Below are 57,671 nucleotides of genomic sequence, written 5' to 3'. Positions count from 1 at the left end.
CGGTCGTAGCTTCAGGTACCAGTAGGAAAGGAGTGCCCCATCCTGTAGCGGCCATATCATATTGATTGCGGAGGAATTCATCCTCTTCGTAGGTGCCTATACCACCTTGTACAGAGTACTTTAATGCTGGAGGGGCAGTTATCTCCCGACCATTTTTCCGCATCACTGCCGCCTTGTACAGGTCAAACAAGGAAGCGATTAATTCTTGCTTATTAGATTTAAATTCTTCCAGGATAGGGCCTAGCAGGTATCCTTCCGTCGCAAATGCGTGTCCGCCGCAATTCAAGCCAGATTCAATCCTGAATTCGCTCACCCAAATGCCTTTTTTAGCCAAGTATTTCCCTTGGATGAGGGCAGAACGGTAATCACTCACTTTCACGATTACCTTTTTCTTAAAATTACCTGTCTCATCTGCATCAAACTGGCTACAGTTTTCCAAATAGTTGTACAGCTTAGGGTCCATACCGGCAGAGAATACCACAGACGAATCAGTAAGGTCGCTATTGGCATACCCCTTTAATGCAGTGATGGGGTCTACCGTTTTCGTCATGATATTTACATCAATAGCGCCAGGTTGAATTTGTGTGCGTAATAGGGCTTGTAGGTCCATTTGTTCCGCTGCATTGGTGGCCTGTTGCATCTTTTTGTACAGTTGCTTTACCATGGAGCCTTCTGGCAGCATTTCAAAGTACTTTACAATTTCGGAACCTTTTTCAAAGGCTGCTTTTCTCAATTTATCTACTTGCCCTTGTACTATGGTATTTACCAGGTTCAGGTAATCGGTGATCCGCTTCTCGCGGTAGTTCTCTTCATGGACAGTGATAGGTGTATACTCCTGGTTGATGATAGGATAGTAATGCTTTCTCATCATTTCCACCAGCCTGTCTTCCACAATTGATATAACTGACGAGATGCCAAATCGTGCTACTTTGATCGGACTATCGATCGTATAAGCTAATCCCATTACCGGGATATGAAATGTATGCATATAACTTATTTAATTTCTCTTCTCCATAAATGTTTTTTGCCAAATCCCAGTTGACTGTCCGTCATCTTTAAGGCAGTGAGCCGGATCGTGTATGCCTTTCCGTTGATGGCTCATGCCATTGGGATTTTGCGATGTTCCAGGAAACCGGTGATCGTTGTATTCATTGATTCTCTAATTGCCTTAAAGCAGATTCATGGAGCAAATATATCTATTCAGGACAAAATTGTCCTGAATTATTTTTAATTAAGAAAAATTTAAGTTTTAGCGTCCTGGAATGGGCAATTCATGTAATTTAGATGCTCAAAATAAATTTCATGTTTTCAAAGGCGACAGAATACGCATTACGGGCTACTATATATATAGCGCAGCATACTACGGAGGATAGTAAATGCCGTATTGATGATATTGCCCGTGGCATAGATGCGCCTGTTTCCTTTACCGCCAAGATTTTGCAGGCTTTGCGGAAGGATGAAAAGGTGATCAACTCCATTTCTGGCCCTAACGGCGGATTCTATATCACTGACAAGTGCCGTAAAAAGCCTGTGCGCGCCATCCTCGACGCCATGGGAGAAGGGGAGGTGCTAGAGAAATGTGTACTGGGATTGAAGAAGTGCTCGAATACCAGTCCTTGCCCTATGCACAGCGATTATAAAGAGATCAAGAAGAAATTATTAAGGCTGTTCGAAGACAGAACGATCCAAGACCTGGCGGATGATAAGGGTATGTTCCTGAAACTGGGTAAAAAGTAGCCACTAGTGCTGTATTTAAGTATTTGCTTAAATACACAAATATGCCTACTTTTATGATTATGGAAAGGGGAAATACATGTATCCGGGAGCAGGCAAACCCAATACAGATAAATGAATGCCGGAAAAAGGTAGCGGACAATGAAGCCGCTTTTGCCCAATTATCTGGTACTTTATCGCTAGCAGGCAACGATGTACGGTTAAAAATCCTATACTTACTCGAAGAGGAAAAGGAGCTTTGTCCCTGTGATTTAAGCGATATTTTAGGCATGAGCATACCCGCTATCTCTCAACATCTGCGAAAATTGAAAGATGGTAACATGGTTACTTCCCGGAAAGCAGGACAAACTATTTTCTATTCCATCAAACCTGCCTATTTGAAGTTGTTGCGTGGGTTTTTTAAAATCATCGATCAAGTAGAAACAGTATGAAGAACGGAAAGAATAGCAAAGTTTTGCTAGGTTCAGGACTGTTATTGGCGTTTACGTCCTCCCTCTGCTGTATTGTGCCGCTATTGGCCATCTTGGGCGGCGCAGGCGGAACAATGGCTGCATTTAGTTGGGCAGCGCCGCTTCGGCCTTATTTACTCGCTGCAACAGCGGTAGTATTGGCATTTGCATTCTATCAGGCATATAAGCCAAAGCCTAAAGATGCCTGTGGGTGCGTGGAAGAGAAGAAAAGCTGGTTACAATCAAAATCCTTTCTCTGGATAGTGACGGTTGTTTCCATCTTATTGTCTGCCTTCCCTTATTATGAAAAGTATTTCCATTCGCAGGCCCAAGCGCAAACAAAGATAGCTGGAAATGAAAGCCATATCCAGCAAGCAACATTACATATAGCTGGTATGAGTTGTGACGCCTGTGAAGGCCATGTAAACAATGCATTACTGCAAAAGAAAGGAGTTATACAGGCTAAAACCTTTTATGCCAAAGGTATTTCGATGGTGACATACGACAGTACGCAGGTATCCATCCAGCAATTGGCTACTACTATCGAAGATGAAACCGGCTATAAAGTACTGCCTTAAGTATCCCACCTAGATTAAAATGAATATGATGGAATTGAAATCAATTATAACCTGTCCGAAATGTGGGCATCAAAAGGAGGAAATCATGCCAACCAATGCCTGCCAATATTTCTATGTATGTGAAAATTGCCACGAACGGCTTAAACCGCTGGCGGGCGACTGTTGTGTATACTGCAGTTATGGTACCGTGAAGTGTCCGCCGATGCAAGAAGGAAATTGTTGCTGTTGTTAAAAAATACTGATAATGGTAACCACTTTACAAGTAAAAGATAAAAGCGACTCTGGCAAGGCTATTAAGATAGCTCCTTTTCGAAAAGAAATCAGGAAAACGACGCCGCATAAGCATAATAACTACTTTGAGATATTGTACCTTTCACAAGGCAACGGTTACCATTATATTGATTCCAGAAAGTTCCAGGTGGCGCCGCCGGTGATGTATTTCATTCGAAAAGACCAGGTGCATTATTGGGAACTGGACAGCGAACCAGATGGATATGTCATAATCATCAAGAAGGCGTTTATAGAAAAGAGCCTGGATAATGAACTCAAAGCTTTATTTACACAACTTAGCAAGGAGAGTTGCGTCTTCCTAAAAGATGATGCCACCACTCAAATGCTCTTTCAATTACTTACGGAAACCAACAAAAAGGAAGGTACATATACTTTCCACATGACGGAAGGACTGCTGAAAGCATTGCTGGCGCACGTGTTGGAGGATGTAAAGAAATTTAGCGGCCATGTGGAGATAACATCTAATTTGTACCAATCATTTCTCTCGCTGCTCAGTGCGGAACAAACCGTAAAAAATAAAGTACACCATTACGCGGAATTGCTGCGTACTTCTCCTCAGAATTTAAATGCTGCCTGTCGCAAAGCAGTGGATCAATCTTCAGAAGAGGTGTTGTCTGAATTCATTATCAGCGAAGCAAAACGTTTATTGCTGTACACAGATAATACGATTGCTGAAATTTCCTTTCTCCTCGATTTCAATGACCCCTCGCATTTTGTGAAATATTTCAAGCGCAAAACGGAGCAAACTCCTCTTGCCTTCAGGAAAAACGGTTAGTACCACGAAATTTTCAATTATACCGTTAGATACCAAAGAATTGTATGAAATTTGTTATGTAGATACGTTTGGCCCTGTAGACAGGATTAAGGATCAGCCTGGCACTCTTCATCTCTTTTATTTTTCATAGATAAAAGTAACGATGCTATGCATACACCCCTCCATGGTGAGCCTAATATCAATGCGCGTCACAGTCGAAGAAACTTTATTGAAAACGGCCTGAAAGTAACGGTTGTTTCGGGTATGCTGGGGATAGGTCTTTTACCCGGCTGTAAGGATAAGGGAAAAGAAGAAGAGGAAATAAGTCCGCCAGAGGACCTTATGCGTGAGCACGGTATCTTAAACCGGGTTTTATTGGTATACGATCATTTCCTACAAATGCTGGCCTCCAATGAGCAAATTAATCCCCAACTGATTACGGATGCCGCTGGCATTATCCGAACTTTTATAGAAGAGTACCATGAGAAACAAGAGGAGGATTTTTTATTTCCTCGTTTTGAAAAAGCCCATCAATTGACAGACCTGGTGCAGGTATTAAAAACACAGCACCAACAAGGGCGTGTTATTACAGACCAGTTGCTCCAACTGGGCAAGCAACCGCAAATAACAACGGAAGAGAATAAACGAAAACTGAATAGTCTGCTGACATCCTTTAATCGTATGTACCGGCCTCATGAAGCCCGGGAGGATACTGTATTGTTCCCCGCATTGAGGGGAATCGTCAGCAAACATGAGTTTGACAGTCTGGGTGAAGATTTTGAAAAGCGGGAACACCAGCTCTTCGGAGAGGGAGGATTCGAAACCTTTGTAGACAAGGTTGCCAAAGTAGAGCAGCAATTGGGCATTTATGATTTGGCACAGTTTACTCCTAAACTATAGGCCGTCATCACCATTCAAACCGTTTGCTATGAAAAGCGAAAGCCAACCATTAGGTTATTCCTATTTGTTGATTCGCCTGATCCCAGGCCTTGTATTCTTATCGGAAGGAATACAGAAATTCCTACTACCAGTAGATCTTGGGCCCGGACGTTTTGAAAAGATAGGCTTCCCGCAGCCAGAATTCTGGGCATACTTTACCGCTTGTTTTGAGATAATATGTGGCTTACTGTTAATTATTGGGTTATTAGTCCGACTCGCAACAATCCCCTTGCTGATAGTGATGATCGTGGCATTTATTGCTACGAAAGTACCCATATTGGAGCAAAAAGGATTTTGGGCGATGGCGCACGAATACCGGACTGATTTTGCGATGACCATGATATTGATCTTTCTTTTGATCAATGGCGCCGGGAAGTTTTCTATGGACCATCGATTGGCGCGAATGAAGAGAAAACGAATGTTCAATCGTCTGAGGTGATGGAAGGAGGGCGCAGCGCTTGCATGCTATATTAATACCATTCTATTTTCAAATATACCATAAAACGATAGTTATATTTGCAATATTTGCGCTCGTAACCATTGGGCAGGGAGAGAGGGGATGTAGATTCCATCTCTCTACTATTTTTACCCTGTTACTACCATCCGATGAATTTTAAATCAACGAATATGTACAGCCTGCCGTTGAGGCTATTTTTATGTTTCGTTTGCCTGATAGGCTTTAGGGAGACGACATTCGCTCAATCCTCAGCGGCTACTTCGCTGAAGGAGTTGTTGCAACTAGCAGAAAATAACTATCCATTATTAAAATCCAAAGCATGGGAAGTAAAAGCGTCACAAAAGGCGATCAATGCCAGTAAGAGTTCCCTAATACCTTCTCTGGATGCGGCCTACCAAGTAAATTATGCCACTTATAACAACATCACTGGCATGGCATATCCCACCTACCTGGTACCTATTAGCGGCCCTCCAGCCACGGCAAATCACTATGATGGTGTATTCGGCAGTGCCACTAGTTTGCTGTTAAACTGGCAACCGATTACCTTCGGACAGCGTGCCTCTCAGGTGGATTTTTCCATAGCTGGTGCGCAATATGCGAAAGCCGATGCGGGCAACGAGATCTTTCAGCATAAGATAAAGGTGATCAATTCCTACCTGGATATCCTCACTGCGATGGAAATGGAGAAAGTATTTGAGGAAAACGTTGTTCGCACGGATGCGAATTTAACAGTGGCCAGAACATTGGTTGTAAGTGGTATCAAGCCAGGTGTAGATACCGCCCTCCTGAAAGCAGAAATGTCCAGAGCCAGGGTGGAGTTACTGAACAGCCGTAAATATAAAGAACAGGCTATCATTACGCTTTCGCAGTTGCTTGCAACAGATAACACTCCTGTACTGACTGATACCAGTTACTTCACGCGACTCCCCGAAGCGTATGTACCTGCTGATACCGCAAAAAATCCATTGCTTTCCTTGTATGCCACCAATATTGAGTTGAGCAAAGCCCGTAAAAAAGTACTAGGTAAAACAACGATGCCAACACTCGGTATGTGGGGGACTGCCTATGCGAGAGGCTCTGGCGTTGATTATAACGGTAATGTGAAATCCACTGAGGGTCTTGCTTTCCAACGATATAATTATGGTCTTGGCTTGCAGTTAAGCATACCTATTTTACAATTTGCAAAAATAAGATCTCAGGTGCAGCAGCAGGATTTGCTGATCAGATCCAACGAGGAAAAATTGAATGAGATATCATTGCAGGTGAGGAAACAGAATGAGCTGGCTGATACCACACTCAGCACCGCTTTAATGGTGTCTAAAGAAACACCGCTGTATTTTGAATCTGCTAATTTTTCATACAAAGCCATGCAATCCCGCTATCAGTCGGGGTTAGCGAATTTTGCTGATTTGATGCAGGCACAGTATGCATTGGTGAAAGCGGCTACTGATAATAAAACAGCGTATATGGCTGTATGGAAGGCGCTATTGTATAAGGCCGCTGTGAGTGGCGATCTGAATTTATTCTTAAACCAGGTTAAGTAGCAAGGTTATGATCCGATTAATAGCGATGGCATTGCGTAGACCATTGGCAGTTGTAGTGGCCTTTATTGGGATTGTCTTTTTTTCATGGCTCAGTATTAAAAACATGAAAATCGACATCTTTCCGAAAATGGGAACGCCTACTATTTATGTGGCCCAGCCCTATGGAGGCCTTTCTCCTGAACAGATGGAAGGGTTTATTACTTCTTATTATGAATACCATTTTCTGTATGTCACCGGCGTGAAATTCGTAGAATCCAAATCGATTCAAGGTGCTGCTATTATCAAAATACAGTTCAATGAAGGTACAGATATGAGTCAGGCGATGGGAGAGGTAGTTGGTTATGTAAACCGCGCCCGTGCCTTTATGCCACCAGGAACCGTGCCTCCATTTGTTACCCGCTTTGATGCAGGGAGCGTTCCGGTAGGACAGTTGGTATTTACTTCGGAAACGCGCTCCCTTGGCGAAATACAAGACCTGGCCTTGTTCAAAGTCAGACCAATGTTTTCCACTTTGCCTGGGGTATCGGCTCCGCCACCATTTGGTGGTAACCAGAAAACGGTTATTATAAAAGTAGATCCAGAGAAAATAAGGAATTACAATCTTTCCCCGGACGAGGTCGTGCAAGCCCTGGCCAAATCCAATAGTATCACACCGGCAGGTAATATCAGGCAAGAAGATCAGATGCTGATTACTTCACAGAATGCGGTGGTTGAAAATGTGAAAGAGCTGGAGAATGTGCCCTTGAAACTGGGAGCGGGTCCTGCAGTGTACATCCGGGATATTGGCAATGTAGAACTAGGCGCTGATGTAACTACCAGTTATGCCCTGATCAATGGAAAACGCTCCGTGTATATCCCTGTTACCAAACGGGCCGATGCCGCCACCTGGGATGTAGTGCAACGAGTAAAAGCGGCCTTGCCAGATATGCAGGCTGCTGTTCCAGATGATATTAAAGTCACCTATTCTTTTGATCAGTCAGGCTATGTGATCAATTCATTGAGAAGTCTGACCACAGAGGGAATCCTGGGAGCGCTACTGACGGGATTGATGGTATTGCTCTTTTTACAAGACTTACGTGGCGCCTTGATCGTGGTAATTACTATTCCACTGGCCTTATTGTCTGCCATCATCGGTCTAAAAATATTTGGCCAAACGCTGAATGTAATGACATTGGGAGGCTTGGCGTTGGCCATTGGTATTTTGGTGGATGAATCCACTGTGACGATTGAAAACATACACCATCACCAGGAATTAGGAAAATCAAAAGCAAAGGCGATCTGGGATGCCTGTCGGGAGATAGCATTACCTAAATTGCTGATCCTCCTTTGTGTATTGGCGGTATTTGTACCTGCCCTATTTATGTCGGGTATTCCCGGCGCGATGTTCCTGCCTTTATCACTGGCAGTAGGCTTTGCGATGATAGCCTCCTTTATTCTTTCGCAGACCGTGGTACCTGTTTTTGCGCATTGGTTGCTGAAAGATCGAATCCAGGGAGGAGAAGCCAATGCCGCGAATCGCTTTAATCGTTTTCGCTCCCGCTATGAAGCATGGCTGCAACGCTTTGTAAAACGATCTTCCTGGACAACGCCCGTATATCTCGTATTAACAATAGGATTAACAGGGATTGGTTTTTATTTCCTAGGTACGGAGATATTCCCTAAAACAGATGCAGGCCAAGCGCAGGTGCGCTTAAGGTTGCCTGCAGGAACCCGTGTGGAAAGAACAGAGGCCGCCACTCAGCAATTATTGCACCTGGCCGATAGCATTACAAAAGGGCAAGTTGAAATTAGTTCTGCATTTATAGGGGTACAACCTTCTAGTTACCCAGTGAATCTTATCCACCTCTGGACCAGCGGACCACATGAATCCGTGACAAAATTAAAGCTGAAGCATGGTACCGGCATTGCCATAGAAGGCTTTAAAGAGGTATTGCGGGAGGCTGTCAAAAAGGATATGCCAACAGCCATGCTATCTTTTGAACCGGGTGATATGGTGGAACAAGTAGTAAATATGGGTACTGCCAATCCTATTGAGATTGCCATCATGGGAAAGAATCTTTCTCAAAGTCGTAAGATTGCTGAGGCGCTAAATAAGAAATTGCAAGGAATTGCCTACTTACGGGATGTACAGATTGCCACGCCATTAGAATATCCAGGCATTAAACTGAACATCGATAGAATTAAAGCGGGGCAGTTGGGATTAACGGTGGATCAGATTACTAAGTCAACCGTAGCGGCTACTTCTTCCAGTCGCTTTACGCAGCCAAACTATTGGCTCGACAAAAACACAGGTACTGCCTACCAGGTTCAGGTAGAATATCCGCAGTATAGGGTCAATAACAGTGATGAATTGGGATTAGTACCAGTGGCTGCAGGTGTATATTTGCGGGATGTGACTACCTCCCAAAAAACAACCTCTCCAGGGGAGTATGATCGTATCAACCAACAGCGTTATATCACGCTCACGGCAAATATTTACAAAAAGGATGTAGGCTCGGCTATAAACGCAGTTAAAAAGGAAATTGCTGCCCTAGGAGAGCTGCCGCAGGGGGTAAAGATTATGCTCCGTGGCCAAGCAGATTTGCTTACTCAAACCATGAATGAGTTGGAAACGGGCCTGTTGATTGCGATTGTGGTGATCTTCCTGATGTTGACTGTCAATTTCCAGTCATTCCGCTTATCATTGGCGGTATTATCTGTAGTACCCGCAGTGATTGCAGGGGCACTTTTAATGTTATTGTTAACGGGACAGTCGCTGAACATACAATCCTACATGGGAACCATCATGGCGGTGGGTGTGGCGGTAGCCAATGCTATTCTTTTGATTACTAACGGGGAAGTATATAGGAAACAATCGAAGCCAGGATTTGCTGTAACAGGCGCCACAAACAGGTTACGTCCCATATTGATGACCAGCATGGCGATGATTGCAGGTATGATTCCCATGGCAATCGGATTCACGGAAGGGGGCGATCAGACGGCGCCGCTGGGCATTGCAGTAATAGGAGGATTATTGTTTTCTACTATTAGCACCTTAATTTTCCTGCCAGCTATTTACACAGGAATAATGGGCAAGAAAGGCTACCATAGCCCGTCTTTGCATCCAGAGGATAAGGATAGCAGGTATTATGAAGCAAACAATGAACAAGATTTTCTATAAAAACGATACAATGAAATTTTCATTTTCCATCATAGGATTAGCATCGCTGGTATGTATGTCGACAGCCTGTCAGCAAAACCGGAATGGCAAAGACGTAGCAAAGAAAGTGGGTGCTGATTCCGCAACTGCTTTTCTGCTCAGCAAGGATACCGTCAATAAACAGATGACATTTCCTTCCGAGCTGATTCCATTGGAGCGGGCGGAGATGTATGCGAAGGTAAGCGGCTATGTAGGTGCCTTGAAAGTGGACATTGGTGATAAGGTAAGTAAAGGCCAGTTGCTGGCAGTATTGGAAGCGCCAGAAGCCAATGCGAACTATGCGCAGGCGAATGCAGAGGTACAGACAGCTCGTTCGCGATATTTAGGGAGTCTGGATGCATACCGGAGAATTTTGAATGCCGCAAAAGTAGAAGGGACCATAGCGGCCGGAGAGTTGGAAAAAGCGAAAAGCCTCATGATGGCCGACAGCGCGGCCCTCAACGCAGCGCGTTCTAAGACAAATGCATTTGCTCAATTGAAAGATTACCTGACTATTCGCGCTCCATTTAATGGCGTTGTTACCCAGCGAAATGTAGATCCTGGAACGCTAGTGAGTGCAGGTAATCCTAAACCACTGCTGGTAGTAGAGAATATCAGTACGCTTCGTTTACGCGTTCCCGTTCCAGAGGCATATATAGCTGCCAATAGCGGCACATCTACCATTCATTTTACAGTAGATGCCCAGCCGGATGTAACGTATCAGGCCACCTTATCCCGAAAGGCGGGAGCATTAAACCTATCAAACAGAACTGAAACATGGGAATTTCTTTTCCAGAACAATAACCATCAGCTCAAATCGGGCATGTTTGCCAATGCAGTATTGAATCTGGGTAGAAAAACGCCTACCTTCTTGGTCCCTGCATCTGCGGTAGCCACCAACCTGGAAAAACGTTTTGTGATCCGGCTGAAAGATGGAAAAGCAGAATGGGTGGATGTACGCAATGGTATCAATCTGGGAGATAAAACAGAAATTTTTGGGAATCTTTCAGTAGGGGATACCCTGTTGACGAGAGCTACAGATGAGATAAAGGTGGGGAGTAGTTTGGTGCCGAAATTTGGGAAGAAGTAAGCGGTTGATATTAGAAAGGCTATCCCTATATGTATAGATAACGGCTAGGGATAGCCGCTGATACGGAAGGAGCGATAGTTGTTGAATGGTGGAGAGAGATTATCTTAGTGCCCTGGATTGTGCCCAGAAAATCAACCCAACCAAATTTAAAAGCTGGATAACAGTTAATCCAACTACTGAAAATACAATGGGAGATGGATATCTAACAGGAATATACTGATAGCTCAGACATAATGCATATAAGTTGGCTATACTGATCAGTAAGCAAATCCCTTTATGCTTCATTTTTTCATTAGCCAGTACCGATACAGCAACGGCAAATCCAGAGAAAAATATCACCTGGTTAGAAAAATCAGTTAACCAAACATTGTAAATGAGGAGCAGGTTAATGTAACAGACAAGGGTATACGTAGCTTTCAGATATTTTCCACGAATGAGGAAATAAGTGGCTATCCCCAGACAGATAATGGCAATTAGCAGTAAATTAATTGTCTCCTCCCAAATCAGTGTGGTGTATGTAAATGGAAGGATAAGACTTGCTACAATAGATGCTACAGTAAATCCCCAAAGGTTTTTCACTTCCTGTGTAGCATAATTTTTTGCTGGATAAAAAAAGAGTTTCATAATGGGTTATAATGGTGAAAGTTAAGATGCTGCGTGCGACAGGAGTAACCTTATCGGCACCAGATGTCTACGTAAGGCGCTCTCCAGGTCACTTATTGAATATGGCTTCAAAAGAATTTCATCAATTTTCTCTGCGCATGGTTTATGCTTTATGCGCTCTACATCACCAGATGCAATAATGATAGGTAAATGTTTAAGGTCTTCCTGACTTCTTATATAGTCTATCAATGCCTCGGATGTGGTGCTGGGACCTAAATAGTAATCGCATAAGACAAGATTAGGCTTTTCTTTTAGTTTTTCCAATGCATCGGTTATGTTTTCCGCTGTTATACACGTTGCGCCTGTATGAGCAATCCTTTTGGCAATAATACTACGCTCAATATGATTGTCGTCTACTGCCAGTATTTTATAGCCTTTTAAGCTACCAGGGGTAGAGAATAAAGAAGATGATATTTTTTTCTCATGGCTTATCTCCAATGGCAGCTTCCATGAAAAGACGGTATGGTTATCAGCAGAATTTACAATGATATCGCCCTTAAGATGCCGCGCATAGGTACGGGAAAGGAATAATCCAAGCCCAGTACTATTTTCCTCCGTTGCAGAGGACGAGAATTCAGCAAATAGCTTTGTCATGAGCGTTTCATCAATAGTACCCGCATTTATTGTTTGGAAATATATGAATTTCTGATCACAAGATACCCGAATTTCCGCATTGGTATGCTGAGGAGCATATTTGACCATATTGGAGAATAGATTATTCAGAATCTTCATGCATAATATTTCGTCTGCATAAATTAAAGTTGGTAGTTGCTCGTGGTACGACAAATGAATACTAACACCTCGACCATTGGCAACATATCTTTGCATGGTATAGGACGACTCTACCAAATCCTTCAAATCAATGGAATTTCTTTTAGTCTCATAGTGCTTTATAGCGTTCAGGCGTGATAGATCCAATACATTATTGACTACCTGCTGACACAACATAGCGGCCCCCAATATATTATCCACTTCTTTTCGTAACTCCGGGTCAAATTCATTTCTTTTTAAATAGAAGAGTTGTGCAATCCCTAAAATGGAATTCAATGGGGTCCGTAACTCATGAGAAACCATGTCTACATACCTACTTTTCGCTTGCATGGCCTCCTCCAATTGCTCATGAGATATTCTGAGTTTTTCGTTTAACCGATGAAACCTGGCATTCACCTGACCTGAAAATTGCACGTAATAGAAAATAGTGGCTGCTGTCAACCCAGTTCCTGTTGCCAGTACAATCCAGCGTATGATATTCGCATGTTCTTTGGCAATACTGATGGGAGGGAACCATCCGAAGGAGTAATTCAGTTCCAGGAATAGCAACATAGACAGGACCAATGTTGTAGGAAAGATCAGTAACATCTTTCCACGTAACAAACAAACACTGGCCCCGAATAAGAACGATACCAATAGATGTATTTCCGCAAGCGGCCCTAATATAATGCCATAAAAGACTAAGGCACCATTCAGTATAACGAAGAAGGTACAAATGGTAAGATTTAATCCAATATACTTTGGCAGAGAGGGTAAAATGAAAAAGAATACTCCCAGAAATGCTTCCAGATAGTATATAGGTGTAAAATGTAATACCTTCCCTACGGTCATACCACCCGTAAGGGAAAGGATGGCAACCATGTATGATATTTTTTTTAGAATTGAAATGGTTCCTTTGTCTGAGAATGTAGTCATTGGGTGTTAAAATTTTTTGGGTTTTAATGAGGGGAGGCTAATCATGGAAAGCACATGCTGTATAGAAGTTGTAGGCATGCTATTCAAGATAAAACTAAATGATTTTTTAGGAGGTGATCGTTAATTGTAGGTTATTCATAGTGCTGTATGTTTATTTTGAACTATTGCATACGACCTCCAAAAGAATAATCAGATTCTCCTAGGATATCAGTACTAATGCATTCTACTTCCCAAATATAAGCATCTGACACTGAACTTCCAATAGGTAAAAGTGCAGGCGTCGAATCCTTTAGATTCTGGCTGTGCTGAAACTTTTTACAGATAAAAATTGACAGATATTTGTAATCTTGTAAAAATATATTCATCCATTTATGGTAACCGTTCATGATATCATCGCCCTGATGGGCCAGAAAAGTACAACGCCTGCAATGGCGGAGCTCTTTGCATCTTGCTCATTAGGAAAGCCTCCTAAAACAGTCAATGCCAATCAAAGTAGCAAAAGCTTTACAGATAAAGCGAATCAACTAAGTTTCAGTTTTAAATTCGACATTACCAATGAGCAGTTTTATCCTCCGGTAAGTCCTAAAAATGATGACTATAATTTCGAAAGCTATCTATCTTCCGTCGTACTCTTTTCTGCCAGTAGGGGAAAGAAAAAAGTGCCAGATCCAAAGCCAGCCAGCTTCTGGGAGGGATTTATAGCACCTGATGCGACCTATGAATCACTTCTGGCATTTATTGGCGCAGATGATACCAAGGGTAAAACCATTTTTAGAAAATCATTGAATGAGATAGCAGAAGTAGTGATATGGACGGAGAGTAAGGATCATGCTATTTCCACCATGGAGCTGCGTTTGAAGGAATCCCGCGAAATATTCTCCCAGTATAATTTCGTGGAGAAATATACCCGCAATACCGTAAAACCAGCCTATTCGCTGCTGGTAAAATGGCTTTTCGATCATCATTTCCTATTACTGCCGGAAGAAGCCTATCAGGAATCCCTGCCAGCGAATCATACCACCATACTGGCTTTTACGGCTAAATATCTCCGGAATCATATCTGGACCAATCAACTCATTGCTGACGAAATCCTGGTATCTTTCCTGTACAAAATTTCTAGCAATCGTACGATACCGTTGCCAGATGGGAGTTCCATGAATGTCTATATCAAACATCTATTCATCCAGAGCAGTGGCCAATGGGACGCGCACCAGGAAATCTATAATAACCGCAATTTCGAAGAGCTGGATGCTTTTGAAGGAAGTATTACTTTAAACGAAAGTCAACAACAACACTTCCTCCAAACATTGACGCAGACTTTCGAATTATTTAAACAAATCCCTAAAGAAGACTTCTTCTAATCTCATGCAGTACCTGGATACATTGATGCATATGTCTGCCTGGCAGCTATTCCTAGTTTTTCTGATACAGAACCTGCTGGTATTTGCGGCTGCGCTGGGATTGGGATATATCATACGCCTGCTTTTCCAGGTACCATCGCAACAAATTACCCGAAAGGAGTGGAGATTGGCAGGGATAACGGTTATCATCAATTCCGTCATCACTTTGGTGGGTGGACTCCTATGGCAATCCGGTTTCATTCACCTGCAAAGCGGCTGGAATAGCACCGTACTAACGGATACGATTATACTTTTTCTGGCAATGGATCTGCTGATGTACGTTTTTCATTATCTCATCCACCATTCCGTGTTATATCGTTATATCCACCAGTTGCATCATGAGGCGATTGATCCCACGCCAGTGGATTTGTTTGTACTGCATCCCGTGGAAACCATTGGTTTTGGCCTATTGTGGCTGATGGTGTTATTATCAGGCCATTTCAATCTCCTCGCCGTGATACTATATTTGTGTTTGAATGTGGTATTCGGAGTAGTGGGGCACTTGGGTTTTGAGCCGTTGGGGAGACACGGTTCTGGCCAGTGGAAAGCGTTCCAATGGATGGGAACTTCCAGTTTCCACCATGCACATCATCGGGATATAAATGGCAACTTTGGCTTTTATACCAGCATTTGGGATCGCCTTTTCCGTACTTATTTGCCAGCAGATAAAAAATAGATTTGTGGAGACAGCTAGTTCTTAATACTATTTGTCTCCACCTATCAAAAATTTATCCTTCTACTTCCTTCAGTTGCTGCGTGACAATTTGCTTATGTTCCTTGGCCCATTCTCCCAATACATTCCAGATGGGAATCAGTTTATAGGCAATATCAGTTAATTCGTATTCCACGCGGGGTGGGATTTCTGGGTATACGATTCTCGTTACCAGCAGGTCTTTTTCCAGTTCTCTCAACTGAAGCGTCAGCATTCTTTCCGTAATCCCTGGGATGTTTTTGCGTAATTCCCCGAACCTCAATTTGCCATTTCTCAGCTCACATAAGATCAGCATCTTCCAGCGGCCCCCGATTTTACAAATAGAATACACGGAGTCGCAAGACTCCATCAAATTCTTTGCGTTCATCGCATTTGTCGAATTTTCCTTTCTCCTTCCCATTACTTACATTTTTGTTCGTACCATACATTTTATTCACCACTTACAAAAATAAGGGTTGAGCAATAGTTTTGCAAAATCGAATGCATCACCGGGATGACATCAGGAATTTTTACAACAGATTAATTAAAAGAAGCAAGCATGAAAAAATATGCCTACATCGGAAGTCTTGGATTTATAGGCGTCATTACAACAGAATTTGGCGTCATTGGCATCCTTCCTCAAATAGCGACCCACTATGGTATTACCATTGATAAAGCCGGTTGGCTCCTCAGCGCTTTTGCACTGGTAATAGCCCTCACAGGGCCATTTATGACTTTGATAACCTCCAGTTATAACCGAAAAACGATGATGACCCTTGCCTTATCCCTGTTTGTAGTGACAGGGATAGTATCTTTCATGTCGCCTCCTTTCTGGTTGTTGATGCTGGTGAGGATTTTACCGGCTTTTCTGCAACCGGTATATATTGCCTCTGCTTTGTCGGTGGCCATCAATGGAGCAGATAAGGCAAAAGAAAACGAGTTGATGAGCATTGTATTCGCCGGCGTAGCGATAGCCATGGTAACCACTGTGCCTTTTGCCACTTGGTTGGCTAGTCTTTATAACTGGCAATATTCCTTCTTGGTGCAGTTGATTGTGAGCATCATTGCCGTGGTGGCCATTTATACTGTGTTGCCCTCTATGCCGGTGCAAGAAGAGAAATCCTTTGGTAGTCAGTTGCGCATCCTCCGCGATCCGGTGTTTATTCTCAGTGCATTGGTCAATTTATGCATGGTATCGGGGTGGTTTTCTACTTACAGTTATTTCGTGGACTACCTGAACAAAGCCAAACAAATGGACGACACCATGGTGAGTTACATGATGTTCCTATTTGGGATTATCGGGGTAGGAGCGATGTGGGTGGCCGGAAAGCTGCTCAATAAACATATCGCCGGAACAACGATGTTTTTTCTATCAGGCACCTTGATCATTCCCTTGCTGTTGCATATTGCAGGCGTTAATCTAGCCGCTAATATACTAGTGATCGGACTTTGGGGATTCTTGTACTCGCCCAGTTTCTTGAATGCCTCCACCTATATGATTTCTGCGGCGCCAGGTGCATTGGAATTTGCCAATAGTTTATCTACTTCATTTGGTAACCTCGGCGTAACGATAGGTACAACCGCCGGCGGATGGGTGATTGCGAACTACGGTGTTGGCTATACGCCATGGCTTACTTTTGGATTTGGCATCATTACTTTCATGTTGATGGGGTTACGGAAGGTACTAGCACAAAGGAAAGCACAAGTTGCCATCGCATAAAAGATTTTGAAAGGCTGCAGGAGATCCCGCAGCCTTTTTACTAGTAGCTATACACCGTTAACACCTATTAATTCATATGTTGTAGTATTTGACGCAGTGTAGCCGTTTCCGTTGACGAGAGTGGCTGTAGTGGATTGCGTAATTGACCGCCTTCTTCACCGAGAATTTCCAGTCCTGCCTTGATCGCTCTTGGCAGGCCAGTGGCTACAATGAATTTTAAGAGATCCACTTGGTCGTAGAAGAGGGTATTAGCAGCTTGCAAATCATTGCGCTCTATGGCCTTATACAATGCCAGGTTGAGCTGCGGTATCAGGTTTGGCGCTGCGGTACACCAACCACTTGCCCCTGCGGCAAAAGCTGCCAGTGCCAATGGATTGGAACCATTGTAAAAGGCCACCTCTTCCCCTAGCTCCCGGCGGAGGTACTGCATCCGCTGTACATCTCCCGTACTCTCTTTGATCATGGTGACATTCGGAATCTGGAGGAGTCGCTTTAAGAGGGCAGGCGACATATCCACGCCGCCAGTAGCCGGATTATTATATGCCATTATGGGAATGGAGATCCGCGAGGCTACAGCCTCATAATGCCGGAATATCTCGTCATCTGTGAGTTTCCAGTAGCTCATAGGAATAATCATCACGGCGGTGGCGCCGGCCTTTTCTGCATAACGAGCATGATAGATGGTGCGCTCTGTAGTCAGGCAGGATACGCCCACCAGTGTGGGTACCCGACCGCCCACCTGTTGGATGGCTGCGGTAGTCACGGCTTCTTTTTCTTCGTCTTGTAGATAAGGGAGTACGCCCGTACTGCCCAATGGCGCAATGGCATGTGAACCGTTGGCAACGAGGCGCTCTACCAATCGCTGGAATAAGGGGATATCTACTTGTCCTAATGAATCGAATGGTGTGATAGGATATGCAATGATACCCTTGAATGGAACATGGTTCATGTGATGAGGATTTTTTAATTAGAGATCTCTTCCTTCTTCTTCGCGGAGCGCTACGCCCAGGTTCTGGAGCTGTGGCGCGTTTTCGCAGGCAATGTATTTGGCAGGGGCTTCGTTGCTGAGGTTCTGATGCCTGTGCCATGCCCAAGAAGGAATATACACAGCGTCTCCGGCTTCCCATTCTACCTTTTCGCCTTCTACTTCTGTCCAGCCGTGGCCTTCGAGGACATACAGCACGGTTTCATAGGTATGACGATGGCGGTTGGTGAGCTGTCCTGGCAGCAATCCACCAATGGTCATGCTGACGTTCTTGCTGGGAAGGTCTACAAAGAAAACGGGATGTTTTCTTTCTTCGGAAAACTGATTGTGTTCGCCCGCCTGTTCTACATTTTTATGTAAGAGGTGACTGGGTTTTACATATTTAGGTCTTGCGAATGTTTCGTGGAAGTCTTTCGAACTGAATTGTTTTGTAGCCATAACTTTAAATTTTTTGTGGTGATTTTGCGTGATTGCCCCACAAAAGTATTTTACCTTTGGACTAGCTGAATGATACAGTTTTTATAAAATCAGGTAGTCCAGATGTTAAGACCTTGGAAATTGCAAATGAAGCTGGAGCCGCATTCCGGCAAGGCGATATATTTACAGATTGCGGATGCGATCATTGAGGATATTAAATCAGGCCGGTTAAAGGCTGGGGCGGCCTTGCCTGGGAGTCGCGTGCTGGCGGCAGCCTTGGAATTGAATCGGAATACAGTAGTGGAAGCGTTACAGGTATTACTCCATGAAGAGTGGGTAGTGTCTGTAGAAAGGAAGGGGATTTTTGTGGCGGCGCAACTGCCGAATGCTGGCCGGCCAGCAAAACCGCGTCTCCCGAAATCTGACCCGCCAACACCTGAAAAATCAGTGCATATTGTATTTGATGATGGGCATCCTGATAGTAAAATCGCGCCCGTAAATGCCTTGGCGAGGGCATATCGACAACTCTTTAACCAGAAAGCAAAATGGAAGATGATGGGCTATGCCAATGAGCTGGGAGATCCCGCATTCCGCAAAGCCATTGCCCATATGCTCAATCATCAACGAGGAATGCAGTTGGATGAACACCAGATCTGTATTACCCGTGGCAGCCAGATGGCCATGTACCTGGCGGCACAATGTCTTATCCGGGAGGGAGATGAAGTAGTGGTAGAGCATCCTGGATATATGCCAGCATGGCGTGCCCTGGAACATGCCGGTGCAAAATTACTGCATGTGCCAGTGGACCAAGACGGCATTCGTGTTGATAAAATTGCGCAGTATATAGCCGCTGGTCGGAAAATAAAAGCAGTATATATTACGCCGCATCACCAGTATCCGACCACCGTTACACTTAGTCTGCAACGGCGATTGGAACTGATCCGGCTTTCCAATAAACATCATTTTACCATCATGGAAGATGATTATGATAACGAGTTTCATTTCGGCTATCGGCCTATATTACCGGTGTCTAGCCTCGAAGAGGTGAAGCATTATATGTATATTGGTACGATGAGTAAAGTGGTAGCCCCTGCGCTACGTATAGGCTATCTCGTTGGATCGGCGGCCACGATTGAAAAGGTAGGCCAGTTGCGTAAAATGATAGATGTTCAGGGAGACACGATCATGGAACAGGCAGTATTACAACTGATCGAAGACGGGACTATTCGCCGCCATATTAAAAAAGCAACCGCTTACTACCGCTCTAAGCGCGACCTGACAGCCCAGTTATTACAACAACATCTGGAAGGCAAACTACAATATACCATCCCAGAAGGCGGACTAGCTTTTTGGTTGGTACCAATAGCAAAGATAGACTGGGAGCTACTTTCAGTGAAACTGCTGAAACGTGGTGTGAAAATCATCTCCCAGGAAATATATGGCAAACATCCACAAGTGAACGGATTTCGTTTGAGTTACGGCGCTTTGTCGGAAGTCCAACTGCGAGAAGGTATTGCAGCATTGGCAGCATGTTTATGATTAATTCCTTATATTGTTTATAGAAGGTGAAAAATAATATGCCTACAAGAAAACTTTAACCCAATGACCCTTACTTCACAAATAGCCAAACACTTTCGGGATGTGCATTTCGGTGGAAACTGGACCAGTGTGAATCTGAAGGATACCCTGGCAGACATTACCTGGGAAGAAGCTACCACGCAGTTACATGATTTGAATACCATTGCGGTGCTCGTGTTTCATATGAATTATTATGTCAGCCCTGTCTTGAAGGTATTGCAAGGAGGACCGTTGGTAGCCAGTGATAAATTGAGTTTTGATGTACCCGTGATTACAACAGCGGAAGAATGGAAGGAGTTGGTGAATAAAGCGCTGGCAGAAGCGGAGCAGTTGGCTGTAGCAATAGCCGCATTGGGTGAAACTAAGCTGGATAAGGACTTTGCGGACCCGAAATATGGAAATTATTATCGTAATTTAACAGGATTAATTGAACATACCCATTATCATCTCGGACAGATTACCATCATCAAGAAAATGATCCGGGCCAACGTCGTAAAGTAAATATCAATCCCTTGAGTACGGCTATACGAGATATGGAGCCTGCTGCCTGGAAGGAATAATAATTTACCTTAAATTTGCCCCCAAAATTTAACCATGTTTAAACCGCTGTTGTATACTGCGATTGCAGTATCCTTGTTGACCGCCTGTAGCAAAAGTGATAAATCTACAGTTGATAATAGTAATCAACCCGTTGATAGCATTGCCGTTCAGATCTCCGGAAGTGTTAACAAGCAATTTAAGATTGCCCAAAAATCCACTGTTGGCTATACGAAATTTACCAAAACTGGTTTTGAAACCTTTACCATTACTGCCGACCTAGATTCGGCTGGAAAAGCATATCATGTATCCTGTGGGGCACTGCCTATGCAGTTGATAAAAGGGGAACAGGTATTCGATGGAATGCTGTCTACCGGCGGTCAAACTACCATCGGCACTTCTAATGATCGGAAAGACTACAGCGGGGGAATGTATTTCCTCTATTTTGATACAGATATCAATCGTACTAACAGTAAGGTACATATGAATTTGACGGATATCACTGATATGGGGAAATATCTGCGGCTGAGAGGAAGTTATAATTATAATGCCGCCTACGCCAGTGCAGATTTATCCATGCCATGTATACAGGATATGTTGGCCAATTCGGGCCGTCAGCCTGCGTATAATGCGCCGGTATGTGGTGCACAGGATATTCATGTAAATGCTACGTTTACAGTGTATATTGATAAGATTACACAGCAATAATTCAAAGAGTCCATATCTCCAGATGTGGACTCTTTGAATATTAATTGTAAGGGTCCATGATATTGCTTCGGAAATGAGGCATGTTTCTCCATCGCTGTGCGGGGTTAATACTACCTGAAAATTCCTGACTGAATACTTCCCCCTCCACATCTTTACCATTAACATACAGTAGGGAGAATCGTAGCTTTACCCGTTGGCTACCCTCATAAACAGGGCATGTTAATTCCCAGTAATTACCAGCGTTGAGAGGTATTTGCATATAGCTGTTTCCACACCAGCTTTGCGGAAAATATTCCAGATTTTGCCATTTGTTGTTGATATATGCCTGCATGCTCATATACAGTCGGTAATCCTGGGCATTAAACTGAATAGTGCTGTCGGTATTATTGATAATACGTACTTTATAGCCCTTGTAAAGGTTTTCAAAAGGCACGATAGTAGTGGTGTCTATTTGGATCTGAAGTGCATTGGCTACATAGGTGCTGCGGTGCTGAATAGGACGTGGGAGTGGGTGATATGTCCTTGGGGCATATCTGAATTTGATTTGATTGGTAGTATCTTCTTCTACATAACAATAAGCTTCCAGTTTGTAATCAATATTTAAAGGGAATAAGTGTTGATTGTTTTTTGCCTGCCAGATGATTTTCCCTTGCTCATTGATGTAGGTGAGCAGGCTGTCTTTGGTGCACCGCAGTAGTCCGTTAATAAAGCCTCCTACATCTACCGCTTCCAGTACAGCAGGTAGGATGATTTTACCTTTTCTGTCGGCCATTCCAAATTTCTCATTTCCTAATGTATCCTGTTGGGTGAAAAAGAAATAATTGGCGGTCATACCATACTGGAGAATATTCTCATACTGCGGTTGGATAAGATATTTACCCATTGTATCAATCATGCCATATTTGCCACCTTCCCGTACAAATGCATAGCCATATTGAAAACCATTGTCTTTGAATCCGTTAAATTTAGTTGGTATTACTTCCCCGTTGCCCTTCATCAATACGATGTTATCATTGACCGTCATGATGGATCTGTTATTGGAGAAGGTTGTAGGATTGTAGTCTATTCCTCTTAGTAGGATTTTTTTACTATGTAAATCGAATAAGTATCTACTGTTGTGGCCTATTGAATCCCGGTGACGCAGGATGATTTTTCCATCCAACAGTTCTTGGGTACTTAAGATGTTACTATTATATCGGAATATTTCCTGTGCGGAAGAATCCAGTAATATATTGTCATTCCCCATGCTATCAGGCACTTTTAACCAAGCGACCATATATCCATTCGATGGGGACTCTATTTCTGAAACTCTATTCATAACAGTATGCGTAAGACCAGTACTATCGCTCAACACCCAACCTTCGTCCTCTTTTTTTGTAAGGATCAGGCCATGATTCAACAGCGCAATATGTTGATATACCGTATCCAATAACAATTTGCCTGATAAATCAATCATGCCGGTATGATTAAATCTGGATTCAACGATGGCTTTTCCATTATGAAAAGGACCGCCATTGGAAAATCCAGCAATTACCATTATCCCTGATCGGTCAATATATTGGCCGGTATCTCCTTTGTAAACAAAGGCCAGTCCTTCTGAAAAGGGGGTGGCATAATCGAATTTTGCTTCAATTACAGGTCTTCCCGATTCATCAATGTAACCGTAATAACCGTTTTCACGAACCGCAGCCAGTCCTTCTGAGAAGTCCTGTGCGACTACAAACCGGGCAGCGATAACCATTTCGCCCCGCTCGTTGATATAGCCCTGTTTGTAATTTTCCTGGATGACGAATCTAGGTTGACCATTTGAATGCGAATGGTGTTGTAAACCTGCATCACAGGCTTGCAGCAGCAATAGTATGGCTCCGAAAAGAGGCCATATTGGAAAAGCTGTTTTTTTCATATGTAAGGGATCTGAGATGATATGAAAACGATATTAGATAATAGCTAGTTTACAGGTGGATCTTTCTCCATGATTAATTATGTATGCTTATCCTGTACAGTTCCTTATTTTCCTGTGTTCTCCATAGTTGTCCGGGATTTATACTACCACTGAATTCATTACTGAAAATCTCACCACTTCCCACTTCTGGACTTATCGCGTAACGGAGAGACATGCGTAATCGTACTTTTTGCGCCCCTTCATATGTAGGACATACTAATTCCCAGTACTCTCCATTCCTCAACGGAACCGTAATAAGAGGGTGTTTGCAACTCAACATTGGAAGACGCTCAATACCCACCCATTTATTATCGACAAATGCTTGCATCTGCATGAATAGCTTGAAATCCTGTAAATCAAACTGGATAGTACTGTCCGTATTATTAATGATTTGTACCTTATAGCCTTTGTACTTATCGTCAATATGGGTGGGGAATATAGTATCTACCTGCAATAGCAGGGATTTAGCAAACTGTTTGTTTAGGGAACGAATATCCTTTGGGTATGCAAAATACTTGTCATTGGGTATTGGATCAAAAGGAGTGGAAATAAAACCACCTAAATTATCTTCCGCATAGTATTCATTATCCCGCATATAGTCAATGTTCAAGCGTGGTAATTTCCGGTCTTTCTTTCCCTGCCATACTACTTTTCCGCTTGGATTTATATATGCTAGTACATTATCTTTTTCACACTGCAATAATCCATTTACAAATCCTCGCGGGTCAACACGCTGGAGCACACTGGGTAATAAGGTTTTACCGGATCTGTCGGCCATGCCGATTTTACCATAATAATCATCCATTTCTCCGAAGAGAAAAGTAGAATCAGTTGCGCCATATGGAACGATTCTTCCATAATGCTGTGGGAAAACAAATTCTCCTGTCGTATCAATCATGCCAAACCCATGATCTTTAGTGACAAAAGCATATCCGAATTGAAAACCTTCTTCCAGCATGCCTTGGGATTGGACATGAATGAAGTCGCCATCCCTATTCACTAGCAGCAGCAAATAATCATCTACCCTTATGAGTGCCCGATGATGATTAAACGGCGTATATACGTCAATACTATTTAGTAAGATAGTTTTTTGCAGCAGGTTGTATAATACCATATAGCTAGATGCTTTGCCATGGGCCATACTATCCAGGATAATATTACCTTCAGCCAGGTATTGGGGATTTATCTGATCGCTGCCATATCGGAAGATTTCGTGTCCTGAGAGATCCAGTATCACCATATCGTTACGAAGACTGTCAGGCGCTTTCAGTCTAGCTAATAGATGATCATCTTGCCAGGGGAGTAGCGCTGCATAATTTTTTTCGAAGGGCAATGGTTTCCCATGGCGATCCAGCAACTGCAATTTATTATTTGAATCAGCAGTACGGAACAAACCGCCTTTTACCCGCTCAATATATGGATAGATCGTCTCCAGTAACAGTTTCCCTGTTGTATCCATGAGGCCATTTTGCCCTTTAAAGTTCGTAACAATGGCCGTACCATGGGTAAATACTTCCCCTTCGGAGAATACCGGGCTAACTGTATGTCCGGATTTATCAATGTATTGGGCAATTGGCCCTTTGTATACCAGCGCCAGCCCATGCGAAAATCCTGTGGCGTAATCAAATTGGGCACTAATAATAGTTTTGCCGGACTTGTCAATATAACCATAGTAACCGCCTATGCGAACAGCCGCCAGACCTTCCGAAAATTCCTGTGCTGCCGCAAACCTGGCAGGAATAACAATTTTACCCTGTTGATCGATGTAACCTGTTTTACCATTGTCCTGATACAGAAATAATGGGGAAGTAGTGGGATGATAACAGCTACAGAGTATCAGTGCTAAAACCAAAACAGCGCAAACTTTCATAGATATGTGGATAGTACCCAAATATAAATAAAAATGCAGCGCTGTCACTCGTAGTTGCAGCTTATTATAACTGAACTTTTCAAGCGACAGCGCTGCCTATAAATATGCTTATTTGCCAGCGAGGGCTAGCAACTGTTGTAATGCTTCCGGCGCGTTTTTCTTTTTGGCCTGTGTAGCCAGTTTTTGTTTGGAGCCCCAGATCAATGCGATCACATGTTCCACATTATAGTCTGGTTGATCCTTTAAGTCCGCCAGCAGTTGACCTAGGTTTTCAGGCTGTTCGAAAGCCGCGAATTCTTTCAGCGGCTTCATTTCCTGACAAGCCAGTAAGCAGGAAACAAGTGTTGGGATGGTAGGGAGACACACCCCAAACTTAGCTGCAAAGGCAATCGTGAATTGGTTTTGGACAGATTGATGCTCCGAGTCTACCTGCTTCATATAATCCCTTACCAGTGGGAAATAGGTATCATCGGTTAGTCCGAGTCCGAATACGGCATAGGTGCCTGGCAATGCACAGAGCTCCTCTTCTGCATCTGTATACCATTCAAATTCTTCGGCGAAAGCCACGCGTGCATAGGCTTCCAGCAGTGGATATAAAGTCGGATATTGGAGTGCATTCGCAAAAAAACGATGCGTGTCTGTCTTACCTATTTTCTTTATTTCCAACAACAGCTTCACCTTGGATTTCAGCTTGATGGCATAACTCCGCGGAAACTCCTGCTGTAGCAACTGGGTGAGGTATTGCAATGCCTGTTCATAGGCCGCTTCATTTTCCTGGAGGATATTGATCTTAACGGTAGCCAAGATATCGTTGGCCTGGATTTCTACATCTGCTGTTTGGAGGTCTGCATACTTACCTGTGCCGAAACGTAATAGGGGAGCGGCGCTCAGGGCTCCCAGTTCGCCAGCCATTTCCGCAAATCTCACTCCTACAGGACGCGTAAAATTAGGCTCATAGCGAATGATCATGACAGCAGTATACAGGAGCAAGTCCAGTAGAGAAGCAGGCGCCTCTGGATGTTCCGCCCGCAACGTATATACGGTACCTTTATATAGATTATTGCTAACGTCGTAGTATTGCGGCAGAAAATGTTTTTCTGCCCACTGACGCAATGCATTGATCAGATAATATCGATGTTGTCTCAAACCCTTTCTGCTAGTCTTGTTCAACAGATGGATCTTTTCTATGATAGATTGGATAGCCGGTGTATCAAGGGCTCCGCGTAATTCTTCGTCCAGCAAGTGCCGCGAGAGAAAGAAGGTATCCAGATCTTTCGTAGGGTATTGACCGTTAGTTACTTTATCGTGGAGGTATTCCTCCATGTTCCGCTGTAACTGCTGTTTTTTGAAAGATGATATATGTACATATGCAGGCACTTTGACCCGTGTCTTCCCAACAACTACTTCTCCATACACCTCAAATTTGTAATCTAGGATGGGCAACTGGTCGTAGGCTCCAATAATGGTTGCTAGCATGGGATGCAATACTGTCGCCAATTGGAGAACAGCTTCAGGAGTAGTCAGTACCCCTGGAACGGCAATGCCTTCCACATGCATGTCTGCATCACTGAAATCATCATCTGTAGAGTAGAGGTACAGCTCTCCATCCTTATAAACAAATCGGATAAAGTCAAAAACGCCAGCTTGTAATTTGGACCGTTTTACTACAGTGGCGGCATCTACTTTGGCATTCAGCTTTTCAATCAGGCTAGATACGGCTTTGGCAATATCTGTGGCAATGGTTTCCTGCGCTTTAATCATTCACTATAAATTTGGGTAACACTAATGCGCAGCAAGATATTGTATTTTATGGAATTACGCCTCTTCGGTCTCCGAAATGGGGACAGGATAGGGCAGTGCGGGCAAAAGAGGTGTTTCCAGTAAATACAAATAGGTATTTACCCCATGCTCATATGTAAACCAACTCTTCAGTTCAGCTCCGCGATTGACAGGTGGAGTTGGTAAGATATCATAAGGTCTTACGCGCATCGCAGCGTTCGAAAGCACATGTGTATAAGGCCCTATTTGTACGTACTTCCGGTCCATTTCCAGCAATATCTTCATGAATACCCGGATACTATTATCCCAGAAAAAATTCAGCATACCTTTAGTAGCTACTGGTAAATTCTCGGGAATAATCTCTTGCAGGTCACCATAGGCATAAGGAATCACATCCTTATCGTTATATACCCGAAAAGCCTGACAGAGCATGGTATTGAAAATCTGGTCATAATACGCAGTGAAGGTGGCATCTCCAATACCAGGAGCGCCAAACGTATATACGATCAGGTTAACCGGCCGCCCCAGTTGTTCCTGTATGTACAACGACAAAGCATTGGCCAGCGCTCCACCCAGACTATGCCCAGTGATAAAAATCGTAGGTACTTCTTTATGCTGGAAGCAGGTTTCCCGCAGGTAAGGAATAATGGAATGCCCAGATGCATTCAGGATAGATACCAGGTTTTGCAGACCATCCCAAATACCTTTGGCAATATAACCGTTGTGCCAGGGGGATACATTAACGACATCCACGTCCTCAAAAATATTGGAGAATTCTTTCCAGACACTTCCTCGAACAGAAATGGCATATGCGCCACTGTTCTTATTCCAAGCGCAAAACAGGGCATTTTCCCCGGCAGCGCCATACCATTGCAGCTCCCATTCTTCATTGGTGGGGAGTCCTGGGTCCGCCAGCAGCCACTCTATGGCAGACATAGGTCCGGCATAGGCCATGGCACTAAGTGTCATACAGAGCTTGGCGTGGGAGGGGGAGTATTGAAACCGTTCCATGAATTGAAATTTGGGGTGAGCAGACTTGCTACCAATGATAGAAGATACAACAGGAATGATCTTACTTTTGTTTGATAAAACAGGGATTCCCGTAAAAGAATCCTATCTTGAAGATATGATAAATAAGGATGCAATGAAGAACCATAGAACGATAGTAATTGGAGATATTCACGGAGGACTGCGCGCCTTACAGCAGTTGCTGGAGCGAATACAACCCCAAGGCGCCGATCAACTGATTTTCCTGGGAGATTATGTAGATGGATGGTCTGAGTCGGCTCAACTGATAGATTTCCTCATCGATTTACAGACACGCATTTCCTGCATTTTTATAAAAGGAAACCATGATGATATGTGTGAAGCCTGGTTAAGCGGACACGCATATAGATTGGACTGGATGAAAAGCCATGGCGTTTCTACGATTAAAAGTTATGAAGGCTACTCCACGGCAGCCATACAGGAACATCTTCATTTTTTCCGCAACATGCATTATTACTATAAGGATACGGAAGGCCGACTCTTTATCCATGGCGGTTATACGGCAGAAGGTGGCCCACTGGCACAGGGAGATGTATCCGTACTGATGAGAGACCGGACCCTTTGGGAGCTGGCCCGTACTATGAACAGCCGAGTGGCTACCCATCCGGAATTATATCCGCAAAAGCTGCGATTATTTGCGGAGATCTATATCGGTCATACCCCTACGCTCAATTACGATGTATATAAGCCCATGCATGCCTGCAATGTCTGGAATATGGATACCGGAGCCGGGTTTTATGGCCGGCTTTCCGGTATGGATATTCATTCCAAGACATTGTTTCAGTCAGATCCCGCACCATCGCTGTATCCTGGAGAAGAAGGCAGAATGATGAACCGGTTTAAATAATCAGCCTTTCCTTTTGACGGACAATACCACCTCGTATAGATAGAGTGGAACGGCCCATCCCAGCCAGAAAAAGGTGGGACCTATATCCCCCAAGCTTCCCAGTGTTTTCACCCATGGCGTGCGTAGCAAAAGGCCGGAAATAACAAATGCCAGCGTCACAAGATAGCTTCTGACCATCCATTCCTGGTGTTGCTTGAATTTGCGTATCAACGCCATTCTGTAGGCGATGAAAGTGGCGCTGATCCACACGGTAGCCCATACTTGTAAAGAGAAGGCATAAGGCCAGCCCACTGCATAAGAAGCCGTGGAGGCCAGTATCACTGCACAGATACTGCTGGCCAGCACTGCCAGTAGGTAAAAGGTGCCAATGATGCGGTGTATCTTCCATCCCTTGGCATACAATCGCTTCCAGAATTGAAACGGGCCGAGGATAATGGCGCCGCCACCAGCGGTGATATGAAGAATTAAAAACCAGCGTACGGGGAAATATCGCCCTAGTACTTCTTTGGTAAACTGCAGATAAGGGTCTGCAGGATGCATGAAGGTCCAGGTGATGTATACAATACCCAACCAGAGGAGTACATTCCCTATTTCACGAAGTGGTTGATGGGTGCTAAGTTTCGTTTTCATGTACAATACAGATTTTTGAATTACAAAAGTCCGTTTATACATGACCGGAGTCAATAACCGAAAAACTATTCGGTATAGGCGTGGATGTTGGCAGTTACCTGCTGTACATGGTCCGCATGGGTAGTTCCCCAGGTGTCGATTAGGGAGATAATAGGCACGAGGGATTCGCCGAGTGGGGTCAGATAATAATCTGAGCGCAGGGGGAATCCTGGCTGTAGCTGCTTGCTGACCACCCCATATACTTCTAATTCCCGCAGTTGCATGTCAATCACCCTGGGCGTGGCTTCCGGCATTTGTCGGTGCATTTCGCTGGGGCGGTGGCATCCGCGATGGATCAAGTCTACAATGCAGGGTTTCCATTTACCGCCCATTAGTTTCATATACACGGTGATGCCACAGTTTAGGTCTTGCGGTGTTTTACGTTCGTAGTTTTGCATATCCGTCAGCGTTAGTCATCCTAAAGTTAAGTATTACCAACCATATCTGTTGGGGTAGTAGCGGGAGACACCACTATGGCGGGTTACCGGCCGTTACTACCATCATGGAGCAGGTGTATGCCGCTGGAAATTTAACCGATATTTTAATGCTTTTCACCGGTACTTGCCGGTAAATAACCGAATGCAACTTGTAGTCGTGCCTGCATTTGCGCATTTTTGAAGGGTAATAATCAGTGGTAAAATGTTATATCTCTTCGCTATCGTCCTAACTAATCTGCATTTGATATATCATCAGGTGACAACTCGTATCGATTTGTTTCCCTTCAATAATGTTCGTGTATATACCCGTAAGGAGCGTCTAACGGAAGCGGGTATACATTTTTTCTCTATGGGATTCCCTGTAGTAGCGCTATTGACCGGCCACAAAATCATGGCGCTGGTGGCGGCTATTGAGCTGGGACTGATGTTTGCCGGAGAAATCTATACCTGGTGGACGGCCTATTTCTTTGGGGCCCGTTTTGCATTACAAAGTAACTGGTCCGAACTGCACCAACGTATTTTCAGTAAAACCATTATCTTGCTGCCGGCCCGCGGTAAAAACCCTGTTCCTAATCTGGAACATTGTATCCTCCATACATTGACGCTACTGAGCGGCGTAGCCTGCCTGTTGTATTACATCTATGGTTTATAAAAAAGGTATTGACTATACCGTTATTTTTTGGAGAGACAACAGCCACTCCGTCCTGAAATATTTTTTGCAACAATGTTTCATTTTCTGAATATTGTGCTATATTTGACCCTTCATGAGGAACCATAAAAGGAAATATAGCTTTTCGGCTACAGCCATGCTGCTACTGTATCTGCTGTACGGTATGGTTGTTCCTTTTATGCATCATCACGGCCCGGACGGAAGAGCCGCATTTGCCACTGTTAAACAGGTGAAACTTTATCCGGAAATCATCCGGGAAATGGATACCACACATCATCAAGCGCATATGACCGCAGCCTGTCATATCTGCGACGACTACATCAGTAATTACCTGAACAACCACGCGGACATTCGTCTCCCTAAACCGATACTCCTAACTATTCTGTACGTTCATCCACCAGTAGATAATAACGAACGCCTGGTATTGACCGCCTCCAACAAAGGTCCTCCCACTGCTTAATTTTTCATGGACTTCCGGGTAGGCAAACGCCTTCCTGTGTCAACTATGTATCCTACACTTCGGTCTTGTGCTGACCGGAGCCTAACGCTGTTGCTTTTAATATGAAAAAAATTTGGGTGCTGCCACTGCTGGCAGCATATGGGACGCTGCATGCCCAGCAAAATGCAGTCAAAGACCTGGAGCCGGTGGTGGTTACAGGCCAGGGACAACCTGTTAAAATTTCTCAGAGTCTTTATCCAATTACCTTAATAGATGCCAAGCGTATCCAGGAGAAAGGTGCCGTCAACCTGATGGACCTGCTGACCACAGAAATGAATATGCGCATTATCAGTGACAATGTACTGGGAAGTAATCTGATCATGCAAGGAATTACCGGTCAAAACGTAAAAATCCTAGTGGATGGTGTGCCCATGATTAGTGGTGAAGGAAATGAGTTTGACTTGCAACAACTCCACCTAAACCAAGTGGAACGAGTAGAAATTATACAAGGCCCGCTGAGCGTGGAATATGGTACCAATGCATTGGCGGGTACCATTAACCTGATTACCCGCCGTATGAAGCCAGGAGAAGGCGTTCAAGGGGGCATTTCCCAGTACTTGGAATCGGTGGGCCAGTATAATGGCAGCGGATGGCTAGGGAAGAATATGAAAGGCTGGAATCTCATGGCAGGCGGGGGATATACCTGGTTCGGGGGCTACGCGTCCGACAGCTATAAATCTACTGTCACTACACCAGATGGGACAGTGCGGGGTAAAAACTGGAACCCTAAAACGCAAGCCACTGGCAACCTGAAATTGTATCGTAAATGGGGGGAGCTGCAGGGAGGTATTTCCCTACAATATTTTAATGAACTGGCCGATGCACCAGGGAACGCGGATCCAGGAACGGCTTATCTCACGGCAACGGATAATCGTTTTCGTACGAGCCGCGCTACTGCATTGGCTTTTGTGAATGGTAAATTAAATGCTCGCAGTTATTTGGACGTGGTTAACAGTTATAGTTTTTACGATCGTACCAGCGAACAATACCTGGTCAATCTTCAAAATAAATCAGAAAAACAGACTAGCAATGCCAGTAATATCTTCGCCAACTGGACCTTCCGTGCCGCCTATAACTATCAACAACCGGATCGCCATCGTTTGAATTATCAATTAGGCTATGATGTGAATCTTAGTAATAGTGAGGGAGACAGGGTTTCGGCAGATGCGGGCATTATCAACGATATAGGCTTGTTTTCTCGCCTAGGCGCTACGTTCTTTGGTAAACTAGAGGCCCAGGGCGGATTACGCTATACTTATAATAACCGCTATAATGCCAGAGAGATCAACTTTCTCGGATTAGAGTTGCCATTGATTTCCAGCCTCCAACTACGCTGGACTATCAACGAGCATTGGTATATGCGTGCTGGTTATACCCGTGGCTTTCGCGCTCCGAGTCAACGGGAACTGTTCCAAGATTTTAAAAATGCCAATCATTACATCATCGGCAATCCTGACTTAAATCCGGAATTGGCGCATAATTACAGCGCCGGCGTACATTATAAATCCCATGCCTGGAAGCTGAATCTCACTGCCTTCCTGAATAATATCCGCGATAAAATTGAACTGGTAGAACTGGACAGATCCACCTTACCACCAGCATATCAAACGATAAATGTAGCTCGTACCTATCATAATATTCCTGAATTCAGTACCCGGGGAGTCAATCTGGATGGGACGTACAGCCATGCGGACCGTTGGCAGCTAAAACCCTCCCTGGGATATCTTTCCCGTAGTGGCAGTAATAGTATGCAGCAGCAATTTGGCAGTTGGGAAGCTGGTCTTCAAGGTATGTATAACTGGAAATGGCTGGATATCCGCTTTACGAGCGCATGGAAGTACAACGGGCCACTGGCCCAGTTTGGCATCAATGATGGCAAACTAACGGATCGGACGCTGGGAGGGTATCATCTCTGGGACCTCTCTGCTACGCGTAGTTTCCTCGTACAACGACTCATGCTCACCATCGGTATGAAAAATCTCTTGAACGTCACGGATGTGATCCAAACCGGCGACGGCAAAGATGGATTGATGCTTCGTTCGGGCTTTAAACCAGCCTTGCCAGTAGCCTGGGGACGTACCGGGTTTGTACGGGGCACCTTCACTTTTTGATAATTAAAACATCGCTATATGCAATTCAAACAACTGATTACCATCAGTGCAGGCCTACTACTTTTGGCTGCCTGCAAGAAAAAAGATGCAGAATATACGCCACCTAAACTGGCGGAAGGTACCATGGTGGCCGGTATGGGTGCAACCTACGATAGTACTGTATTCGTTAATCTCAGCACTGGAAAAATGACCGTTGTTGCTGCCGGATCATGGGATATCGCCATCCAGAGTAAAGGAGGAAAGGCTATCATCAGCAATGGCGCTAAGAAAGCGGGTATTTATCGCATGCCCAGCACCAATTTTGATAGTATTGTGGCCCTACCTGCAACGAGTTCCGGCATAAAAATCAACTATGAAAATACTGCGTTGGATACTACTGCTACTAGTGTGGGCGCTTGGGCGGATAGCCAGGGCAAAAGCAAACAATTGGTCTATATCATAGACCTGGGAAAGACACCACCATCAGGGGCTAACAGTAACGGGTATATGAAATTTACCATTACAGATGTAACCACCAATAGTATCACTATCCGCTCTGCCAACCTGGATGGAACCAATCCAAAATCACAGACGATTACCCTGGATGCTGCCACCAATTTTACCTATTTCAGCCTGATGAGTGGAAAAACAGTCCAGGTGGAACCTTCCCTTAAAAACTGGGACTTTATGTGTACGGGCGTAACCGTTGCTGGTGGCGGACCTCCGGGTTCTTATGTGGTAACAATGGCTGTATTGCACAATAGGTTGGCAGGCGTAAAAGTAGCCATCGATAATCCTGCTGCTGGCATGGCATCCAGTGATGATCCTGCTGCCCCGGTGAATAATGTAGCTAGTAGTATCGGGAGATACCAGTCGCTCACGCGTGCAGATTTCCTCACATTAGCGCCAATGGAGAAAGCGGATGCTATTGGGAAGAGCTGGTGGCAGATCCTGCAACCGCATGCTGCAGGCAATTATAAGGTGTATGACTGGAAAACATTCTTGTTATCTGATCCGGATGGGAAGCTTTTCAAAATTCGGTTTACGGCTTTTAAAAGCTTGGTTACAGGAACCCCTGGATATCCTGCATTTGAATATAAAGAACTGAACTGATGAAACATTTTTTTATCCGCTATAAGCAACTATTAATATGGTTATTGCCAGTATTGGCAGTACTCATTTTGGCTTTCATTTTTTACCGACAGCAAATAGCGCCTACACGTATTGCACTGATCAACTATCCTTCCTTTGCGGCAGCGCGCATGCAACGCGCCAACGACAGCAAATGGGTACAATTGAAAAGTATTCCAGTATCCGGATTGGCGGCTGTTTCCAATTATGACGTGGCGCTCATTTTTGGAAGGGGCTTGCATTTGACGGCAGATCAAACGGCGCTATTGCAAAAAGCCGGTAGTAAAGGACTTCGGATATTTGTGGAAGCGGCTGCAGATCCTCGTACAGACCTCACCAATTTGAGCGATAGCCAGCGTACGGTTGTAGCAACGTATATGCGTAATGGTGGTACTGCCAACTTCCGGAACCTACTGCATTTTGCACGGGTTGTCCTGGATAATAAAAAATATTATACCCTCCCGCCAGCGGCTCCAGTGAGCATTGCCTCGGATGTACTCTTTCATGTGGATGAAAATATATATTTCAATGATGTTTCAGCCTATGAATTATGGCTGATGAACAACCATCTCTATCAATACGATGCACCCAAAGTAGCGTTGGTGACTTCTGTGCCAGGCCCTTTCAATGCGAATCGCGATCACTTGGATACTATCATTACCACTTTTCAACGTCGTGGATGGAATGTATACCCGATGGCGGGAAATAAACGGAGACTGGAATTCCTACAGGCGATTCACCCGGATATAGTGGTGGAAATGCCGCATGGCCGTTTGGCTCCGGGAAATGCCCCTGCGGTGGTGGCATGGCTGAAGGAACAACAAATCCCTGTACTCAGTCCCCTCAGCGTTTTCATGAATTACGATCAATGGAAAACAAATCCCCATGGTATGAATGGCGGGCTGCTCACCATGAGCGTGGTATCGCCTGAGCTGGATGGGGCCGTGGCGCCCTATGCCATCGTGGCGCAGTATAAGGATGAAAATGGCTATGATGTTTTCCGGGCTATCCCCGAACGATTGAAATGCTTTACGGACTTGGTTTCCCGCTGGTTGGTGTTAAAGCATAAACCCAACCGCGATAAAAAGATTGCGATTTATTATTTCAAAGGTCCTGGCCTGAGTAGTCTTGTCGCTGGAAATTTAGAAGTAGTGCCTAGTTTGTATAATACTTTATTGCATCTTCAACAGCAAGGATATACGGTGGACAACCTCCCCGCAAATGCGGCTGCGCTGAATGCGCTCCTACAGCAAAACGGCAGTGTATTGAATCCTTATGCGGAGGGGAATTTGCGTAAATTCTATCGTGAAGGAGACCCTGCATGGATCGATGCGCCTACTTATGAAAAGTGGGCCACTGCGGATTTGGAGCCAGGCGCCTGGCAGGCAGTGAAGGAAAAGTATGGTCGGCCTCCCGGTAATTATATGCAAGAGCATAGGGGAGACACGGGTTTTCTGGCGATAGCACGGCTCCGTTTTGGCAATGTAGTATTACTTCCCCAGCCATTGCCCGCTGTAGGGGAGCAGACCTTTAAAATCATACATGGTGCTAAGATAGCACCGCCTCATCCGTATATCGCTTCCTATCTCTGGACCAGGCATGTGTTTCAGCCGGATGCGATTATTCATTTTGGTACCCATGGCAGCCTGGAATTTACCCCAGGAAAGCAGGTAGCACTAGGGAATGCAGATTGGTCCGATGCGTTGATAGGAAGTATTCCTCACTTCTACGTCTATACGATGAGTAATGTAGGAGAAGCGATTATTGCCAAAAGACGCAGTTATGCTACCATCATTTCTCATCTGACACCTCCCTTTATGCAAGCAGGAGGTAGTACGGAGATAAGTCGCCTCGAAATGGAACTACACCGCTGGGATGCGCTCGAAGAGGGGGTATTGAAGTCGGCCTATGCCGCGTCTATTAGCAAATCTGCCCGTCAGTTGGGCTACTACCAGGAAATGGGTGTAGATACTGCCCAAATACTTACTGCTACACAACTAACAAAGCTGCAAGACCTGGTAGAGGAGGCGGTGAATGAAAAAGTTAACAGCGGACTTTATACTATCGGTAAGCCCTATACGAAAATAGAAGCGGAAAGAACTGCTTCGTTGATGAGTGGGGCAGATACTGGCAGTACGAAATATGTCTCCCTACTACTTGGCAGTACAAACCAAGAGCTGGCTGCCTTGGATAATGCATTGTCTGGTGGATATACACTACCCAGCGCTGGTGGGGACCCATTGGCCAATCCAAGCGCATTGCCTACGGGGCGCAATTTGTATAGTATTGATGCGGAAAAAGCCCCAGGACCACAAGCTTGGGAAGTGGGTGTGCAACTGGCAAAAGACCTGGTGAGTCAATACAGGAAGGAGCATGATGGTGCTTGGCCTAGGAAAGTGGCGCTCACCTTATGGCCAGGGGAGTTTATCCGTACGGAAGGTGCCATGCTGGCGGAAATATTTTATTTATTAGGTGTAGCGCCAGTAAGGGACCCACAAGGACGTATTATAGATCTCAAACTGATACCTACTGCTGCTTTACAGCGTCCTCGTATAGACGTGGTGGTTCAAACGGCAGGACAGTTTCGTGATCTGGCGGCTAGCAGACTGGAATTGATCAATCGGGCAGTCCTCCTTGCAGCAACTGCTGAAGATAAAGGACAACCTAATTACGTCAACGAAGGAGTGCAGGCTGGTGAAAAAATGTTGAAACAGAAAGGTTTTACGCCGAAAGAAGCCCAGCAACTGGCAGCGCTGAGGGTGTTTGGTGGTATCAATGGCAATTATGGCACGGGTATTATGTCTATGGTGGAAAGTGGGAATCGTTATAATAACCGTGATGAAGTGGCCAGTGTTTACCTGCACAACATGGGAGCGGCCTATAATGATACCAGCCAATGGGCGATGTTCAGGGAAGGATTATTTGAAGCGGCACTCCAACATACGGACGTAGTAGTGCAGCCCCGTGAAAGCAATACCTGGGGTCCGCTTAGCCTGGATCACGTGTATGAATTCATGGGAGGTCTCAACAATGCCGTACGACTCGCGACCGGAAAAGAGCCCGCCGCTGTATTGAATGATTTCCGTAACCCGATGACTGCCCGTGTGCAGCCGCTGAAAGAGGCGGTATGGGTGGAAGCCCGCAGCACCCTGCTGAATCCTGTATGGATAAAGGAAATGCAGCAGGGGCAAGGAAGTAGCGCGGAAAAGATGGCAGAGACGTTCCGTAATGTTTTTGGATGGAATGTCATGAAACCAGATGTCATTGATAATGAACTTTGGAACCAACTGCATGAAGTGTATATCCGTGACCGTTATACGTTACATACCGCTACCTTCTTTGAAAAGCAAAACCCTGCGGCCCTGGAAGAATTGACGGGCGTCATGATGGAGGCTGCTAGAAAAGGCTTGTGGAAAGCGACGGAGGTACAGCGGCAAGAAATTGCCCGTCTTCACGCCACTACGATTGCGAACTACGGTGCCGGTTGTACGGAGTTTGTATGTGGCAATGCTGCATTGCGCCAGGAAATGGAGCATTACACGCCGGAAGCGTTAAAAACGGCTTATAAAATGGCTGTCAATGCTGCATTACAGCCGAATAGTGCTGTATCGGAGGCTAAAGGTGTAGTGCTGAAGAAGACAGCAGAAAGAACGGTAGGGACGGCTGTTGTAAAAGAAGGGCTGTCGCTCAAATGGTGGCGGCCGATATTCCTCGTCCTGACAGCATTAGCCACCATATGGTTGTTGGTGTACCGGAAAAAGAAATGATATGGAGCAGTTGATTGTATTACTAACACTTGTAACGGGACTGCTGTATACTTTACAGTTGTCCTGTTGCAGCTCCTGGAAAGTGAGACTGTTGCCAGTTGGCGTAATGGCTGTCTCCCTATATCTACTACACTACCTGGTGATAGAAATGGATAGCAGGACCATTTTGCAATGGCTACAGCAGGATAGTATCCGGAGGAATTTTTCCATATTGATGATACTGGATATTTTATTCCAGCTCCAACTAAACAAATGCTGGCTACAGCAAAGAACATTTCGGCGATGGTGGCTGATTCCCTCACCGGTATTGTTATGTGGACTCTTCTACCTGGAGGTATACTGTTTCCGGGAGCTAAACTTTGGATTTGAAGTGATCGCCATTAGCTATGCATTCCTGGTATCTGGAACAATCTGGTTATTGGCGCTTTTTTTTTCCTGGTGTACAGACATGCATCTGCGGATGGAATGGAGGTATTTATTATTAATGCTGTCAGGGATTTTAGCGGTGATAAGTGGAGCATCCATCCCTGAAATAGCTAACTAAATCGAATTACTATGCAATATATAGATAAAGTTATATGCTGGTTGAGTAGTGGACTGATGGTGCCAGTGATGGTAGCTGTCATTTATTTCCTGGTGCAAGCTTTCCGCCAATTATGGGATGGAAGTCGCCAATACGTTCGTCGCATGAAGGAAATTAAAATACTAGATGCGAAATTGAACGGATTAACGTATACGCATATACGTTCATTTGCGGAACTGACAGCTCACTTAGAAGGGCCATTACCTGCTACGATAAATGAACTGATTGTTAGAAGCGGCAGCGAAGCTCATCGAAATAGGCTACTGGCCGACTTCCATAATAACTGTGAGCGGGAGCTAGACAGATGCAGGACATTGAGCAAGACTGGACCTATTCTTGGCTTGATGGGAACGCTGATTCCTATGGGTCCGGCATTGGGAGGCCTTGCTGCTGGCGATATTGCCACGATGAGCGAGCAAATGCAGATCGCTTTTAACACAACTGTGCTGGGGCTTGTGATAGGTACAATTGGTTTCCTATTGTTACAAACGAAACAACGTTGGTATACCGCAGATCAGAACCGGGTGGAATTTGTAAATGATATTATCCAGACAGCTTATGAAAACAAAGCATAATCACCGCCGGTATGCCGCCAGGGAACAGGAAGATGTCAATCCGCTACATGCCGTTGCTAACCTGTTCGACGTAAGTATCGTCTTTGCGGTGGCGCTGATGGTGGCATTGGTGAGTCGGTATAAGATGACAGAAATGTTTAGTAAGGAGGATTTTACAGTAGTGAAAAATCCAGGAAAGGAAAACATGGAGATCATTACCCGGAAAGGAAATACGATCAATAAATATACGCCTACTGGAAAGAAAGAAGCCGCATCTGGCAATGGTAAGAAGGTGGGAACGGCCTACGAGTTGGAGAATGGAGAGATTGTATATATTCCTGATAATGAATAATACAGCCTGGTTATTTCAATACTTACTTTGAAATAACCAGGCCATTGGCAATTATCTTCGGATCAGGTAACCAATATTAAAAGTGGCTGCCCGGTTTTTCCCGTAGTTGGTATCCGTAAAGCCATGACTATAGCAAAGGGAGAGTTGCAGTCCCATTTTAAAACTGTATCCCAGTGTGAAGTTGGCACCTGCATCGGTAGACGCTGCATGCGCTTTATTATCAGGCTGAATGGCCTGATCTATTGGCGCTGGTTGCAATGGCCCATCGGGGCGGAAAATGATGCTGCCGTAATAGACGCCTGATACAGTGGTGAAACTGGGTGTACCAGTGGTCCCATTCATATTGGTCACACCAACGGTCCCTTTGGTGGTGCCGCCGAGGAATTGGGAAATATACCCACCCGGGCCAGCGAAGAAATGACCTTTCCCTACTGGCAGCGTGTAGAGGATATTAATGGGGAGCTCCAGGTAGTTCAGGCGATTTTCTCCTTTGAAATCCGCCATCATTACAAACGGCAGGTTGCCTGGCGTCAGTATAGCATGTTGGTAATGTGCATTCGTCTTACCTCCTTTGGAACTGAAGACAAGACCAGACATAAGGGAGAATTCTTTAGAGAGACGCCATTCCCCCGTAAGGCCTATCTGATAGGCAGGATGGAATTGGACATCGTTTTTTTGAAGGCCACTTTCTTTATCTGGTTTACTCTGAAAGCTATGACCGATGCCGGCTTTGACGCCGAACGAAAACTGTGCGTGAGTGGACGCCGCACAGAATAATGCCATGAAGGCTAATGTTATTTTTTTCATGGTGTAGGGCAGTGATGAAACTATCACGAATGTAAGGATAAGGCAGATAACATCGCAATAGATGCAATACTATCTGCCTTATGCTTATCATGAAGCCCTTTAAGCTTTCTTTTTCTTACCTAGTGAGATGTGATATTTCTCCGGTGTTCCAGAAATATGGAGATGCATAAACCGACCCTTTTTGCCTTTTTCTGCACTTTCGATCGCGTCTACCTGATCTGCATCTACTTCCTCCTGCTTACGCCCGAACAGCGCCTGGAAGCCCACCTGGGTCACCATCTTCATGGGTACGCGTAGCTGGTAAGACATCTGCATATCCAGGGATTGTTTTCCACTCACTTCAATATACCCAATGGAAGAATTGATACTCATATTGGGAAATTCCAATGTAGAGGCCTCAAAACTGAGCTTGTTCCGTAAGGTATCAAAGCGAATCATACGGAGGTTCTTATCCTTGAAGTAGCTAGACATTGCCTGCATAGGCCCGAAATCAATCAGCGAGCCATTCCTGATCTCGATATCCATTTTTGCTTTGGTGGAATCCAGCATGGGAGTGAGGTCCGGATGTAATTTGATATTGCTTTTAATCCGCCCACTGAGGGTGCCTTGTAGGTTCTTATTCAACACCATATCCTGACCAAAGTTGTCAAACTTCAACAACATCTTACTCAAGTTCACTGTATCCAATTGTATACTGCTGCGGAAATACAGTCGCTTGGGATCGGCTGCATTCAGTAGTCCGCGCATGCCAATATGCCCACCTGCCATGCGTAAATCGATGGTGTCGATTTTAATACGCTGGTCTTCTTGCATATGTACATCCGCTTTCAGATTTTTTATAGATAGCTTATGATAGCGGATTTTACCTACATCGGCTAGTACGTCGAAATTGGTGAATTTAATTTTGAAGATATTAAAACCAGCACTGTGAATGCTGTCGTTCTCTCTTTTGGTGGTGGTGCGAACGGCAGTGGCCATCTCTTCTTCTTTATGATCGCTGAAATCATAGTTCATCATTTCATCCACATTGAGATAATTGGCTTTAATGCTGAAGAGATTATTACGCTTATTACCATTGCGATCCGGGCCTGCGTATAGATGCAGGTTGATATCAAAATCACTAGTGCCTACTTTCCCTTTGAGGGTATCTACCACCAGGTATTTGTTAGTGCCGTACCGAATACGACCATTGATGTTTTCCAGTTGAATAGGGTGTTGTTTCAAGGAGCCGGAAATATTGGCTATATGGGCATCTACGCGTTTGAATACCGTATCATAGCGTAGGTTCAGTTTGGCCCGTAGCCAGAGGTTATTCGTTTGTTCGTACCAGTAACCCTCCGGAATAAATTGCCGACCCTTGTTGCTGATCAGGTCATTTACGGCCAGGCGGTCGGATTTCAGGTCAAAGGCAACTTCTGTACGCCCTTTCTTCACTTTGTCGAACCAGAGGTTATAATTATTCAGACGGCCTTTGAATACAAAATCACTGCTATCAATATGCCCAGAGAAATTTTTAACGAGCAAACTGGTATCTCCAATGCTGACGTCTGCATTAAAGTGGTGCAGACTATGCGGATATTGTTTGAAGGAAGACGACAATTCCTCAATTCGGAACACGCCCTTTGGTAGCGGATTGGGATGTAACATTTCCTGCACGCTCGTTTCCAGTGCCACCGCTAGTCTGAAGCCACTGATCACTTCTTCCCGTAAACGTTTATGCGTGGTGTCTGCCAGCATTAGTTCTCCCGGCAATACTTTATTACTATTTACCTGGAAAGTAATTTTTACAGGTTTGGACTGTTTGTGAAAGATGGCTGGTAAGTCGCTCAGCGAGCCGCTGGCGGCAATATCGCTCTGGCCTACACGAAAATTGAGGGTATCCAATTGCAGACTCCCATTTTTAACCTGGGCATGAATGTTCATGTTGCGCACCGGTAGGGGATAGTGGGGGATGCGGAAAGCGAGGTTTGTCACCGTTAGTTCGCTCTGCACGCCTTCTTTCAGCTTCGCCAAACTTTGTTCTGGCACTTGCATATCCACCAGCTCTCGGAAATTCATATTGAGGCGAATATCTCCTTCAATTTGTTCCAGGTCTTTTATACCGAGGAATTCACCGATATAGCGGATATTCAGTTCCGAATAGAGCTGCATGACCACGTGTGGATCGGTGAAATCGCGCATGATAAAGTTCCCTTTAAAAACCCCTTTTCCTGGCCTGGCGTTCATGTCTAGCAGGTGTAGTTCTGAGGTTTTGAGAGATCTGCCTGTTCCATTGGTATAGTAACCGCGGAAGCCGAGGGAATCCAGTTTCCTATTGGCATGCGTATTTTCGAACCATACATTCTCACAACCAAAATTAACGGTGATGGCAGGCATATGATCTTTGTCGATCTCTCCTTTGATGGTGCCATCAAAATAGATCCGGCCATCGCGGCGGTAATTTTGCATCTTGGAGCTGATGTCTTCCGGTATAAATGCAAACAACAGGTTGAGATCTGGCCGGTCGCCCTTTATGCTAAGATCCAATTGAGGCTTCCCTTTGAGACTCACATTCCCCTGTACATCCAGACTGGCATTTTCCAGTTTGATACTGTTTTTTTTCAACTGGAGGAATTCCTTTTCCAAATTATAATCGCCCGAAATGGCCAGGCTGATATGCTTATTGCGGAAGAGGGTACTATCTTTTTTGCTGGTAATGTCTGTCAGTAGTTTCCCTTCTAGGTCTAGGGCCACATCATCGCCATGCATATGGAAGCCAGTGGTGATTTTTTCCAACTGGGTGGTGATATTCCAGCCGGTGCCTGCGTCATGGTAAGTAACGCGTATATTCTTCAGGATGATTTTGCGCAGGTCCATAGATAGGCCGCCCTTAGTGCTGGTATCTACCGGAGCGCTGGTAGCAGTGGGAAGCGTGTGTGCCTCCACGATATCCAGGGTACCATTGGCAGCCCGGTTGATATGTACTTGTCCTGTATTGAGCACGAGGATACGTACCTGGTAATGTTGTCGGAAGATATCGGGGAGACTAAACCCCACGTACAGCTTATTCACCTCATAGAGAGGAGGGTGGTCCATTTTTTTACTGGCATAAAATTTTACATCGTGTAGTACGATGGAAATGTAGGGGAAGTTGGCGAATGGGTTGATGTTACTGCTTCCCAATACCAGTTCTCCCCGAAACTGTTTGTTTAATTCTTTTACTGCTAGTTGTGTGAGTCGTTGTTGCTGGGTATATAGGATGCCTGCGGCGATAATAATCACCAGTAACAGTCCACCTAAAGTTATACCAGCCACCCTTAATATTCTCCTGCCTTTTCTCATGGTATGGCCAATCTTGAACGGTAAAAATATAAAAAAAATGCATGTGTAATAGGGGCTTGGTGTGCAGGATAATGTTAAAATTTATTGCAGTGTAGGAAAATCGTTGCTGCGTTCCTGTTGCAGACAGTGATTTTATATTGCATATACCTGACGGTCCTCAAAATTACCGACGAATACCACAATTGAATCTTAACTGCTGCCGGTATTTCTGATCCCGCCTGGTTACAGTCAGTTAATGCCAATAAAGAGCGTAATATTTATTCGTTATAAGCCTTACCATCTTTATCCCCATGAGTAAAAAACCATTTATGTCCGATGCCGGCCCTGTTACGGATCCGGAGGCATTTTTACCGGAAAATCCCGGTGAAAGTGCGGATACAGCAGCAACCTCCGGACTTACCCCAGATTATTTATTTTATAGGCAGCAGTTCTATCGTTACCCGATAAAAATGAATTCCATCAACCTGCAGAAGCTGGGATGGTGGCGTGCATTGATATGGCTACTGTCCTGGCTCCGCACTGCGGTTTTCCCACATCGTAAACCCAAGCAACTGGAGAAAGCAGTGCGCTATACGGTGGGGAAATATGGATTTGATCAGTTTTATAAAGACTACATCCGAAAGGTGAGTGGAAGAGCTGCACGAGAAATCGCGCTGGCGTCTTTACCAGAAAACCGCCAACTGATTACCGTTAGCGTATTGCTAAAGAAATTATCCCTGTTGAACAAACGTACGGGAGAATGGAAGCCGCTTCATTTGCAGGATTGTAATATCGCCATCGCACAAATGGATGTGAAAGCAGCGGATCTGGAAGTACGTAATGACCCGGCTACCGGCAATGTGTGGGTATCTATGCATTATTACAGCAATCCTCCTGAAAACGGCTGGCATCAGCCGGATGAGGTTTTCCAGCAACAGGCAGTTTCTGAGCTGGAGCTCACAGGGCTAGCGGCAGCCGCCAATGTGCTGGATGTAATGGTTGAACGCCAGGAAATCATTGTGGCAGATCATTTCAATTTCGCCAAAGAACAACTGAAAGATAAAGATTATAGCAAAGCCTCTCTGGCAGCATATGTATTTAAAAATCCGGCCAACAGATGGTATGTACTGGGTGCTATAGCAGCCATCATCCTACAGTTTAGCGTCTTCAAATATTTATATCCATATGCTTCCTTTATCAATGGCGACTCCTATGCCTATTTGGATTCGGCTTACCACAATTTCGATACAGCCACTTATCCGATAGGTTATTCCCGTTTCCTGCGACTCTTCAGTGTTTTCTGTAAATCAGATACCGCCCTCGTGGCATTGCAATATTTATTCCTGGAATCGAGCCTGCTGGCATTGGTGTTTACACTCTGTTATTTCCTGAAGCCTGCAAAGGGAACCAAGATAGTACTGGTATGTTTCGTGTTGTTCAATCCGGTACTGCTTTACCTGAGCAACTATGTTTCCAGTGATACGATGTTTCTCTCTTTGAGTCTGACTTGGTTCACCTTGTTGTTCTGGATCATGTACCGGCCTACGCCTAAACTGGTATTCTGGCATGGCATTGTTTTGTTCTTGGCCTTCACCATTCGTTACAATGCCTTGTTTTATCCGGCAATTGCCTTGTTAGGTTTCATCCTGGCGAGTAAGCGTTTCTGGTTAAAGCTGGCAGGGTTGGGCTTTGCGGTGTTGCTCATCTTTGCATTTGTACAGTTTACGAGCAACAAGTATAAGAAACTGACTAATATAAAACAGTTCACCCCATTCACAGGATGGCAACTGGCCAATAACGCCATGTACGCTTATCGGTATGTAGATAGTGCCCATCGTAAACCGGTGCCGAAAAAATTTGAAGCATTGGATAAATCCATCCGAGAATATTTTGATAGTACGCGAGATGTTCGCCGCTATCCATCAGAAGCCATGAAGGCTAGTACCGTGTATATGTGGACCCCTCATATGCCGCTCCAAACGTATATGCGTAACCAGTTTAAGAAAGATAGCACTGCCACGCAGCATAAAAAATGGGCAAGTATGGGCCCGCTCTATGCAGAATACGGCCGATTTATCATACAGCAGTATCCGAAGGAATTCGCCGTGAATTATCTCTGGCCCAATTTCGTCAAGTATTATGTGCCGCCAGTAGAGTTCCTGGAGAAGTACAATATGGGAGTAGACAGTGTTACGGAGGTCGCGAAGATATGGTTTAATTATAAAGACCGTAAGGTGAAGACAAGGTTAAAATCCTTTGATGTGCCTATTCTAAGCCCATATCCAGTGATAGTAGGGATGATGACCGCCATGTTCCTGTTTGGATGTATTTCCATGCTGGTGTTGGGGGCGCATAAGAATCCCGTGCTAAGAAAAGCCATGTTGCTAGCATTTGCCTTATGGGCTGTTAATATGGGCTTCAGCGTATTTGCATCGCCGATTGCCTTAAGATTCCAACTGTTTCCTATACTGGTTTCGGCAGCCTTTACCATTTTGGTGGTAGGGTATATCGCTGAAGCAGCCTTTATTAACTCACAAAAAGAATCTACATGAAAAAAGAAGTTATCATCGAAATCATTTCCTTCCTAGTAGCAGCCATGTTCCTGTATACAGGCATTATGAAGCTGCGCGAATACGATGTATTCAAATGGGTTATTAGCTCATCGCCTTTGTTGCACTCAGTGGCGCCGGTAGTGGCGAGAGTAGTACCTATTCTGGAGGTTGTAGTGGCGCTAATGTTGGTGATCCCTGCTACCAGAGTGAAAGGATTGTATATCGCCTTTGCGATGATGGTGGCTTTCACCATTTATATCGCCGTATTGTTGACCATGGCCAGTAAGCTCCCTTGTAGCTGCGGTGGTGTATTAGAGTCCATGTCATGGTCCCAACACCTGGTGTTTAATATCCTTGTCACCCTGTTGCTCGGCCTTTGCCTTTGGTTCAATAAACAAATTAAAAAACAATCTATAGCCATTTAAATAAGGATTATGAAACTGATTTTGCAGATGATGATGTTACTGGTACTAATGGCGGGATGTGGAGATAGCACCCCACCGCCGCCATTTGTTTCCGGCAGGGAAGGCCAAAAAATACTGCCTGTTAATTTTTTGAAGTCAGACAGTACCTATGCCACTGTGGATACAGCTTCCGCGCATCCGGCTATCCTGTTCTATATTACTACAGAATGCCCTTATTGTAAGGCGGAGCTGTCGAGCTTACTTAAAAATGCGGATTCCCTGGGGAATACCCATGTATATCTGCTCACCAATAGTAAACTCGCGGAAATACGGGAATATGAAAAAGATTTCAAGCTGGACCAATACCGGAAGAATTTTACCATGGGAATAGATACGGGCTTCGTGATGATAAAATATTTCGGTATCCACGCAGTGCCCTACCTGGCAGTCTATAATAAGGATCAAATCCTGAAACAGGCTTTCAATGGGAGCGTATCCGATAAGAAACTACGGGAAGTGGCAGCAGAGTAACTTTCAGACAAACGGAGGGTTTGTAGCACCTTAATTAGAACTCGGTAATTTCCGGATTCACAGTTGATTAACATTTTTTTTCTTCCCGGTATAGAAAAAATTCTCGATACTTGTATTGTTGTTATGCGACTGGGGAACATCCGCTCGGATGATGCCGCATAACAACAATAAAAGGTCACCAAAATCATGATTTTTCTTGCTGATGGATGAGGTTGTCTTATTAACCTTATCAAAGATTCAGTAATGGTAAATCAATTCAAATTATCCCGGGAAACATTAAATGATCATCTGTCTGACCTGCTGCAAAGCAACAGAGAAATCGCTATTAAAGAACTGTACCAGGCGTATTACAAGCACCTGCTCAGGGAAGCGAATTATATAGTGCGTGATAAAGATCTCGCGGAAGATGTGGTTCAAAATGTATTCATTACCATTTGGAATAAAAGATTGGAGTTGCCCGTACCCGTTAACCTGAAAGCATACCTGATCGTATGTGTACGACGCAGGGCTATTGATGCTATCAAACAGGTATCCAAAATGGAACGCCATAAACAGGCGTACGATAATGATCGTATCGAAGCCACCACACAACGAAGAATAGAAGATAAAGAGATCTACCTTCAGATTTTGAAAGCCATGAAATCTGTGCCCCCTCAGCAAAGAAAGATTTTTGAAATGCGCTTTATCCAGGAACTCAGCACCAGAGAGATTATGGAGTCCAGAGGGCTCTCTAATCAAACGATCAAAAATCATATGAGTAACTGTATCAAAATCATCAGAAGTAAGCTGAAATCCCATTATATCCAATAGTTGCCGATTTTTACTGTTGCTAGTATTAGAATTACTGTGTGTTAATACCCTCCTGACTGATTCCTGTCACTGACTGACGGCCATTCCTCATTTATCTTCGGCCGTTTTCCGTTCAACTTATTTTGGGCGCTAGTGCCCGTAATCCCCGCATACAGCGGGGATTACATTATCGTTTGTGTTGGTTAGTATTCATTTCCCCTCATTTAATTCATTCCAGTTATGCAGAAGCAATCATCCTTTCTCTTCCTGCTGGCATTCCTGGCTGTTGCTATCACTACAAATGCGCAGTCTTCATGGAAACCCCAGCCCATCCCCATCACTACTAGATGGACCAAACAAGTTTCCCCGGAAAACGCATTGCCGGAATATCCCAGACCCCAAATGGTTCGACCGCAATGGGTCAACCTGAATGGCTTATGGGATTACGCCATCACTAAAAAAGATGCGGCCGTGCCCTCTCAATTCCAAGGACAAATCCTCGTGCCGTATCCACTGGAATCAGCACTGTCGGGCGTGAGAAAGTCACTCCAGCCAGATGAGCGCCTCTGGTACAAGCGCATGATCGAAAAACCACAAGCGCCCGGAAATAGGGTACTGCTTCATTTTGGGGCGGTCGATTGGCAGGCCACCGTTTACATAAATGGAAAACAAGTAGGCGATCACGCCGGAGGCTATCAAGCCTTTACGATCGACATCACCAATGCCCTCCATGATGGCAGTAATCAACTATTGGTGTCCGTTTGGGATCCTTCTGATCAGGGAAACAACCCCAGAGGGAAACAAGTGCTACAGCCCAGAGGAATTATGTACACAGCTAGCAGCGGTATCTGGCAGACAGTCTGGTTGGAAACAGTGCCAGACAGTTATATTTCTCGGATTAACCTGATGCCGAAGGAAAGCTCCCTGAAAGTACAGGTCTCACCAAACGATAAAAAGAATTATACCACAGAAATCACCGCCTTCGCTAATGGTGCGCCAGTGGCTCGCGTCAGCGGAAATGCCAGTGATACGCTGGAAATGACTATCCCGGATGTACACCGCTGGTCCCCGGAAGATCCTTTCCTCTATGATTTGAGCATTAAACTCTTTAGCCAAGGGAAAGTGGTGGACTCTGTTACCTCTTATGCCGGAATTCGTACCATCGCGGTCATGAAAGATGGGAAAGGACAGGAGCGTATCTACCTCAATGGAAAATATACCTACAACCTCGGTGTGCTGGACCAAGGCTTCTGGCCGGATGGGCTCTATACCGCTCCAACGGATGAAGCCTTGCGCTTCGATATCCTGGCCATCAAATCCATGGGATTTAATACCATCCGTAAACATATCAAACTGGAACCCGCCCGCTGGTATTACCACTGCGATAAACTAGGGATACTCGTATGGCAAGATATGGTTACTTGCGCCAATGAATCTCCTACCGCCAAAATTGAATTTGAAAAGGAGAATGCCGAAAATATTGAACTGCTGAAAAATCATCCTAGCATCGTTTGTTGGGTATTGTTCAACGAAGGCTGGGCTAAATATGATCAACAAAGATTAACAGAATGGATGAAGAAAAAAGATCCAGATAGGTTGATCAATGGTCATACGGGCGAAAATTACGACAGGAGAGCACCCGCGAATCCGCTGGAACGTTGGAAATCCGCAGATCTCACAGATGTCCATGAATATCCCGGACCAGGTATTGCACCCGCATTGTCAGGCAAGGCTCGTGTGCTGGGCGAATGGGGTGGGGTGCAGGTGAGAGTCATGAACCATCAATGGAATGCTGCAGAAGGTTGGGGATATATCTCCGTACCACCGGCAGATTTCCCGGTGAAATATGAATACATGGTAAAACACCTCAAAATATATGAGGAAGAAGGGTTGAGCGGTTCCATCTATACAGAACCCTTTGATGTGGAAATCGAGGAAAATGGCCTCATGACGTATGATCGGGAGATGATCAAAATACCGATTGAACGTATCCGGGAAATTCATCGAATGATACTTCCCCCTACAGGTCCGGTGCCGGCCGACCTCAAGATAAAGGATATGGATACTACCAATCCGGACAATCGTTATACAGAATGGCTACGTAAGTATAAAACCGGCAGCAAAGATACCAGCTTCCTGAAAGAGTTGGCCCAAATGGCAGTACGACTCAATGATATGCCCAACGCGAGGAAAATCGCCAATGATTATTTGATGCAGATAAAGCCGCCCTATTCCCGCTCGCAATGGCTGTTTATTTTTAACATGGCCACCAGTATAAAAGATACGGCATTCACTATTATCTCGGCGAATAAAGAAGCTGCTAATAAAGTGATGGGAGCCCGGCAGGCGGAGTTGAAGTTAATGTCGACTATTTATGCAGACGTGATCAATCCAAATATCAGTAGCACCAATGAGCACCCAAATTGGTTTGCGATGCAGCAGAAAGCCATGAGGTACGGCAGTCCCGGAGAAGAAATTTACTTGCGGGCAAAAACACTCTATCATTTGAATAATAAACAATGGAAACAGTTTTTTCCCGCAGCCACGCGGTATGTAGCTAAGTACGCGAAGAATTTATCTTTGGATGAACTGAATCGGTTTGCTACAACGGTTTTCTATCGCTCGGACGATTCCACTGTTTTATTGACTGCTTCCAAATGGAGCGGTATCTGCTTAGAACAAGGAGAACGCTCGTTATTCATGAATACCCAGGCGAACCTGCTATATAAAGCGGGTCGCAAACATGAAGCCATCGCAATACAAGAACGGGCGCTCGCATTGGCGCCCGATCAGGAAAAAAAGTCATATGAATCCACGCTGGAAAAAATGAAGCGGGACGAACCAACCTGGTAAGGGTTATTGCGTTACGGTAACGCCATCCAGGTACTTCAGCAAGGCCTCGTTGAGGAAATAACCCCAACCACGCTGGAAACTGCTGATTTGGAAAGACGGATTGTCGATCGCATTGAATGATTCCAAACCCCGATGGGTCAACAGCACTTTGGTCTTGTTGCCTTCGGGAAATAATTCCCAGCTCACTTCAGAATATCCGGGGTATCCCTCATATACCCAACTGTAAGTGATTTTACGTCCAGGTATTACTTCTTTGACCTCACAAAGATGTATATACACGTTCCCGTTATCCTTACCTGTGAAGGTAAACTTAAACCCAGGTTCAGCCTTGAAATCGTCCAACTGGAAATACCATTTGCGCAATTGGTCGATTTGGGTGAGGGCATCCCATACCGTGTTGGCAGGGGCGTCATATACTCGTTCTGTTATCAGGGGTGTGGCACTCATATTATTTGGTTTTAAAAAATGATAAAATGCTTATTTCTTCTTTTTATGCTTTTTTTGATGTTCGAGAAAGTCGCCCAACGCATCCAGCTTGGTATTCCAGAATTCCTGATACTTAGCGGTCCAATCTGCTACCTCCCGTAATCCCTGTAGATTAGCATAACATATCCGCTCTCGTCCTGCCGTTCGGATGCCTACCAATCCACATTCCGTTAGTATGCGAATGTGCTTGGAAATCGCCGGACGGCTAACGGAGAAGTTCTCGGCAATGCTGTTAAGGTTTAAACTATTGCCAGCCAATAACTGGATGATTTCTCGTCGCGTTGGATCTGCTATCGCTTGAAATACGTCTCTTCTCATAATATTTTATTATGTAACCAATCGGTTACAAATATATGTAACCGATTGGTTACGCATATTTTTTTATTTCCAAAAAGTTGATTATTTTATATCCCTCCACCAATAGCCAGATTTGCAAATTTGAAACTGAATTATTTATATTTACGCTTAAACCTTTTGTGATTGAAACAATTGCCGGATACCGCTTTATGGGAGCGTATGCGGGTGTATGATGATAAGGCAGCTTTTGATGAATTGTATCATCGCTATTGGGAGCAGCTTTACACGGCCGCCTATGCCAGACTACAGCAGGACGCAGATGCGAAGGACTGTGTGCAGGATGTTTTCATTGCCCTCTGGCAGAAAAGAAAAGACCTGGCCATCCGTGAACAACTATCGGCCTACCTCCATGTAGCCCTGAAATACCGTGTATTCAATCACTTTCGAAATACGACCACCTACCAAAAGCACCTGGATGTCTTCGCAGATATTCCGCTGTCCCCACTCTTAAAAGCAGACGGACCACTACTGCTCAATGAAATGCAACGCATTATAGCCGCCACCGTTGCCGCTATGCCACCACGTATGCGTGATATTTACCTCCTCAACCACCGGGATTTCCGCTCTATTGATGATATTGCCACCCAACTGGCGCTCAGTCGCCAAACAGTGAAAAACCAACTGGGACTCGCTTTGAGTCGCATCCGCGAGCAGTTACGCTCTTGCAAATAAAAAATCTGAAATTTTTTAAGGAGATATGGTACTGGACCTTTTGAGCCGTGTCATATATACAAGCAAACGGTTATTACAACGTGAACGACCAGGAAAAAATAAAACAAATCCTGTCACGCCTCGATACCGGCACCTGTACGCAGCAAGAGCTGGAATGGCTGCAATCCTGGTATGATTCCCAGGAACCGGTAGCGCAGGTGTTCCGAGACGATGCACACAGGCAATATATACAGCAGGATATGCTGCAACATATCCATTCGGAAATAGATAATGATACCATGCCAGTGGCAGAAACAGCTATCCCGCTGTATCGCCGCTGGTGGATGGCCGCTGCGGTTATAACAGGTTTGCTCATCACCGCAGGATTATTGTTTAAAAAATACCAGGACCGCCACGATATGCTGCTGGCCACTGCCGGGCCAGGAGAAATGAAGGAGTTCCTATTGCCAGATAGCTCACGGGTATGGCTAAACGCTGGCGCCAGCCTAAAATATCCTCGCTCTTTCGGAGAGGTAAGATCAGTAGCACTGGAAGGGGAGGCCTTCTTTGATATTCATCAGGATGCCAGACATCCTTTTGAAGTCCATACCACCGAAATTAATGTACAGGTACTCGGTACTTCCTTTGATGTGAAGGCGCACCCACTGCTGGATGAAACACAGGTGACGGTGAAAACAGGCATGGTAAAAGTGCTCCATCACCAAACAGGACTGGATGTACTCAGCGCTAACGATCAACTGACTTTCAGCAGGTCCGCACAGCAATACATGAAGTCAACAGTGAACAATGAGCAGATAAATGAATGGATGCAGGGTATGCTGTCTTTGTCGCAGGTAGGTTTCGCTGAACTGGCAACAACGCTGGAGAACCAATATGGGGTTAAGATCCGCTATAATCCTGCTGAAATGAAACAAGACGAATATACGCTTCGATGCAGCACTAAACTAACGGTGACGCAAGTATTAGATATTATCAGCAGCATACATCCTATACAATATGATATACACGAAAATGAAATAACTATTCACAAAAAATATTAATCGCACCAACTGTTTTTTACCGGGATGAGAAAAATGTACGGCCATCCCTGGTGAAGTTATTGTCTTCTGAAATCAAAAAACCGTACCTGTTGGAGCAGGTACGGCCAAGAGTGTGCAATGAGTTGCACCCTGTCAGTTAATTCTAAAATCAACCAAATATATGCAAAAATCGTTTAAGCTAGCGTCCATACGCAGCATGATAAGATGGAGCGTAGTGTTTACAGTGTTCTCGCTGACAAGTTTTTCTCTGTTACCAACCAACAAGGCGTATAGCCAAAACCGGCAGGATGTCCGGGTAACAGCCGCCTTCGAAAATGAATCGCTGGCATCATGTATTAAGAAACTAGAAAAGAATTACCAACTAGCATTCGGCTATGACCAAAAACAACTGGCCGATTACAAGATCTCCCGGTTACGTTTTGTAAATGAACCGCTCAATAAAGTAATGGCAGCGCTGTTGCTGCATACTGACCTCTCATTTGAGGAAAAAAATGGGGTCATCATTATCACCCGCACACCTACGGCCCTGCCATTGACCGCCGCAACGGTAGTCCCCGGAAAGGTCCGCGGACGCTGTATAGAAGCAGGGACCACTAATCCCATTCCCGGTGTAACCGTTCGCGTGAATGGTACAAAATACACCGCTATGACAGACGTAGATGGTATGTACGAACTCACGGTTCCCCAAGGAAATTATACGTTGCAATTTTCTTTTATCGGCTACCAACAAATTACTTTACCCATTCGTATAGGCGCTACCGTAGTAACCATACCAGTGAGCATGAGCGTGCTGGCATCCCGCCTCTCTGAGGCCGTAGTCATCGGTTATGGCGTGCAGGAAAGACGTAACTTGCTGGGCGCTGTGAGCTCTTTCCGAGCAGATGAGCAACCCGGACAAATGCCGCTATCCGTAGATCAGGCGATGGTAGGAAAACTCCCCGGCGTGTACATCGCGCCAAGTAGTGGCGTACCAGGTGCTGCAAGTAATATCACTATCCGTGGTATCAGCACCCTTAACCCTAACGGCAACACGCCGCTGATTGTGGTAGACGGTGTTCCTATCTACGGTATCGATCAACAGTTGAATACGGTTGACTACAGTAAAGGAAGCTCCCCACAGGTAGGCTATGGTGGTAACCTGGTGCAAAATGATTATCGCCCGCCAACCACCTTTGAGAAGAATCCCCTGGCTACTTTGAATCCTGATGATATCGAGTCTGTAGAAGTATTGAAAGACGCGTATTCCACTGCTATCTACGGTTCCAGAGGGTCTGGAGGGGTGATCCTCATCACTACCCGCAAAGGAAAGAAAGGATCTGCGCACGTGGATGTACAATTGGGTACTTCTGTTAGCGCTCCCCGGAAACTGCCGAAAGTAATGACAGGGGATCAATATGCGGATTTCTACAATCGCCTGTTTGCCTTGAAAGATTCTATCGGTAAGGCTTCCGGCGGCTGGTATATTCCACTGAACTACAAATTCCCTAAAGGGGTCAATACCAACTGGCTGGATCAGGTAGTTAGAAATGCAATAGGCACAGATGCAAATATTGCGCTCAGTGGGGGTACAGATAAGAGCAATTACTTTGTCAGCCTAGGTTACGATAAACAACAGTCCTATATCATTAATAACGATTTTACCCGTTATCAAGGCCGTGTAAATTTCGATAACCAAATGTCGAAAGCCCTGAAAGTAGGCGTGAGCGTTGGTTTGAACCAGGCGAATAATAACAGTCTCAATGCCCAACAAGTATATCGAGATGCGGTGTTGAAAGCACCTAATATCAGTGTATACGATAGCCTTGGTAAATTCAACTGGCTATTTGGTAATAACCCTACAGGGCCTTCTACCGTGTCTAACCCGGTTGGTCAGGCTACCACTGGCAAGAATTATTCCGTGGACAGTCGCGTACTCGGAAATGTATTTGCAGACCTGAAACTGCTACCATGGCTTTCCTTCCACTCGGATGCAGGTACGGATTGGATCAACTCTCGCGCTTATAGTCGCGTGATCAACAGGCCGAGAACAGAAGGAGGCATGGCTACCGAAACCCAACAACAGTTGCGCAAATTTGTGGTGAATAACCGCATTGATATAAATAAATTGTTGGAAGGTGGACACGGTATCAGCGCTATGCTGGGTCAAAGCTATGAACAATCCACAGAGGATGTTACAACGGTAGTGGGCGACCATTTTATCAATGATGAAATGCTCAGTATCGCTACGGCTAAAAATAAAAGAGTGGTGAGTTCTCTCCAACAGGAATGGGCACAGGTCTCATTCTTAGGGCGATTGAATTACCAATATAAAAACCAATACCTGGCGGGTGTTACCTATCGCATGGATGGTTCTTCCCGTTTCTCAAAGAATCATCGCTATGTAGGTTTCCCTTCCTTCGCCCTGGGCTGGGTGCCTAGCGAGGCGGCTTTCCTAAAAGGTAGCAACTGGATCGATCAGCTAAAAATACGCGGGAGTGTAGGCTTCACCGGTAGTGATGGTGGAAATGGCTACTATGGCAACCAAGGCCAATATGTGGTAAACCCATATGCGGCCTCTTATGGCAATATCACTGCTATTGGGGTGAAACAGCCAGCCAATCCAAACCTGGCCTGGGAACGCACTACTACCTGGAATGTAGGGATGGACCTCGGCATACTCAAAAGCAGGATCACGGCTACACTGGATTACTATCGCAGACAAACGACCAATGCAATCGTTAGCTCTGCACTGCCTTATTTTATGGGCTTCGGCGTGCAGAAGCAAAACCTGGCAGACCTAAGCAATAATGGGGTGGAACTGAGTATCAACAGTCAGAATATCACCGGGAAGGCGTTTACCTGGACTACCAATCTTATAATATCTGCTAATAGAAACAAGGTCGTGCGTCTCCATAAAATCAACGAAGACGATTTAGCGATACAGAATGAACTGGATGGCGGACGCTTCTGGAAAGTAGGCCATTCCGCTACTGCTTATTATCTGTATCAGTGGGGAGGTGTAAACCCTCAAGACGGGCAACCGCTTTGGATAGATAAAAATGGGAAATCTTCCGAAACGCCTATCCAGCAACAATATCCGGATCGTCCGTATGAAAATAGAGCATATAAGGGAGACGCGATGCCCGTTGTCTTCGGTGGCTTCGGCAATACGTTTACCTATAAATCCTTTGAGCTGAACTGCTTCTTCAACTTCTCTGCTGGCAATAAAATCTTCAATGGGGCTAAAGCGGCGCAGTACAACTACCTGGGTAGCTCTGCCGGTTCAAACGATACTTGGAACTTGTCGCCGGACCTACTGCGCTACTGGCAGTATCCCGGACAGCAAACAGATATCCCAATGATGATTAATAAATCCAATTTCGCGAGTGCAGGCTTTGGTACCTCCTACGACTATACGTTGTCCAGACAGAATGATCGCTTCCTGGAAGATGCCTCGTTTATCAAGCTGCGTAGCCTGTCGCTTACATACGACTTTAGCAAAGTGCTGAAAAATGTGAAAACGATCCGCTCCTTGCGCATGTTCGTAGAAGGCAACAACCTGTTTATTATTACCAAATATTCCGGTATCGATCCTGAAGTAAGCGCTAGTGGGTCTTCCGCCCTAGGTATGGGCTTCGATGAACTGACAATGCCAGCTCCGCGTACTTGGAGACTCGGTGTAAAAGCATCACTCTAAAATCGTTTTACTATGAAGAAATTATCTTACAGCATATATCTGGCCGGCCTGTTGCTCTTGAATGCGGCATGTAGTAAACAACTGGATTTGAAACCGGAAGGAACCATGGTAGAGGCAGACCTGTTGAAGGACAGGCAATCGACCGAAAGCTTCCTAGCCGACGCTTATCTCCAAGCCATGAATGCATGCGGCAGTAACGCCTATATGCTCGGGGATGTAACCGGTAATATCGTGAGCTCTTTCAATCAGGCGCTGGTAAAAGGAGCCATCGATCCCAGGGATAAAAACTATGAATCCTATTGGCAACAGCCTTATGCGGCCATCAATGAGGCAAACGTTATCATCAATAATCTCCCTACATACGCCACTTTTGATCCCGCTATCCAAAAGCAGTTCATCGCGGAAGCTAAATTTATCCGTGCTTACTGCCACCTGGTACTACTCCAGATGTACGGTGATGGCGCCCTCCAAGGACAGGGTAGCAATATGGGTATTCCTATAATGCTCACCGCCTTCGAAGGATATGACGGCTCCCAGAATAAAGCCCGTAATACTAACGCAGAAGTAT

General features: G+C 44.9%; 50 protein-coding genes (2 of these 50 cut by a window edge). 34 read left to right on the top strand and 16 right to left on the bottom strand.

Translation table 11 applies throughout. The features are described 5' to 3' along the window. Positions 1-988 carry the 5' portion of a hypothetical protein gene (locus JO154_RS25745; protein ID WP_291951902.1) on the bottom strand. 770 nt of this gene lie to the left of the window's left edge, so 988 of the gene's 1,758 nt are visible here — the first part of the coding sequence; it begins with the start codon at positions 986-988; the stop codon falls past the left edge of the window. Between the two features lie 314 nt (positions 989-1,302). Between JO154_RS25745 and JO154_RS25740 the strand changes: the two genes are divergently transcribed. From JO154_RS25740 to JO154_RS25695, 10 genes are all read left to right on the top strand, one after another. Then, the gene (locus JO154_RS25740; RefSeq protein ID WP_291951899.1) at positions 1,303-1,737 is read left to right on the top strand and encodes an Rrf2 family transcriptional regulator; all 435 of its coding nucleotides are present in this window, start codon (positions 1,303-1,305) and stop codon (positions 1,735-1,737) included. Positions 1,738-1,778: 41 nt separating this feature from the next. Then, on the top strand, positions 1,779-2,165 hold the full coding sequence (locus JO154_RS25735; RefSeq protein ID WP_291951896.1) for a metalloregulator ArsR/SmtB family transcription factor: 387 nt from the start codon (positions 1,779-1,781) through the stop codon (positions 2,163-2,165). Further along, positions 2,162-2,761: a mercuric transport protein MerTP gene (merTP, locus tag JO154_RS25730; protein WP_291951892.1), complete on the top strand. Its 600-nt coding sequence runs from the start codon at positions 2,162-2,164 to the stop codon at positions 2,759-2,761. The genes JO154_RS25735 and merTP overlap by 4 nt, the downstream gene beginning before the upstream one ends. Positions 2,762-2,780: 19 nt before the next feature. Continuing rightward, a complete protein-coding gene (locus tag JO154_RS25725; protein WP_366935606.1) occupies positions 2,781-2,993 on the top strand; it encodes a GDCCVxC domain-containing (seleno)protein in 213 nt (70 codons plus the stop codon). Positions 2,994-3,005: 12 nt separating this feature from the next. Continuing rightward, the gene (locus tag JO154_RS25720; RefSeq protein ID WP_291951885.1) at positions 3,006-3,827 is read left to right on the top strand and encodes a helix-turn-helix domain-containing protein; all 822 of its coding nucleotides are present in this window, start codon (positions 3,006-3,008) and stop codon (positions 3,825-3,827) included. A 147-nt stretch (positions 3,828-3,974) separates the two neighbouring features. After that, positions 3,975-4,706 (top strand): hemerythrin domain-containing protein, encoded by a 732-nt coding sequence (locus JO154_RS25715; protein WP_291951883.1) that lies wholly within the window; start codon positions 3,975-3,977, stop codon positions 4,704-4,706. A gap of 28 nt (positions 4,707-4,734) precedes the next feature. Continuing rightward, complete coding sequence (locus JO154_RS25710; RefSeq protein ID WP_291951880.1) at positions 4,735-5,184, top strand: DoxX family protein; 450 nt, start codon at positions 4,735-4,737, stop codon at positions 5,182-5,184. A 167-nt stretch (positions 5,185-5,351) separates the two neighbouring features. Further along, entirely contained in the window at positions 5,352-6,746 is a 1,395-nt protein-coding gene (locus JO154_RS25705) for a TolC family protein (protein WP_291951877.1), read from the top strand. A 7-nt stretch (positions 6,747-6,753) separates the two neighbouring features. Beyond that, positions 6,754-9,906, top strand: a complete 3,153-nt coding sequence (locus JO154_RS25700) for an efflux RND transporter permease subunit (protein ID WP_291951874.1) — start codon at positions 6,754-6,756, stop codon at positions 9,904-9,906. Positions 9,907-9,916: 10 nt separating this feature from the next. Continuing rightward, positions 9,917-11,014, top strand: a complete 1,098-nt coding sequence (locus JO154_RS25695; protein WP_291951871.1) for an efflux RND transporter periplasmic adaptor subunit — start codon at positions 9,917-9,919, stop codon at positions 11,012-11,014. A gap of 99 nt (positions 11,015-11,113) precedes the next feature. Here JO154_RS25695 and JO154_RS25690 read toward each other — a convergent pair whose 3' ends face one another. After that, entirely contained in the window at positions 11,114-11,638 is a 525-nt protein-coding gene (locus JO154_RS25690) for a hypothetical protein (protein ID WP_291951868.1), read from the bottom strand. A gap of 21 nt (positions 11,639-11,659) precedes the next feature. Beyond that, positions 11,660-13,309, bottom strand: coding sequence for a histidine kinase dimerization/phospho-acceptor domain-containing protein (locus tag JO154_RS25685; RefSeq protein WP_291951864.1), 1,650 nt, complete (start codon positions 13,307-13,309; stop codon positions 11,660-11,662). 425 nt (positions 13,310-13,734) lie between these two features. On the opposite strand from JO154_RS25685, the gene JO154_RS25680 reads away from it, so the two are divergent. After that, positions 13,735-14,724, top strand: coding sequence for a hypothetical protein (locus tag JO154_RS25680; protein WP_291951861.1), 990 nt, complete (start codon positions 13,735-13,737; stop codon positions 14,722-14,724). Between the two features lie 4 nt (positions 14,725-14,728). Then, entirely contained in the window at positions 14,729-15,439 is a 711-nt protein-coding gene (locus JO154_RS25675; protein ID WP_291951858.1) for a sterol desaturase family protein, read from the top strand. A 52-nt stretch (positions 15,440-15,491) separates the two neighbouring features. Here the strand turns inward: JO154_RS25675 and JO154_RS25670 are convergent, their stop codons facing one another. Next, a complete protein-coding gene (locus JO154_RS25670) occupies positions 15,492-15,842 on the bottom strand; it encodes a helix-turn-helix domain-containing protein (protein WP_291951855.1) in 351 nt (116 codons plus the stop codon). Positions 15,843-16,013: 171 nt separating this feature from the next. Between JO154_RS25670 and JO154_RS25665 the strand changes: the two genes are divergently transcribed. Further along, positions 16,014-17,174, top strand: a complete 1,161-nt coding sequence (locus JO154_RS25665; protein ID WP_291951852.1) for an MFS transporter — start codon at positions 16,014-16,016, stop codon at positions 17,172-17,174. 67 nt (positions 17,175-17,241) lie between these two features. Here JO154_RS25665 and JO154_RS25660 read toward each other — a convergent pair whose 3' ends face one another. Together JO154_RS25660 and JO154_RS25655 are read right to left on the bottom strand one after the other, a co-directional pair. Next, positions 17,242-18,123 (bottom strand): dihydrodipicolinate synthase family protein, encoded by an 882-nt coding sequence (locus JO154_RS25660; protein WP_291951849.1) that lies wholly within the window; start codon positions 18,121-18,123, stop codon positions 17,242-17,244. Between the two features lie 18 nt (positions 18,124-18,141). Further along, positions 18,142-18,597: a cupin domain-containing protein gene (locus JO154_RS25655; protein ID WP_291951847.1), complete on the bottom strand. Its 456-nt coding sequence runs from the start codon at positions 18,595-18,597 to the stop codon at positions 18,142-18,144. A gap of 102 nt (positions 18,598-18,699) precedes the next feature. Between JO154_RS25655 and JO154_RS25650 the strand changes: the two genes are divergently transcribed. The 3 genes from JO154_RS25650 (at position 18,700) to JO154_RS25640 (ending at position 21,399) form a co-directional block, all read left to right on the top strand. Then, the gene (locus JO154_RS25650) at positions 18,700-20,115 is read left to right on the top strand and encodes a PLP-dependent aminotransferase family protein (protein ID WP_291951844.1); all 1,416 of its coding nucleotides are present in this window, start codon (positions 18,700-18,702) and stop codon (positions 20,113-20,115) included. Between the two features lie 63 nt (positions 20,116-20,178). Beyond that, on the top strand, positions 20,179-20,655 hold the full coding sequence (locus JO154_RS25645; protein ID WP_291951841.1) for a DUF1572 domain-containing protein: 477 nt from the start codon (positions 20,179-20,181) through the stop codon (positions 20,653-20,655). A 93-nt stretch (positions 20,656-20,748) separates the two neighbouring features. Beyond that, entirely contained in the window at positions 20,749-21,399 is a 651-nt protein-coding gene (locus JO154_RS25640) for a hypothetical protein (RefSeq protein WP_291951837.1), read from the top strand. Positions 21,400-21,439: 40 nt separating this feature from the next. On the opposite strand, the gene JO154_RS25635 is transcribed toward JO154_RS25640, so the two are convergent. From JO154_RS25635 to JO154_RS25620, 4 genes are all read right to left on the bottom strand, one after another. Beyond that, positions 21,440-23,302, bottom strand: a complete 1,863-nt coding sequence (locus JO154_RS25635) for a WG repeat-containing protein (RefSeq protein WP_291951834.1) — start codon at positions 23,300-23,302, stop codon at positions 21,440-21,442. A gap of 73 nt (positions 23,303-23,375) precedes the next feature. Then, positions 23,376-25,211 carry a WG repeat-containing protein gene (locus JO154_RS25630; RefSeq protein ID WP_291951832.1) on the bottom strand — a complete coding sequence of 612 codons (1,836 nt, stop codon included), beginning with the start codon at positions 25,209-25,211 and terminating at the stop codon, positions 23,376-23,378. Positions 25,212-25,319: 108 nt separating this feature from the next. After that, positions 25,320-26,972 carry a DUF6138 family protein gene (locus tag JO154_RS25625; protein WP_291951829.1) on the bottom strand — a complete coding sequence of 551 codons (1,653 nt, stop codon included), beginning with the start codon at positions 26,970-26,972 and terminating at the stop codon, positions 25,320-25,322. A 54-nt stretch (positions 26,973-27,026) separates the two neighbouring features. Then, on the bottom strand, positions 27,027-28,001 hold the full coding sequence (locus tag JO154_RS25620; RefSeq protein WP_291951826.1) for a hypothetical protein: 975 nt from the start codon (positions 27,999-28,001) through the stop codon (positions 27,027-27,029). A gap of 133 nt (positions 28,002-28,134) precedes the next feature. On the opposite strand from JO154_RS25620, the gene JO154_RS25615 reads away from it, so the two are divergent. Next, entirely contained in the window at positions 28,135-28,884 is a 750-nt protein-coding gene (locus tag JO154_RS25615; RefSeq protein WP_291951823.1) for a metallophosphoesterase family protein, read from the top strand. On the opposite strand, the gene JO154_RS25610 is transcribed toward JO154_RS25615, so the two are convergent. Beyond that, positions 28,885-29,514, bottom strand: a complete 630-nt coding sequence (locus JO154_RS25610) for a DUF2306 domain-containing protein (protein ID WP_291951820.1) — start codon at positions 29,512-29,514, stop codon at positions 28,885-28,887. A 65-nt stretch (positions 29,515-29,579) separates the two neighbouring features. Then, positions 29,580-29,951: a helix-turn-helix domain-containing protein gene (locus JO154_RS25605; protein ID WP_291951816.1), complete on the bottom strand. Its 372-nt coding sequence runs from the start codon at positions 29,949-29,951 to the stop codon at positions 29,580-29,582. Between the two features lie 241 nt (positions 29,952-30,192). Between JO154_RS25605 and JO154_RS25600 the strand changes: the two genes are divergently transcribed. The 8 genes from JO154_RS25600 (at position 30,193) to JO154_RS25565 (ending at position 39,636) form a co-directional block, all read left to right on the top strand. Then, on the top strand, positions 30,193-30,642 hold the full coding sequence (locus JO154_RS25600) for a hypothetical protein (protein WP_291951813.1): 450 nt from the start codon (positions 30,193-30,195) through the stop codon (positions 30,640-30,642). Positions 30,643-30,754: 112 nt separating this feature from the next. Further along, positions 30,755-31,120: a hypothetical protein gene (locus tag JO154_RS25595; RefSeq protein ID WP_291951810.1), complete on the top strand. Its 366-nt coding sequence runs from the start codon at positions 30,755-30,757 to the stop codon at positions 31,118-31,120. A gap of 101 nt (positions 31,121-31,221) precedes the next feature. Further along, on the top strand, positions 31,222-33,270 hold the full coding sequence (locus tag JO154_RS25590) for a TonB-dependent siderophore receptor (protein WP_291951807.1): 2,049 nt from the start codon (positions 31,222-31,224) through the stop codon (positions 33,268-33,270). An 18-nt stretch (positions 33,271-33,288) separates the two neighbouring features. Continuing rightward, complete coding sequence (locus JO154_RS25585; protein ID WP_291951804.1) at positions 33,289-34,362, top strand: HmuY family protein; 1,074 nt, start codon at positions 33,289-33,291, stop codon at positions 34,360-34,362. Continuing rightward, positions 34,362-38,147: a cobaltochelatase subunit CobN gene (locus JO154_RS25580; RefSeq protein WP_291951802.1), complete on the top strand. Its 3,786-nt coding sequence runs from the start codon at positions 34,362-34,364 to the stop codon at positions 38,145-38,147. The genes JO154_RS25585 and JO154_RS25580 overlap by 1 nt, the downstream gene beginning before the upstream one ends. Position 38,148: 1 nt before the next feature. Next, the gene (locus JO154_RS25575) at positions 38,149-38,691 is read left to right on the top strand and encodes a hypothetical protein (RefSeq protein WP_291951799.1); all 543 of its coding nucleotides are present in this window, start codon (positions 38,149-38,151) and stop codon (positions 38,689-38,691) included. An 11-nt stretch (positions 38,692-38,702) separates the two neighbouring features. Next, positions 38,703-39,305 (top strand): MotA/TolQ/ExbB proton channel family protein, encoded by a 603-nt coding sequence (locus JO154_RS25570; protein ID WP_291951797.1) that lies wholly within the window; start codon positions 38,703-38,705, stop codon positions 39,303-39,305. Next, positions 39,289-39,636, top strand: a complete 348-nt coding sequence (locus tag JO154_RS25565) for a DUF2149 domain-containing protein (RefSeq protein WP_291951794.1) — start codon at positions 39,289-39,291, stop codon at positions 39,634-39,636. The genes JO154_RS25570 and JO154_RS25565 overlap by 17 nt, the downstream gene beginning before the upstream one ends. Before the next feature lie 51 nt (positions 39,637-39,687). Here JO154_RS25565 and JO154_RS25560 read toward each other — a convergent pair whose 3' ends face one another. Together JO154_RS25560 and JO154_RS25555 are read right to left on the bottom strand one after the other, a co-directional pair. Beyond that, on the bottom strand, positions 39,688-40,419 hold the full coding sequence (locus tag JO154_RS25560) for an outer membrane beta-barrel protein (protein ID WP_291951791.1): 732 nt from the start codon (positions 40,417-40,419) through the stop codon (positions 39,688-39,690). A 123-nt stretch (positions 40,420-40,542) separates the two neighbouring features. Then, the gene (locus JO154_RS25555; protein WP_291951788.1) at positions 40,543-43,764 is read right to left on the bottom strand and encodes an AsmA-like C-terminal region-containing protein; all 3,222 of its coding nucleotides are present in this window, start codon (positions 43,762-43,764) and stop codon (positions 40,543-40,545) included. 290 nt (positions 43,765-44,054) lie between these two features. Here JO154_RS25555 and JO154_RS25550 point away from each other — a divergent pair, with 290 nt between their 5' ends. The 5 genes from JO154_RS25550 (at position 44,055) to JO154_RS25530 (ending at position 50,872) form a co-directional block, all read left to right on the top strand. After that, entirely contained in the window at positions 44,055-46,295 is a 2,241-nt protein-coding gene (locus JO154_RS25550) for a hypothetical protein (RefSeq protein ID WP_291951785.1), read from the top strand. Further along, the gene (locus tag JO154_RS25545; RefSeq protein ID WP_291951780.1) at positions 46,292-46,720 is read left to right on the top strand and encodes a MauE/DoxX family redox-associated membrane protein; all 429 of its coding nucleotides are present in this window, start codon (positions 46,292-46,294) and stop codon (positions 46,718-46,720) included. Before JO154_RS25550 ends, JO154_RS25545 begins: the two co-directional genes overlap by 4 nt. A gap of 9 nt (positions 46,721-46,729) precedes the next feature. After that, positions 46,730-47,230, top strand: a complete 501-nt coding sequence (locus tag JO154_RS25540; RefSeq protein WP_291951777.1) for a redoxin domain-containing protein — start codon at positions 46,730-46,732, stop codon at positions 47,228-47,230. Positions 47,231-47,473: 243 nt separating this feature from the next. After that, positions 47,474-48,040, top strand: coding sequence for a sigma-70 family RNA polymerase sigma factor (locus JO154_RS25535; RefSeq protein WP_291951773.1), 567 nt, complete (start codon positions 47,474-47,476; stop codon positions 48,038-48,040). A gap of 219 nt (positions 48,041-48,259) precedes the next feature. After that, entirely contained in the window at positions 48,260-50,872 is a 2,613-nt protein-coding gene (locus tag JO154_RS25530) for a glycoside hydrolase family 2 protein (protein ID WP_291951768.1), read from the top strand. A 3-nt stretch (positions 50,873-50,875) separates the two neighbouring features. On the opposite strand, the gene JO154_RS25525 is transcribed toward JO154_RS25530, so the two are convergent. Both JO154_RS25525 and JO154_RS25520 read right to left on the bottom strand, forming a co-directional pair. Then, the gene (locus JO154_RS25525; RefSeq protein WP_291951765.1) at positions 50,876-51,319 is read right to left on the bottom strand and encodes an SRPBCC domain-containing protein; all 444 of its coding nucleotides are present in this window, start codon (positions 51,317-51,319) and stop codon (positions 50,876-50,878) included. A gap of 30 nt (positions 51,320-51,349) precedes the next feature. Beyond that, positions 51,350-51,676 (bottom strand): metalloregulator ArsR/SmtB family transcription factor, encoded by a 327-nt coding sequence (locus tag JO154_RS25520; RefSeq protein WP_291951762.1) that lies wholly within the window; start codon positions 51,674-51,676, stop codon positions 51,350-51,352. A gap of 162 nt (positions 51,677-51,838) precedes the next feature. Between JO154_RS25520 and JO154_RS25515 the strand changes: the two genes are divergently transcribed. From JO154_RS25515 to JO154_RS25500, 4 genes are all read left to right on the top strand, one after another. Further along, complete coding sequence (locus JO154_RS25515; protein ID WP_291951759.1) at positions 51,839-52,387, top strand: sigma-70 family RNA polymerase sigma factor; 549 nt, start codon at positions 51,839-51,841, stop codon at positions 52,385-52,387. 47 nt (positions 52,388-52,434) lie between these two features. After that, complete coding sequence (locus tag JO154_RS25510; RefSeq protein WP_291951756.1) at positions 52,435-53,427, top strand: FecR family protein; 993 nt, start codon at positions 52,435-52,437, stop codon at positions 53,425-53,427. A 160-nt stretch (positions 53,428-53,587) separates the two neighbouring features. After that, the gene (locus JO154_RS25505; RefSeq protein ID WP_291951753.1) at positions 53,588-57,103 is read left to right on the top strand and encodes a SusC/RagA family TonB-linked outer membrane protein; all 3,516 of its coding nucleotides are present in this window, start codon (positions 53,588-53,590) and stop codon (positions 57,101-57,103) included. A 12-nt stretch (positions 57,104-57,115) separates the two neighbouring features. Beyond that, positions 57,116-57,671: the 5' end (the start) of a RagB/SusD family nutrient uptake outer membrane protein gene (locus JO154_RS25500; RefSeq protein WP_291951749.1), read on the top strand. It continues 827 nt past the right edge of the window; 556 of the gene's 1,383 nt are visible here — the first part of the coding sequence; its start codon is at positions 57,116-57,118; its stop codon lies off the right edge, out of view.

The organism is Chitinophaga sp. (assembly GCF_019236475.1).
Classification (GTDB): Bacteria; Bacteroidota; Bacteroidia; order Chitinophagales; family Chitinophagaceae; genus Chitinophaga.
The sequence above is the reverse complement of the archived record's forward strand: the minus strand, read 5'-3'. Positions and strand labels throughout refer to the sequence as shown.

What these genes read in the sequence shown, in the direction of transcription:
- JO154_RS25740 (WP_291951899.1), top strand. Translation starts at nt 1,303, where the DNA reads ATGTTTTCAAAGGCGACAGAATACGCATTACGGGCTACTATATATATA.
- JO154_RS25735 (WP_291951896.1), top strand. Translation starts at nt 1,779, where the DNA reads ATGCCTACTTTTATGATTATGGAAAGGGGAAATACATGTATCCGGGAG.
- merTP (WP_291951892.1), top strand. Translation starts at nt 2,162, where the DNA reads ATGAAGAACGGAAAGAATAGCAAAGTTTTGCTAGGTTCAGGACTGTTA.
- JO154_RS25725 (WP_366935606.1), top strand. Translation starts at nt 2,781, where the DNA reads ATGAATATGATGGAATTGAAATCAATTATAACCTGTCCGAAATGTGGG.
- JO154_RS25720 (WP_291951885.1), top strand. Translation starts at nt 3,006, where the DNA reads ATGGTAACCACTTTACAAGTAAAAGATAAAAGCGACTCTGGCAAGGCT.
- JO154_RS25715 (WP_291951883.1), top strand. Translation starts at nt 3,975, where the DNA reads ATGCATACACCCCTCCATGGTGAGCCTAATATCAATGCGCGTCACAGT.
- JO154_RS25710 (WP_291951880.1), top strand. Translation starts at nt 4,735, where the DNA reads ATGAAAAGCGAAAGCCAACCATTAGGTTATTCCTATTTGTTGATTCGC.
- JO154_RS25705 (WP_291951877.1), top strand. Translation starts at nt 5,352, where the DNA reads ATGAATTTTAAATCAACGAATATGTACAGCCTGCCGTTGAGGCTATTT.
- JO154_RS25700 (WP_291951874.1), top strand. Translation starts at nt 6,754, where the DNA reads ATGATCCGATTAATAGCGATGGCATTGCGTAGACCATTGGCAGTTGTA.
- JO154_RS25695 (WP_291951871.1), top strand. Translation starts at nt 9,917, where the DNA reads ATGAAATTTTCATTTTCCATCATAGGATTAGCATCGCTGGTATGTATG.
- JO154_RS25690 (WP_291951868.1), bottom strand. Translation starts at nt 11,638, where the DNA reads ATGAAACTCTTTTTTTATCCAGCAAAAAATTATGCTACACAGGAAGTG.
- JO154_RS25685 (WP_291951864.1), bottom strand. Translation starts at nt 13,309, where the DNA reads ATGGTTGCCATCCTTTCCCTTACGGGTGGTATGACCGTAGGGAAGGTA.
- JO154_RS25680 (WP_291951861.1), top strand. Translation starts at nt 13,735, where the DNA reads ATGGTAACCGTTCATGATATCATCGCCCTGATGGGCCAGAAAAGTACA.
- JO154_RS25675 (WP_291951858.1), top strand. Translation starts at nt 14,729, where the DNA reads ATGCAGTACCTGGATACATTGATGCATATGTCTGCCTGGCAGCTATTC.
- JO154_RS25670 (WP_291951855.1), bottom strand. Translation starts at nt 15,842, where the DNA reads ATGAACGCAAAGAATTTGATGGAGTCTTGCGACTCCGTGTATTCTATT.
- JO154_RS25665 (WP_291951852.1), top strand. Translation starts at nt 16,014, where the DNA reads ATGAAAAAATATGCCTACATCGGAAGTCTTGGATTTATAGGCGTCATT.
- JO154_RS25660 (WP_291951849.1), bottom strand. Translation starts at nt 18,123, where the DNA reads ATGAACCATGTTCCATTCAAGGGTATCATTGCATATCCTATCACACCA.
- JO154_RS25655 (WP_291951847.1), bottom strand. Translation starts at nt 18,597, where the DNA reads ATGGCTACAAAACAATTCAGTTCGAAAGACTTCCACGAAACATTCGCA.
- JO154_RS25650 (WP_291951844.1), top strand. Translation starts at nt 18,700, where the DNA reads ATGTTAAGACCTTGGAAATTGCAAATGAAGCTGGAGCCGCATTCCGGC.
- JO154_RS25645 (WP_291951841.1), top strand. Translation starts at nt 20,179, where the DNA reads ATGACCCTTACTTCACAAATAGCCAAACACTTTCGGGATGTGCATTTC.
- JO154_RS25640 (WP_291951837.1), top strand. Translation starts at nt 20,749, where the DNA reads ATGTTTAAACCGCTGTTGTATACTGCGATTGCAGTATCCTTGTTGACC.
- JO154_RS25635 (WP_291951834.1), bottom strand. Translation starts at nt 23,302, where the DNA reads ATGAAAAAAACAGCTTTTCCAATATGGCCTCTTTTCGGAGCCATACTA.
- JO154_RS25630 (WP_291951832.1), bottom strand. Translation starts at nt 25,211, where the DNA reads ATGAAAGTTTGCGCTGTTTTGGTTTTAGCACTGATACTCTGTAGCTGT.
- JO154_RS25625 (WP_291951829.1), bottom strand. Translation starts at nt 26,972, where the DNA reads ATGATTAAAGCGCAGGAAACCATTGCCACAGATATTGCCAAAGCCGTA.
- JO154_RS25620 (WP_291951826.1), bottom strand. Translation starts at nt 28,001, where the DNA reads ATGGAACGGTTTCAATACTCCCCCTCCCACGCCAAGCTCTGTATGACA.
- JO154_RS25615 (WP_291951823.1), top strand. Translation starts at nt 28,135, where the DNA reads ATGAAGAACCATAGAACGATAGTAATTGGAGATATTCACGGAGGACTG.
- JO154_RS25610 (WP_291951820.1), bottom strand. Translation starts at nt 29,514, where the DNA reads ATGAAAACGAAACTTAGCACCCATCAACCACTTCGTGAAATAGGGAAT.
- JO154_RS25605 (WP_291951816.1), bottom strand. Translation starts at nt 29,951, where the DNA reads ATGCAAAACTACGAACGTAAAACACCGCAAGACCTAAACTGTGGCATC.
- JO154_RS25600 (WP_291951813.1), top strand. Translation starts at nt 30,193, where the DNA reads ATGTTATATCTCTTCGCTATCGTCCTAACTAATCTGCATTTGATATAT.
- JO154_RS25595 (WP_291951810.1), top strand. Translation starts at nt 30,755, where the DNA reads ATGAGGAACCATAAAAGGAAATATAGCTTTTCGGCTACAGCCATGCTG.
- JO154_RS25590 (WP_291951807.1), top strand. Translation starts at nt 31,222, where the DNA reads ATGAAAAAAATTTGGGTGCTGCCACTGCTGGCAGCATATGGGACGCTG.
- JO154_RS25585 (WP_291951804.1), top strand. Translation starts at nt 33,289, where the DNA reads ATGCAATTCAAACAACTGATTACCATCAGTGCAGGCCTACTACTTTTG.
- JO154_RS25580 (WP_291951802.1), top strand. Translation starts at nt 34,362, where the DNA reads ATGAAACATTTTTTTATCCGCTATAAGCAACTATTAATATGGTTATTG.
- JO154_RS25575 (WP_291951799.1), top strand. Translation starts at nt 38,149, where the DNA reads ATGGAGCAGTTGATTGTATTACTAACACTTGTAACGGGACTGCTGTAT.
- JO154_RS25570 (WP_291951797.1), top strand. Translation starts at nt 38,703, where the DNA reads ATGCAATATATAGATAAAGTTATATGCTGGTTGAGTAGTGGACTGATG.
- JO154_RS25565 (WP_291951794.1), top strand. Translation starts at nt 39,289, where the DNA reads ATGAAAACAAAGCATAATCACCGCCGGTATGCCGCCAGGGAACAGGAA.
- JO154_RS25560 (WP_291951791.1), bottom strand. Translation starts at nt 40,419, where the DNA reads ATGGCATTATTCTGTGCGGCGTCCACTCACGCACAGTTTTCGTTCGGC.
- JO154_RS25555 (WP_291951788.1), bottom strand. Translation starts at nt 43,764, where the DNA reads ATGAGAAAAGGCAGGAGAATATTAAGGGTGGCTGGTATAACTTTAGGT.
- JO154_RS25550 (WP_291951785.1), top strand. Translation starts at nt 44,055, where the DNA reads ATGAGTAAAAAACCATTTATGTCCGATGCCGGCCCTGTTACGGATCCG.
- JO154_RS25545 (WP_291951780.1), top strand. Translation starts at nt 46,292, where the DNA reads ATGAAAAAAGAAGTTATCATCGAAATCATTTCCTTCCTAGTAGCAGCC.
- JO154_RS25540 (WP_291951777.1), top strand. Translation starts at nt 46,730, where the DNA reads ATGAAACTGATTTTGCAGATGATGATGTTACTGGTACTAATGGCGGGA.
- JO154_RS25535 (WP_291951773.1), top strand. Translation starts at nt 47,474, where the DNA reads ATGGTAAATCAATTCAAATTATCCCGGGAAACATTAAATGATCATCTG.
- JO154_RS25530 (WP_291951768.1), top strand. Translation starts at nt 48,260, where the DNA reads ATGCAGAAGCAATCATCCTTTCTCTTCCTGCTGGCATTCCTGGCTGTT.
- JO154_RS25525 (WP_291951765.1), bottom strand. Translation starts at nt 51,319, where the DNA reads ATGAGTGCCACACCCCTGATAACAGAACGAGTATATGACGCCCCTGCC.
- JO154_RS25520 (WP_291951762.1), bottom strand. Translation starts at nt 51,676, where the DNA reads ATGAGAAGAGACGTATTTCAAGCGATAGCAGATCCAACGCGACGAGAA.
- JO154_RS25505 (WP_291951753.1), top strand. Translation starts at nt 53,588, where the DNA reads ATGCAAAAATCGTTTAAGCTAGCGTCCATACGCAGCATGATAAGATGG.